This is a genomic window from Chryseobacterium sp. GW823-FHT05E08 (genome assembly GCF_058795655.1).
Genome location: NZ_JBXAHY010000008.1, coordinates 16,886 through 74,556, shown reverse-complemented (window position 1 = coordinate 74,556; position 57,671 = coordinate 16,886). Strand labels below are relative to the sequence as shown.

Genomic DNA, 57,671 nt, shown 5'->3' with positions numbered 1-57,671 from the left:
TTCGACGATAAAGGAATATGCGATTATTGTAGTAATTATTATGACAATATTTTGCCAAACTGGCATCCTAACGAGCAGGGAGAAAAAGAAATTCAAAAAGTAATTGATAAAATAAAAGCTGAAGGACAGGGAAAGGATTATGATTGTATCATAGGGATTTCCGGAGGTCTGGACAGCTCATATCTTGTATACTTGGCGGTAGAAAAGTGGGGATTGAGACCAATGCTTTATCACGTAGATGCAGGTTGGAATTCAGATGTTTCTACCAATAATATCAAAAATCTTGTAGATGGTTTAGGATTAGATCTTTACACTGATGTTATTAACTGGGAAGAAATGAAAGATCTTCAAAGAGCATTCATTAAATCTCAGGTTCCTGACATTGATACTCCTCAAGATTTAGTATTTTTCTCATCACTTTATAACTATTGTGCCAAAAATGGCATTAAATATATTTTAACGGGAGGTAATTTCTCTACAGAATGTGTTCGTGAACCTCTTCATTGGGGAGCTTATTATCAGACTGATATGAAATACGTAAATGATATTCATAAAAAGTTTGGTGAAAGAAAACTAACGACATTTCCGAGATGTGATATCTTTAAATATAAAATTCAATATAGATTAATCAATGGTGTAAGGGTTGTTAAACCTTTGGATCATACAAGATTTATCAAAAAAGAAGCTGAAGATCTGTTAGAAGAAAAATTTGGATGGCAAAGATATCAGCATAAACATCATGAGTCTAGGTTTACAAGATTCTATGAAGCATTCTGGTTGCCAAGAAAATTCGGATTTGATAAAAGAAAAAATCACCTTTCAAGTTTAGTTCTTACAGGGCAGCTAACAAGAGAAGCGGCTTTAGACAGAGTTTCAAGATCAGAGCTTCCTGAGGATGAATTGATGAAGGAATTTGAATATGTAGCTAAAAAATTAGACTTTACTGTAGATGAACTTTGGGGATATTTTAATGGACCAAATAAGTCATTTAACGATTATAAGAATAATTATAAACTAATACAGTTGGGAACTAAAGTTATGCAGCTGTTAGGTCTGGAAAAAAGAGCATTTAAATAAATATGGTTACGATTATAGATTATGGCGTAGGAAATATTAATGCTTTTTTAAATATATTTAAACAGCTTAATATTCCTGCAAAAACTGCCAGTACCGTTGAGCAATTGGAAGGTGCTACAAAGCTTATTCTTCCTGGTGTAGGGCATTTTGATTATGCTATGCAGAGATTTAACGGTTCTGGAATGAAAGATAAGGTCAACGATTTGGTGATCAATCAAAAGGTTCCTGTTGTTGGTGTATGTGTTGGAATGCAGATGATGGCAAAAGGCAGTGATGAAGGCAATCTTCCTGGATTAGGGTGGATTGATGCCTATGTACACAAATTTGATGCTTCACAGGTTTCTGCAAGACTTCCGTTACCACATATGGGCTGGAATGATATTAAAATAGTAAAAGATACCCCGTTGTTAAGAGATCTTGAAGAAAACCCAAGATATTATTTTCTACATAGCTATTATTTTAAATGTAATGATGCTGCAGATTCTATTGCAGAAACTGATTACGGAATAAATTTTACAAGTGCTGTTAACCATAACAATATTTTCGGAGCGCAATTTCATCCCGAAAAAAGCCATCATTTTGGAATTCAATTATTAAAGAACTTTGCCGAAAAATGTTAAGACCCAGAATTATACCATGCCTTTTGGTTCATGATAAAGGTTTAGTGAAAACTGAACATTTTAAAAATCCCAGATACTTGGGAGATCCGATGAATGCAGTAAGAATTTTTAATGAAAAGGAAGTTGATGAGCTCATTATTCTGGATATCGATGCTACTGTTGAAGGAAGAGGTCCTGATTTTAAATTAATTGAAAATTGGGCCGAAGAATGCAGGATGCCTCTATGTTATGGAGGTGGGGTAACTACAGTAGAACAAGCCCAAAGAATTTTTTCATTAGGAGTGGAAAAAATTGCGTTCAGTGCGGGAGCTATCAACAATCCGGATCTTATCAAAGAAATATCCGAGAAAGTAGGAAGTCAAAGTATTGTTGTAGTTTTAGATGTTAAGAAGAAACTGTTCGGAGGATACGAAGTTTACACTCATAATGGTAAAAAAGCAACCGGAAAATCACCATTCGATTTGATAAAAAAATTCGAAGATTTGGGAGCCGGAGAAATTGTCATCAATTCTATCGACAAAGATGGAGAGATGAAAGGCTACGATATGAAGCTAGTGGAAGCAGCCAGAAAAGAAACAACTTTACCACTTACCGCAATCGGTGGAGCTGGTAAAATGGAAGATATAGGAGAACTTATAAACAAATTTGGAATTATTGGTGCTGCAGCAGGAAGTTTATTCGTTTATAAAGGAAAACTGAAAGCTGTTTTAATTAGTTACCCTAATTTTACAGATAAAGAAAGTCTGATCAAAAAATATTTTTAATGTGTGGCATCGCTGGTATAATCTATAAAAATAAAACCTCGGTAGATGAAGGAACTCTGAGAAAGATGACAGATAAAATGTCTCACAGAGGTCCGGATGCGGAAGGATTCTTCGTAAATCAAAATTTAGGACTCGGACATAGAAGATTATCAATCATTGATATCAGTGAATCTGCAAACCAACCATTTTTTTTAGAAGATAGACATGTACTGGTTTTTAATGGAGCTATATATAATTATCTCGAAATAAAAGAAGAGCTGAAACAAAACGGCTACTCTTTTAAAACTACTTCAGATACAGAAGTTTTACTTGCCTCTTATGATTTTTGGGGTGAAGAATGTGTTAAAAGATTCAACGGAATGTGGTCTTTTGCAATTTTTGATTCTAAGAAAAATATACTCTTTTGCTCCAGAGATCGCTTTGGAGTAAAACCTTTTTACTATTATACAGACAAGGATAAATTTATTTTTGCTTCTGAAATAAAACCTATTCTAGAAATCGAAAAGGTCGAAAAAGTAAACCTTCAAGTGTTGTTGGAATACTTAATCGTTAATATTTCAGATCAAACAAATGATACTTTCTTTGAAAATATCGTAAAGTTGCCTGGTGCACATAATCTTATTTATGATTTAGGTACTAATGAGTATAATATATATAGGTATTACGATATTCATTTTAAAAGTGACATCAATAAATTAAGTCTGGAAGAATCAATTGAGCTTTTTGAAAAAGAATTTGAATCATCAATAAAATTAAGACTTCGTTCGGATGTAAAAATAGGATCAGCTCTAAGCGGTGGATTAGATAGTTCTTATATATTATCTGTAGCTTCAAAAATTCTTTCTAATTCAGATGAAAAGAAGAAGTTCACTGCAATCACTGTTGGTTCTATAGATAAAAGAATTGATGAAAGTGAATTGGCTACTGTCACTACAAATACTTTAGGTATTAATCATGATATTATCACTCCAAAACCGGATGAGTTTAAAGATACATTTGAAGAAGTTATTTTTAAGCATGAAGAACCTTTTGGTGGTATTTCTATTTATATGCAAAAGTTTTTAATGAAGGAAACGAATAAATTAGGAATTAAGGTATTATTGGATGGTCAAGGTGCAGATGAGATATTACTGGGATATAATAGATATGCAGCTGCATACCTAAGGAATCATGGTATCCTTAGCAAGATAAAATTTTTAAGTAATATCAAAAACCATTATAATATTTCTATATTTCAAGGTATTAAAATATATTATTATTTCTCAAACTTTTTTATTAGAAAATTTAGACTTAAAAGTAGAGGGACAATTTTAAAAAATAAATATCTAAATTCAATTGATTTTTCAAATACAAAAAAATTAACAAAATCATATAAAAAAATATTTGAACTACAAAAAAATGAAATTTTCTGGTGCCAATTACCGGAACTTCTAAAATGGGAAGATAAAAACTCAATGAGTTATTCTGTTGAATCTCGACTTCCTTATTTGGATTATAATTTTGTTGAAACATGTCTTTCGATAAACAACCATTATAAAATAAGAAAAGGCTGGTCTAAATATTTATTAAGAAAAAATTTAGAGAAATTTTTACCAGAGGAGATCACTTATAATAAACAAAAAATAGGGTTTGATGCTCCTATAGATTCCTGGTGGCCAAGATCTGAAAAGATATATGAAATTATCAATAACTCTAAAATTATACAGGAAATTTCAAAAAAGAAATTTAATTTTATAGCAGATAGAGATTTAGAATGGAGGCTTTATAATATAGCGATCTGGGAAAAACTTTATAATATGAAATTAGAAAACTAAAAAACGCATATGCAGATTAAAGATAAAACACTACTTATAACAGGAGGAACCGGTTCGTTCGGAACAGCTGTTTTAAGAAAATTTATAGATACAGACCATTTTAAAGAAATCCGTATTTTTTCTCGTGACGAGAAGAAGCAGGATGATATGAGAAATCAGTTTAAAAGCGATAAATTGAAATTTTATATTGGAGATGTAAGAGATTATAATAGTGTAGAACCGGCAATGAGAGGCGTAGATTATGTCTTTCATGCTGCTGCCTTAAAGCAGGTTCCGTCTTGCGAGTTTTTCCCTATGCAAGCTGTGAAAACTAATGTTGAAGGTACACAGAATGTTATCGATGCAGCCGGAAGAAATAAAGTGAAAAAAGTAATATGTCTAAGCACAGATAAAGCCGCATATCCAATCAATGCAATGGGGATTTCTAAAGCAATGATGGAAAAAGTAGCTGTTGCCGCTTCAAGAAATTTGGAGGAAACAGTTGTTTGTCTTACAAGATATGGTAATGTAATGGCTTCCAGAGGTTCTGTAATCCCATTGTTTATTAAACAAATTAAAGCTGGCAGTGAAATTACGATTACAGATCCCAATATGACACGTTTTTTAATGTCATTAGAAGAAGCTGTAGATTTAGTATTATTTGCTTTTGAACACGGAAATCCGGGTGATCTATTTGTTAATAAAGCTCCGGCAGGGACCATTGGAGATTTAGCTCAGGCATTGAAAGAAATGTTTAAAGCTGATAATCCGATAAAAGTTATTGGGACAAGGCATGGTGAAAAACTATATGAGACATTATGTACTCGTGAAGAGATGTTAAAGGCAGAAGATATGGGAGATTTTTATAGAATTCCTGCTGATAACAGAGATTTGAACTATGCTCAATATTTTTCTGAAGGTGTACAAGATATTTCAAAAATTGAAGATTATCACTCTCATAATACACAACAGCAAGATGTTGAAGGGATGAAAAATTTACTATTAAAACTTCCATTAATAAGAAAAGAAGTTTTAGGTGAAGATGTAATGCAATATCCCGACTAAAATTTATTTTTATGGAAATGCCCAAAATTATTGAAGGAGGGAAATATTCTGATGAAAGAGGAAGTCTCTTTTTTAATAATGATTTCAATCTATCAGAAATTAAAAGAATGTACTGTATTGAAAATGCAGATGTAGATTTTGTTAGAGGTTGGACCGGGCATCAAATAGAACAACGTTGGTTTTCGGCATTGCAAGGAAGTTTTACAATTAAACTTATAAAAATAGACAATTGGCAAACCCCATCAAATAATTCTGAAATCTTAAATTTTGAACTTTCTTTTGAAAATTTAAATGTTCTGCATGTTCCTAAAGGATATGTAACTGCAATTCAGTCTAAAGAAAAAGGTGCAAGATTATTGGTGATGGCAGATTATTGTTTAGGAGAGATAAATGATGATTTTCGCTTTCCTATAGATTATTTTGAAAATTTAAAGTGATGAAAAAGATTGGAATTACCGGACAAAATGGTTTTGTCGGGTCACATTTATACAATACTTTAGGTTTGAAACCCGAGGAGTTTAAAAAAGTAGATTTTGAAAGATCTTTTTTTGATGATCCAGTAAAATTGGATGAATTTGTAAAGCAATGTGATGTAATTGTACATCTTGCAGCAATGAACCGTCATCCGGATCCCGAAGTTATTTTCAATAATAATATTGAATTAGTTAAAAAATTGGTTGCTTCTTTAGACAACACAAATTCTAAAGCTCATATTATTTTCTCATCTTCTTCACAGGAAGAAAAAGATAATTTATACGGAAAATCTAAAAAAGAAGGCCGTGAAATTATTGCAGATTGGGTAAAAAGATCTGGCGGAAAGTTCACCGGAATGATTATTCCAAATGTTTTCGGACCCTTCGGAAAGCCTAATTATAATTCCTTTGTTGCTACATTTTGTCATAAACTTACACATGGTGAAAATCCTGTGATTGATAATGATGGCGAGGTGAAGCTTATTTATGTAGGAGAGCTGGTTCAGGAAATTATTGATCAAATAGAAACTGCTGAAACAAAAGATTTATATGAAGTTCCCCATACTTCAGTTAATAAAGTTTCTGAAGTTCTTAATAAATTAGAAAACTATAAAAAATTGTATTTCGATAATGGGGAAATTCCTGAATTGAATACAAAATTTGATCTTAATCTTTTCAATACTTTTCGTTGTTATTTTGAGATTAAAAACCACTATCCTGTAAAATTTACACAACATACAGATCCAAGAGGAGCTTTTGTTGAAGTAATAAGATTGGGAATTGGAGGGCAATGTTCTTTTTCAACAACTGTTCCAGGAATTACCAGAGGAAATCATTTTCATACAAGAAAAATAGAAAGATTTGCTGTAATTAAAGGAAAGGCTTTAATACAATTAAGAAAGATAGATACCGATGAAATATTAGATTTCTACTTGGATGGTAATGAGCCAGCTTATGTAGATATGCCGATTTGGTACACCCATAACATTAAAAATATCGGAGAAGAGGAATTATACACAATTTTTTGGATCAATGAACCTTTTAATCCGGAAGACTCAGACACCTATTTTGTAGAAGTATAGTTTTGATGGAAAGAATAAATCGTTTAAAATCCTCACTTATTAATAATCAGGAAACTTATTTTCTTTTTATTATTTTGTTTGGTTATATTCTTTCAGACATTAATCCTTTCGAATTAAAGAAACTATCACTAGCTGCAAACCTTTTATTAAGAGGGTTTGTGTTTATGTTATCAGTATTTTTTATTATAAAAAATTTTGAGATAATAAAGGAAAGAAAAATTGTAATTCTTTCTTTTCTATTATTTTTTTCTTTTTATATAATAAAAGTATATTATACATTACAAAATTTTCCTTTCAATGTTAACGTTCTCCCGGCTTTACGCAATGTTCTTAACTATTATGTATTGGTAATAATTCCTTTGCCTGTAATTGCTATTTTGAGTTTAGATTATTCAAAAATTAATTTTAAAAAGTTTTATAAAATAGTTTTTTCATTTTTATTCGTCATTTTAACAGTTAATTTTCTTTTTATAGGAAAAGAAAATGGTAATAGAAATGGTATTTTCAATGCATATTATATTATAACAGGCTATTACGGATTAAGTTTGGTTGTAATGAGCTCATTCAGTTATTTATTTCTAAAGGAAAAAAGTAAAATTTATTTAATAGGAATATTGCTAGGCTTTATACCAATGTTTGTTTCTGCAGCTAGAAGTCCCATATTGGCATTTTTTCTGATTATTTTTCTATTCGTTATTTTGAAAAATAATAAAAAATATTGGGTCCATTCAGGCATTGCATTAGTTTTATTTATCATATCACTTTTTATTATTTATAAAAGTGGAGTAGGAGATAATATCGTTTTTTTTAAAAGAATAAATGCTGCAATTTTTGAAAATAATGCTTCAGGAAGATCTTATTATCTAGATAAAGGAATTGATGTATTTACCAACAATCCATGGTTTGGTGGTCGTGTTCTTTTTGAAGATGGAATGTATCCTCACAATTTATTTGTTGATATTTTAATGTCAACAGGTATTTTGGGTATGATTCTATTTATAATTTATTTTAAATTTGTAGTACAGAGTTTTATAAAAGTTTTAAAAAATATTTATAAATATAAAGAGAGTGGTATTTTAGCTTTCTTTTTCTTGCAGTATTTTGTTTTAACTCAGACATCAGGGAGTCTATATTCATCTTTTGAGTTCTGGTATTTTTCTGCTGCAATAATTGGTTTAGGATATATAAATTTAACAAATGAAGAAATTAAAAGTAGTGACGGTCGTGGGTACGCGACCGGAGATTATTAGATTATCAAGAGTATTAACAGCTTTAGATGCTTCTGAAGCTGTAGAACATATTATCGTCCATACAGGACAAAATTATGATTATGAACTTAATCAGATCTTTTTTGAAGATTTAGGTTTGCGTAAACCTGATTACTTTTTGGAAGCCGCAGGAAAAACAGCTACAGAAACAGTAGGAAATATTTTAATTAAAATAGATCCGCTTCTTGAAGAGCTACAGCCTGATGCATTTCTTGTTTTAGGTGATACCAATTCTTGTCTTTGTGCCATTCCGGCTAAGAAAAGACAAATTCCTATTTTCCATATGGAAGCAGGAAACAGATGTTTCGATCAAAGAGTTCCTGAGGAAACTAACCGTAAAATTGTAGATCATACCTCAGATGTCAATTTAACGTATTCTGATATTGCAAGAGAATATCTATTGAGAGAAGGTCTTCCTGCTGACAGGATTATTAAAACAGGTTCTCCTATGTTTGAGGTTTTAAATCATTATTTACCTCAGATTGAAAGTTCAGATGTTTTAAGCAGATTGAATTTAGAAGAAGGAAAATATTTTGTTGTTTCATCTCACAGAGAGGAAAATATTAATTCAGAAAAGAATTTTAATGGTTTAATGGAAAGCCTTAATGCTATTGCTGAAAAATTTGGATATCCGATAATTGTTTCTACTCATCCTAGAACAAGAAATATGATTGATAAGAAGCAGATAGAGATGAGACCGGAAATTCAGTTTTTAAAACCACTTGGTTTCCATGATTATAATGCTCTTCAGATGAGAAGTTATGCTGTTCTATCAGATTCCGGAACAATTTCTGAAGAATCTTCTATTTTAAATTTCAGAGCTCTTAACATCAGAGATGCTCACGAAAGACCAGAAGCGATGGAAGAGGCATCTGTAATGATGGTAGGGATGTCTCCGGAAAGAATTTTACAGGGACTAACGCAACTTCAGCAGCAAAAAGTAGGTAAAGAAAGAAACTACAGACCTGTAGCAGATTATTCTATGCCTAATGTTTCTGAAAAAGTAGTAAGAATCATTTTAAGTTATACAGATTATATTAACAGAGTAGTTTGGAGTAAAAAATAATGAAAAATCTCTGGATTGCGACCGAACTTTTTTATCCTGAAGAAACATCAACTTCTTTTATTCTTACCAAGATCGCCAATAAGCTTTCTGGTAAGTATTCAGTAAAAGTTGTATGTGGAGATCCTGTGTATGATAAGAACAGTAAAAGTGAATCATTTACTCTAAATTCTAATGTTTTTGTTCATAGAATTAAAGGATTTACAGGAAATAAAGACAGTTTAATAAGCAGAAGTTTAAGATTTATTTTTTTAAGTCTTTCTATCTTTTTTTATCTCTTTAAAAATGTAAAGAAAGGGGAGAAAGTTTTTATAGTTACCAATCCTGCACCGTTGATTTTATTGATTTCAATTCTTAAAAGATTAAAAAAGATTGAATTAATCATATTAGTACATGATGTTTTTCCTGAAAATACAATACCTGCTGGAATAATAAAATCTGAAAGTTCTTTTTTATATAAAATTTTAAGAAGCATTTTTGATAAAGCATATTCTAAAGCAGATAAATTAATTGTTTTGGGAAGAGATATGCAAGAAATAATCAAAAATAAAACTCAAAGATTCAAAAATCATCCAAAGATTGAGATCATTGAAAACTGGGGAGATACAGAAAATATTCGCCCACTTTCTAAAGACGATGTTTTTGAAAATGACTCTTCTTTAAAAGATAAAGTAGTTTTTCAATATGCCGGAAATATCGGTAGAGTGCAGGGACTTTTAGAATTATTAGAAATTATTAAAAATGTTACTAATACTAAATTAGCTTTTTATTTTGTAGGCGAAGGTGCTGTTAAGCAGAAAATGAAAGAATATGTTGAGGTAAACAAAATGCAGAATGTTTATTTTGGTGATGCTTATTCAAGAGAAGAACAACTTTCTGTTCTGAATAAAGGGGATATAGCTTTTGTGAGTCTGGCTGAAGGAATGTTTGGACTGGGAGTTCCTTCAAAAACATATAATATTCTCTCTGCAGGAAAGCCTATTTTGTATTTAGGAGAAAAAAATAGTGAAATAGATATGCTTGTAAAAGAAAAAAATATAGGATATTCTTTTCAACAAGATCAAAAAGAAGAACTTATCAGTTTTTTTAATTCATTTAATGATAATTCTGTGTTGGATTTAAATATTAAAAAACAAAATGCCAGAAAAGTGGCAGAACAAGATTTTTCTGAGGAAATAATTTTAAATAAATTTTATCAAACTATTTAAATGAAAGTATTATTTACAGGAGCTAATGGTTTTTTAGGAAAAAATGTTATTCCTCTACTCAGAAAAAAGCTTTTTGAAGTAAAGACATTTGGAACTCATAATACGAATTATATTTATAATATTGCGGAAGAGATTCCTTTGTTTCAAGAAAAATTTGATATCATTTTTCATGCTGCAGGTAAGGCGCATTCTGTTCCTCAAAACCAAGAAGAAGAGAAAAGGTTCTTTGATGTTAATTTTGAAGGAACAAAAAATCTATGCAGATCTTTAGAAAAAAATATCCCTGAAATTTTCATTTTCATTAGTACAGTTGCTGTCTATGGAAAGGATTTTGGAGAAAATATTAATGAAGAGTTTCCTTTGGATGGAAATACACCTTATGCAAAAAGTAAAATATTAGCTGAAAAATTTCTCTTGGAATGGTGCAAGAAAAATAATGTTAAATTATTTATTCTAAGACCTTCTCTAATTGCAGGACCAAAACCTCCAGGGAATTTAGGAGATATGATAAATGCCATTAAATCTGGAAAATATTTTAATATTGCGGGTGGCAAAGCCCAAAAAAGTGTATTTTGGGTAGAAGATTTTGCAGAGATAACTTCTAAAGTTATTGGCAAAAGTGGAGGTATTTATAATGTTTGTGATAGTAAGAATCCTAGTTTTAAAGAAATCTCAGATAAAATTTCAGAAATTTTAAATAAAAAATCACCTGCAAGTATACCTTTTTTTATTGCAAAGGCAATGGCAATTGTTGGGGATATGTTAGGAAAAAAGGCTCCTATTAATTCATTAAGATTAAAGAAAATTACAGATTCTCTTACTTTTTCTAATGAAAAAATAAAGAAAGAATTAGGATTGAGTCTTTCAAACGTAATGGAAAAATTTCAAATATAAATTATGGAGTTTGTAATTGTAACAGTTTTACTTTTTATATCAATGTTGGTTTATTTCAGAATTGCCGACAAATATAATATTATTGATAAACCCAATCATAGAAGTGCCCATTCTCAGATAACTCTTAGAGGTGGAGGAGTTATTTTTCCTATTGCATTTATTATTTTTTGTGCATTTAATTTGAATACAGTTATTGATAATTATTGGTCTTTTGGTGCAGGATTATTAGCAATTTGTACTGTCAGTTTTATAGATGATATAAAAACTTTGACAAGTAGAGTAAGACTTTCTATTCACTTGATTTCTGTAATGTTGCTGCTTTATTTCACTGGAGCTTTTACTTTGATGCCCTATTGGGTTTGGCCCATATTATTTATTCTAATAATAGGAACATTGAATGCCTATAATTTTATGGACGGGATCAATGGAATGACCGGAATTTATAGTTTGGTTACTTTATCATCTTTACTCTATATTAATAAAGAAATAATATCATTTACAGATAATGACTTTATAATTTATCCTATTTTAGCTTCTTTGGTATTTTTATTTTTTAATTTCAGAAAAAAAGCAAAATGTTTTGCAGGAGATGTTGGAAGCATGGGAATTGGTTTCTGGGTAATTGGTCTTATCACTTTATTGATCATGAAAACTCAAGAGTATAAGTACATTTTATTATTATCAATCTATGGAATAGAAGTCGTACTGACTATAATCGAAAGATTATTACTCAAAGAAAACATTTTCGAAGCTCATAGAAGACACCTTTATCAATTGTTTGCTAATGAAAAAAAAGTTTCACATTTGGCTATAAGCTTCGTTTATACTTTTGTGCAACTAATTATTAATTTGTTTTTAATAAATTCGCAACTTCCAATTTGGGTTATTATCCCGATAATATTTATTCCGGTTGGTGGAATTTATTTGGGATTAAAATGGAGCTTAAAAAAACAATATAACCTTTAAAATCGCTTTAGAATTAAATCTATGAAAATAAAAGAAACACCACTTAAGGATTGTTATATAATAGAGCCTACTATTTTTGAAGATGATAGAGGCTACTTCTTTGAGAAATTTAATGAAAAGAAGTTTGAAGAACTAACCTCAATGAACGGGCATTTCGTTCAGGATAATATTTCTAAATCTTCTTATGGAGTTTTAAGAGGGTTACACTTACAGAAAGGAGAGCATGCTCAGGCTAAACTGGTTTCATGTTTGGAAGGTAAAGTTTGGGATATAGCTGTTGATTTGAGAGAAGATTCTCCAACATTTGGAGAATGGTTCGGAATAGAACTTACCGAAGAAAATAAACTACAGTTATATATTCCAAGAGGATTCGGGCATGGATTTTCAGTGATAAGTGAGACAGCTGTGTTTGCGTATAAATGTGATAATTTTTATAATAAAGAATCCGAAGGAAGCGTAAAATTTAATGATCCTGAGCTTAATATTGATTGGAAAGTTAATCCAAATGATATGATTCTTTCGGAGAAAGATCAAAATTCACCAAGCTTTAAAGATAAAAACTTTTAAATAGCATATTGAGAATCACTTTATTAAAGTGGTTCTCTTTTTTTTAATTCATACTCTTCAATATTTCGTATCTTTGCAAACTCAAAATCAAAAAGATGCGTACAAAATCCATAGGTAAGAAGAAAATTAATATCGTCACACTCGGCTGTTCAAAGAATGTATATGACTCTGAAGTGTTGATGAGCCAGCTGAAAGCCAATGGAAAAGAAGTGGTGCATGAAGACAAAGGTGATATCGTTGTTATCAATACTTGCGGATTTATAGATAATGCCAAGGAAGAATCTATCAATACGATTCTAGAATATGTAGAAGCTAAAAATAGAGGTGAAGTTGAAAAAGTTTTTGTTACAGGTTGTCTTTCTGAAAGATACAAACCAGACTTGATCAAAGAAATTCCTGATGTAGACCAATATTTTGGAACGAGAGATCTTCCTATTTTATTGAAACATTTAGGTGCAGATTATAAGCACGAGCTTGTTGGTGAGAGATTAACAACTACTCCAAGACATTACGCTTATTTAAAAATATCCGAAGGTTGCGACAGACCATGTTCTTTTTGTGCAATTCCTTTAATGCGTGGTGGTCATACTTCTACGCCGATTGAGAAATTAGTTTCTGAAGCTCAGAAATTAGCAAAAAAAGGAACTAAAGAATTAATTTTAATAGCTCAGGATCTTACCTATTACGGTTTAGATATCTATAAAAAACGTGCTCTTGGAGATTTATTAAAAGAACTTGTAAAAGTAGAAGGTGTAGAATGGATTCGTCTTCATTATGCTTTCCCAAGCGGTTTTCCTGAAGATGTTTTAGATATTATCAGAGAAGAACCTAAGGTTTGTAATTATATAGATATTCCTCTTCAACACATCAATTCAGATTTGTTGAAATCGATGAAGAGAGGTACTACTCACGAAAAGACGGATGCACTTCTTGCTAAATTCAGAGAGAAAGTTCCTGATATGGCCATTAGAACAACTTTAATCGTTGGATATCCCGGAGAAACTGAAGAAAGATTCCAGGAAATGAAGGAGTGGGTAAGAGAACAAAAGTTTGATAGATTGGGTTGTTTCACATATTCTCATGAAGAAAATACTACGGCTTATGTTTTGGAAGATGATATTCCTCAGGAAGTAAAAGAAGCGAGAGTAGAAGAGATCATGGAATTACAATCTCAAATTTCTTGGGAAAAGAATCAGGAGAAGATTGGAAAAGTTTTCAAATGTGTATTTGATAGAAAAGAAGGAAACTATTTTATTGGAAGAACGGAATATGATTCTCCGGATGTAGATAATACAGTGCTGGTTTCTGCAGAGAATACATATATCTCTATAGGCGAATTTGCAGAGGTTAAAATCACTTCTGCTGAAGAATTCGACTTATATGGAGAATTAGTTTAAAATATCTCATTTATTAGTGAATTTTTAATATATAATTCATTGATAATGCCATACCTGTAAATTTATTTTAGGCATTAATAAAAATTAACACATTTTATTATATTTTAATATTATGGCTAGTTATTTGATTTTCAGTATTTTATGTTTTTGTTAAAATGAATTTTTAAAACTTTTTATATCAGACTATTGCAGTTAAATAATAAAGTACTAACTTTGCGGTATGAATAGATTTTTATAATGCTATTTACTGAACGTTAGATATTTAAAACTAAATCGAAAATGGAACAGTTTTTGAGAATATTATTCTTATGATTTGTTTGGTTTTCAATTGTTAAGGCACAAGTTGGGATGAGTTGTCCCATTTTGAATAAATATCATTGATGAAAAATGTAATTTAAAATCTTTAAAAACTTATGAAAAAAATTTTATTAACAGCGACTGTTCTTGTTAGCATGACAGCGCTTACTAAAGCTCAACAGGGGCGTGTAGGTATCAACACAACTACACCTGCCGCTACTTTAGACGTTACAGCAAACACAGCTGACGCTACAAGACCTGATGCGCTATTAGTCCCTCGTATGACAGAAGATCAGTTAGCAGCAAAAAATACTGCTTATGCTGACGGTACTGCAACACCTAGTGCTCAGAATGGAGCTCTTGTATTTGTAACTGCTGTGGACGGTGCTACTACTCCTAAAACAGTGAATGTTACTGCTACTGGATTCTATTACTATGATGGTACTACAGGTAACAATGTTTGGAAAACTGTAGGAGCTGGTGGTGCTGCTGCTGCTCCTGTTACTTATAGAACTGTTGCGGGATCTGCAAGTATGCAAATTTTAGCAAGTGATTTAGGAAATGTAGTTTTATTCGCAGGTGGTGTTGCTGGACAAATCCTATTACCAACTCCTAATGCAAGTATGATCGGAAAAAAATTAACTCTTGTATCTGTAGATATCTTGAGCCACAATTTGACGAATTTAAATACTAACTATAAGACGGTAACTCTTTCTTCATTACAACAATTTGGGACTGAACTTATTACAGATGGTACTAACTGGTATGCTACTGGAGGTCAATAATCAATTTACAATAATTTAATTAAATTAATTTAGAGATGAAAAATTTAAAATATATCGCTGTAGCTTTGATTATTTCTTCAATTGGAAATACTGTTTCAGCCCAACTTAAAGGAAATCAAACATTTGCTGACGGAAGTATTCCCGCTTCTTCAGCGTTCTTAGATGCTTCACTAACTGCGACTATTAATAACGCTAGTTTAGGTAAAGGACTTATTTTCCCTAGAGCAGATATTACTCAATTAACTTTGGCAAACCAAGGTACTTTATTTAATGCTGGTAATAACCCTAATAGGTTTGACGGTATGATCGTTTACAACACTGCAACAACTGGTGCTCCTGCTGTTGGAACGATTTCAGAACCTCTTTTTGCTGGTTTCTGGTATTATGACAATAAAAGTGGAACTACTAACGGTGGTGTTTGGAGACCTATCGTAGGTGGTGGTGGTAAAGAAAATATCTTAACTACTGAAACTATTACTAACAGATTAGTAAACAATGCTCAGATCTACGGTAGAAAAGGTACTTTTGTAACAAGTGGAACTTCTACTGCACCTACATCTTATCCTAGTGGAGCAATTACAATTCCTGCTACTGCAACAGCTGGTGTTTACAGAGTAACTGTTTTTCAAGCTGGTACTGGAAATGTTTATGCTAATGGAGTATATTCTTATGACATTGCTACTGGTAACCTTATTACAGGTTCTCCAAGTATGTCTGTAGTTTATCCTGCTGGAACATATGATTATGTTGTAGAATATACTAAATAAGGTATAACTACATTCTAAATATAAAACCAATGAGATTTCTCATTGGTTTTTTTGTTTTTTAATTTCTCATTTAATTGATTCGAAGTTTTATTTTCTTTAAATAAAATTTAGCATTATTTATTATGCTGTTTTTTCTATATTCTTATTACTTAGAGTTTATATTAATTTATAGAATAGAATTAATTAAAAAATGTTTTATACTTTAAATAAAGCTATATGAGTTTTTATTCAAAGTAATTAATTTAGATTTAGCAAAATTTGTTAAAAATTTTAAGATATTGATTTTCAGTAAGTTTTATTTTGTGTTTTTTTAAATTATGCTTTAATTAGTTAATTTCGTTAACTTTTTAATGCTATTTTTAACACTTTTTAACAATGTACTCTAAGAAGCCTATTAATAGGGAGTTACAAGGGTCGTTGTGATAGAATTAGGTTTTTGTTAACAATTTTTAACATTTCGACTGTGGACTTTACCATATTCATGATACTTTTGCTGAGTCAAAACCAATAAAATTTCAAGATGATGAAAAGATTCATTCTCGTAATCATAATGATGATTTCAACCTTTGGTGTTTATTCTTTCAAGAATAATGCCACAGATGCGAAGAAAACAAGTTATGCATCGTACTACCACGATAAATTTAACGGTAGAAAAACGGCCAGCGGAGAAATCTTTGATAATTCAAAGCTTACTGCAGCCAACAGAACGCTTCCTTTTGGTACAACTATTAAAGTAACCAATCTGAACAATGGAAAAGAGGTAATAGTGAAGATTAATGATAGAGGACCTTTCCATTCATCAAGAGCGCTAGATATGTCTAGAGCCGCGTTCGATGAAATCGGAGATACCGGTCACGGTACGATTCCGGTGGAATATGAAATTGTCGATTAACATTTATGATTAAATTGCAAAGCCAGCTGAATAAGCTGGCTTTTATTTTTTTAAATATTAACTTCTATTAAAGCAGGGCAGTGATCCGAATGCACTGCTTCCTTCAAAATAACAGCTCTGGATAGCTTTTCTTTTAATGAATAGGATGCAAAGTTGTAATCCAACCTCCAGCCTTTATTATTGGCTCTGGAATTCTGTCTATAACTCCACCAAGTGTAATTGTCGGGTTCATTATTAAAAAACCTGAAACTGTCTATCAATTCGCACTCCTCGATGAAACTGGTCATCCATTCTCTTTCCATTGGTAAGAAGCCTGAAGTGTTTTTTAAACCAACCGGATTGTGGATATCAATCGCTTCATGACAAATATTAAAATCCCCCGAAATAATAAGATTTGGAATAGTCTTTTTTAATTCTTTAATGTAAGCTAGAAAATCATGGCAAAATTGCATTTTAAATTCAAGCCTTTCAATATTCGAAGCAGAAGGGACATATACAGAAATTGCCGAGAAACCATCAAAGTCTGCACGGATAATTCTTCCTTCATTATCATAACTTTCAATACCGCAGCCATATTCTACATGATTGGGTTTTATTTTTGAAGCGATTCCGACACCGCTGTAGCCCTTTCTTACGGCTGAATGCCAATAACTATGATAACCTAATTTTTCAAGGCTTTCGATGTCTATTTGATCGTTTCCTGCTTTACTCTCCTGAATGCAGATAATATCCGGGTCAGCTGTTTTCAGCCAACCAAGAAAATCTTTGGTAAAAGCAGCTCTTATTCCGTTTACGTTGTAAGTAATTAATCTCATGTTTCAAAAATATAAAAAAGAAGCGGAAAAAATCAATTGATTTTTTCCGCCACCCTTATTACCCAAAGTTAAATAAACTATGAAAAAAACTACTTGGGCTCTAAAATACTTATTGGAATAATACATTCTTCTAATGATATTCCACCATGTTGGTAGGTTTCTTTATAATAATTCACAAAGTGATTATAATTTTTAGGATAAGCCAGGAAAATATTATTCTTAGCGAAAATATATTTAGAACTTAAATTTCCTTTTGGTAAAAATAATTTTTCAGGGCTTGTGATCGCCCACACATCTCTGTCGTCGTAAGTTAAACTTTTACCTGTTTTGTAACGGATGTTAGTAGATGTTTCTCTGTCACCTACAACTTTACTTGGTTTTTTAACATAAACGGTTCCGTGGTCGGTTGTAATGACCAATTTGTAACCGCTTTCCGCAGCTAACTTAATGATCTTTATTAAAGATGAATTTTCAAACCAGTTCGATGTTAAAGAGCGGAAAGTTTTGTCATCACGAATTAACTGATCAACAATATGATTATCTGTTTTTGCGTGTGAAAGAATATCAATAAAGTTATAAACAATCACCAAAAGATCATTGTTTTTGTGCTGATTGAAATCATCGTAGATCTTTCTTTCAAAATCGGCATTCAAAACTTTTAAATATTTCATTGATTTAGAACCTAAACCAATTCTTTTCATTTGATCTTCTAAGAAATCACGCTCAAATTCATTTTTGTTTCCATCTTCATTATCATTGAACCATTTTTCAGGGAAACGTTTTTCGATCTCAGAAGGCATTAAACCTGCAAAGAAAGAGTTTCTCGCATATTGTGTAGCTGTCGGAAGAATACTGTAATAATAATCTTCTGAAACTTTATTGTAATATTTAGTGAACAAAGGTTCGATTACTTTCCATTGATCGTAGCGAAGATTATCAACCATCAATAAAAGAACTTTTTCTTTTTCTACTTCCGGTTTTATTTTTTCTTTGAAAAGAGTGTGGCTCATTAATGGTTTTTCATTTCCATTCAACCAATCTTCGTAATTGTTTTCAATAAATTTAGCAAACTGAATGTTAGCTTCTTCTTTTTGAGACTGTAAAAGATCTGCAAACTCGTTATCTGCAACTTTATCAAACTTAATCTCCCAACTAACGATTTTTTTGTAATATTCTGCCCAATCCTGATACGTTCTTAAATAAGAAAGTTCCATAGAAAGGTTTCTGAACTCCTGCTGATATTGTAAAATTGTCTTTTGCTCAACAAGATTGTCTTCCTGAAGATTTTTCTTTAATGACAATAAGATCTGATTAGGATTTACTGGCTTCAAAATATAATCTGCGATTTGAGAACCAATGGCCTCCTCCATAATGTGTTCTTCTTCGCTTTTTGTAACCATCACTATTTTCAAAGAGCTATCTCTTTGTTTGATCATAGGAATAGCCTCAAGCCCAGAAATCCCAGGCATATTTTCATCTATTAAAGTAAGTGCAAATTTTTCCGAATCTATTAATTCTAATGCCTCATTTACGTTATTTACAGGGGTTACGTGGTAACCTTTTTTCTCTAAAAATACAATATGAGGTCTAAGTAAATCTATTTCATCATCTATCCATAATATCTTTTCCGACATAATAATTTAATTTTTCAGGGTTAGTATATCAAAATTGCGACCAAAAGCTCGTAAAATCTGCGAAAATAGAGACTTTAAAAGTTAAATCTTAGTTAAAAATTTTGATGCGTTTTCATTGTAATAATTGACTATGAAGATAACGCATTTGTACTATAAATAGTATGTTTTTTAATGAAAAATCAATTATTGGTTCTTTAATTAATGTATTGAAGTCATTTATACTTTTATAAGAAATTTTACGAGTTAATTTTTAAACTTGAAATCATAAAAGAGAAATTATTTCATCAATAATATCAAAACCTTTATTGCTTTCGTAATATTCCTGTAATTCGGAGAGGAAAACCTCTTTAGGAAATTTTTCGGGATCATTTTTATATTTAGTTAAAAGTTCAAATCCAAACGCGGTCCGTGGCCCCCAATGGCTTATAATATCGCTCTTGACATCAAGGATAATGACAATGGGGACGGACTCGCTTCCACTTGTTAAGAATAATTTCATCAAATCAGGGTTTTCATCCCTGTATAGTATTTTTACGGCGTTTTTTTCTTCGAAGAATTTTTTTATTACCGGAATGGCTTGACTACAGTCTCCACACCAGTCTTCAGCTATAATTAAAATCTTTCCAGTGAAGTTTTTTTCATTAAGAATACTCTCATGATCGCTATCCGGAAAGTAATTTTGCATAATCTGTTCGGCTCTTTCGAGGGAAAGTTTACATTTTTGGATTTTCTCTTTATCAAAATTTTGTTTTTCAGGAGCTTCTATTTTCTTTTCGATATTATGAAGATAAGATTCGAACGAAATACCTTTTTTCCAATATGCTTCGATCATGACTTCTGTTTTTAAAGGTTATTTTAATTCTCTTTTATAATATGTCAACCCAAAAGGATTGGTTCCTACAGTTGCTGTAGTCGATGGTGAAATAGCACCCGACGAACTCACATTATAGATCGAAACCGTATTTGCAGTGCCTCCGGAATGGGTTACAAACATTTTATCACCTTTATCATTAAGCACAATATTATGAGGTGTTGTAGCAGAAGACGAGACTGGACTTCCAACTTGATCTCCAGTTGTCGCATTGATTGAGTATAATTGATTACCAGTAATATTACTCACAAAAAATATATTTTGAGAAGGCAAAGTGAAAATTCCATGAGCGCCTGTGAATACTTTTTCAGACAAAGTATTTAATGTATTTCCATCCAAGATATATGTTTTTTCTAATTGGCAGGGAACATATAATTTATTGTTGGCATAAAATAAATGAGGTTCTTTTCCAACTGTTTTCTCGCCCGTTTTAGCATAAGTGGAGGTAGAATATTTATAAATTTTATCCGATGTAGAGCTACCTGTAAATACGGAAACATATGCGGTTATTCCATCTTGAGATAAAAATATGTCGTGAGGTGTCATATCTACATTGATGGTATTAGTTACGGAATTTGTAGCCAGATTTACCACAGAAATTGTCTTGTCTATATCATTAACAACCCAAAGTTCTTTGCCTTGAGCGTCTCCCCACATGTGAAAAACACCGTTTCCAACGTTAATAGAAGTTTCTATTTGCTGATTTTGAGGATTGATGACATGGATTTTTTTATTTGCTCTGTCGCCAACATACAATTTATCAGTTTTCGGAACGTAAACAACATACATCGGATCCGAATTTGCGATAGTGAGTGTTTTGGTAACAGCGTTTGTAACCGCATCAATAAAAGTAATTGAACTGCCAACACGGTTTGCAACGACAACTTTTTCTTCTATCTTGGCATTTTGTTCGACAGTTATTTCGTTGTCATTATTGCAAGAGTAAATTGATAGTAAAGCTAATAAAATAACAGCTCCTAATCTGGTTTGTTTTCCTGAAACGCAATTTTTCATAATCAATTTTATTTGTTTAGGCTAATTTGTTAATAACTTAGACGTAAACAAATTGAATTGCTGACAAAAAAATGTAAAAAATATTAGTTTTAGTAAGTAATTGTTTGAAAAACAGGTGTTTATTTTTGGTTGAATTTTTCTTTTGAATGAATTATTTCCCTGTATTTATATATACTAAAGCTCTTTCCAAGACTTCATCTTTTCCCTCTTTGATGCCTTTTATTGTTGGTTTTATGAGGATGTCAGGAATAATTCCTATTCGTTGAGTTTCTCGGCCGTCAGGATAATAGGCTCCCAATCCTGTAAAACTCGTCTCCAGATCTGCAATGTTGAATCTAATAATATCTCCATTGGCTCCGGAAGTATTGCTGCCAATAATTTTTGCCTTTGGATGTTGCTTTAACATCATCGTCGTAGTTTCGGCTTGGCTTTGGGTGTTTTCATCAACCAAAACCACCACATTTCCTTTATAATAATCGTCGTTTTTTCTGCCAATACTATTTTTTCGACTGTAAAATTTGCTCAAATAATTGGTTTCAGGGAAATTGAATTGATAATAAATAGTATTTTCAGGAAGTAACAATTTGCTTAAAGGTAAAATGGTTTGTTTCGGATAATTTCTAAGATCAAAAATGATAGATTCTGTTTCCTTCAGGTTTTTATACATCTCGTCCAGATCTTTTCTTTCAATAATTCCCATGTTTACATAGCCGATTTTTCTTTCGTCATCAATGAATTTCCATTTTTCAGGTGTCGCAGGTTTTTCATTGATAATATCTCGGAGTAAATATGCTTTTACTTTAATTGAAAAATTTTGTCCATCCCGTTCAAGTTTAACCGAAATTGAATCATTATTGGTAAAAAGAAAAAGATTTTTCGCTTTCTTGATTTTCCCCCAAGAATTGGAAGCAGGAATGTATTTCCCAAAACTATTGACCATTTGTGGAATAGTTTTACCATTCACATCATAAATTACATCACCAATTTTCAATGGATTTTCTTCATTAAGTTTATTGGAATTAATTTTAGTAACAACCAATTTCCCTTCCGCATAACTATATTCCACAGGAATTTTTCTTCTCCCATATTGATGCAAGCTAATAAAAGGCGAAAACAGAAAAGCATGGGAATCATCTGTTTTGGTAACCAATTCTGCTAAAGTTAAATGATAAGATTCATCATTATTAATAGCTAGAAATTTCGGAATCATCTCTGTTAAAACATCATTCCAATTTTGATCTGTTTTGTATTTGTAAGGAAAAAAATATTCTACATAATTCCAATATCTGAATAATTCTAATAAGCTTATCTCTTTTGAAGTAAATTTTGACCCATAAGAATTTTCATTTCTGAAAAATACTTTTCTTCCACCAATCCCGAAATAATAATGGTCTCCAATATTTCTATTATCCTGAATATAGCTCAATTTCTGAATTATATTTTCTGAAAAAATAGTCTGATTGTTAATCCAATTAAGATCAAAGTTTTTCAAAAAATAGATTTTGTTATCCTCTTTTTTACATTGTTCACAAGTTTCAACTTTTCCCAGACTGTCAATCCAATTAGCATAAAATTCGTTCAATTGATTTTTATCGTTGATCTTTTCAATTTCATTTAATTTCAGGAAAAGCTGATTATCCCAATCCAAATTTCCTTTGGCAACATTCGGATGATAATATTTTAAAAATCCCCAAACTTTACAAAGAGACTCTAATTTTTGAGTTTCAGATAAAATTTGTGCCGAAAAATTGATACTTAAAAAGATGATGATAAAAAGAGAGAATTTTCTCATGAAAGGTTATTGGAATTTGTATCAAAGATAATTTTTAAACACAAATGGCACAAGTTTTTTCACGAATGATACCAGCTTTACATCAATAGAAATGGGCTTTAGCCCGTTTAATACAAAAATAATATTCAATTGGCTTCAGCCAAAACTTAATTTTTTAATTAGTGTTATTAGTAAAAAAGTTTGTGTCATTTGTGTTTACACCATAATTTTTTAATAGAAAATTAATCAACCCTAAAATTTAAAATCCCTAAATTTGTGTACAAATACTGACATTTCAATGCAGAATAAGCTTAAAATCATCAATGATCCGGTTCACGGATTTATCAAAATTCCTCATGAAATTTTATTCGACATCATCGAACATCCATACTTTCAAAGGCTGAGAAGAATTTCCCAGACTGGTCTTTTAACTTTAATTTTTCCGGGTGCTACTCATACAAGATTTCATCATGCTTTGGGCGCAATGCACTTGATGTTTACGGCTTTGGAAACTTTAAAACAAAAAGGAGTTAAGATTTCTGATGAAGAGGAAAAAGGAGCGATGTTGGCTATTTTAATGCATGATATTGGTCATGGCCCATTTTCTCATGCGTTGGAAAGTATGTTGATGGATGATTGGCATCACGAAAATCTTTCATTATTATTGATGAATAGGTTAAATGTTGAGTTTGACGGTCAACTTAATGTTGCTATTGAAATGTTTCAGGGGAAATATCATAGAAAATTTTTCAATCAGCTTATTTCCTCTCAATTGGATGTTGACAGATTGGATTATTTGAAAAGAGATAGCTTTTTCACAGGAGTTTCGGAAGGAAATATCAATACGCAAAGGATTATTTCGATGATGAACGTGTGTGAAGAAGGCGAATTGGTGATTGATGCGAAAGGAATTTACTCCATTGAAAACTTTCTGACCGCAAGAATGTTCATGTATTGGCAGGTATATTATCATAAAACTTCGGCTTTGGCAGAGTTTCTTTTGGTTAAAATCTTAGAAAGAGCAAAATATTTGGTTTCTCAGGGGATTGATCTGCCTGCGACGGAAAATTTGAAATATTTTTTATACCGCGGAAAAAGCTCAGCAACCGATGAAGACGTTGAAAGATTCACACAAATGGATGATAATGACGTTATTCAGGCCATGAAATCTTGGCAAAATTCTGATGATATTATTCTTTCTTATTGGTGTAAATGCGTGATACAGAGAAACCTGCCTAAAACAATTATCTCTTCTCATCCATTTGATTCGAAATTTATTGAAGAAAAAATAAAAAACACGAACGAATTTTTCGGAATTGATAACGGTGAAGACCTGGTACACGAAATTAAAAGAAAATTGTTGCCTTATGACACAGAAAAGCAGCCAATTTATTTATTGCAGAAAAGTGGGGTCAAATTAAGGCTAGACGAGTCGGAAGACCAGCTTTTATCGGGGTTGATCGTAAATAAAACCACAAGATATATCCTTACTTTTCCAAGAGATATGTCTAATTAATTTCTTAAATAATATTAAAATTCACTATCCTAAAACTAAAAAATGTTTGCGAATTATAGAATTTCTTATCTTTGCAGAATATGGAATTTACAGCTTCGCAAATTGCAAGTTTTATCGACGGAAAAATAATAGGTGACGAGCATGCACTTATTACTGGAGTTTCACCCATTGAAAATGGGGAATCAGGGCATCTTTCTTTTGTAGCACAAGAGAGATTTTCCCATTATTTGGACACTTCACGATGCTCCGTTCTTATTGTTTCTGAAGATATTATAACTAAAGATAATTATAATCCTACCATCATTGCCGTAAAAGATGCTTATCTTGCCTTCCAGGTTTTAATGAATCTGTATCAGGAAATGCAGGGTAGAAAGGAAGGAGTCGAAGACGGCTCTTCAATTCATGAAACAGCTGTTATTGGCGAAAAAGCCTATATCGGTGCGTTTACCTATATCTCAGATAAAGCAAAAATTGGTGAAGGTTCACAAATTTATCCTCATGTTTACATAGGTAAAGGGGTAAAAATTGGTAAAAACTGTAAAATAGACAGTGGCGCCAGAATTTACGATTACTGTATTGTTGGAGATAACTGTGTGATTCATTCCAATACTGTGATTGGCGGAGATGGGTTTGGTTTTCAGCCTACTCCTGACGGATTCAAAAAAATCCCTCAGTTGGGTAATGTAATTATCGAAGATGATGTTGAAATTGGTTCTAACTGTAGTATCGACAGAGCAACCATCGGATCTACCATTATTGGAAAGGGGACTAAAATAGATAACCTTATCCAGATCGCCCACAATGTGAAAATTGGCCAGAATAACGTAATTGCCGCACAAGCAGGAATTGCAGGATCTACTACTATCGGTAACTGGAACCAAATTGGCGGTCAGGTTGGAGTCGTAGGGCATATTAAAATAGGAGATCAGGTGAAAATTCAGGCTCAGAGTGGTGTGAATTCTAGCGTAAATGATAAAGAAACTGTGTACGGTTCTCCTGCGATAAGTTATAATGATTACCTTAGAAGCTATGTACATTTCAGGAATTTACCTGAAATTGTAAAACGAATAAATAATCTTGAGAATACCTCAAAAGATCATACTAATGAGTGATATGCAAAAAACACTTCAGGAAGAGGTAACACTTTCCGGAATTGGCCTTCATACTGGTAAAGAAGTAAAATTGACCATAAAACCTGCTAAAGAAAATACAGGTTTCGTTTTTGTGAGAACAGATTTAGAGGGTCATCCTCAGGTCGAAGCTGATGTAAACTATGTTGTAGCGACAGAAAGAGGAACGACATTAGAAAAATTAGGAGTTAAAATTAACACTTGTGAACATCTTTTGGCAGCTTTAGTTGGTTGTGATATTGATAACGCAATGTTGGAAATGGATGCTTCTGAACCTCCAATTTTAGACGGTTCTTCAAAGTTTTTTGTTGAAGCCATCGAAAGTGTAGGAATTGTAGAACAAGGTATCGCCAGAGAATATTTGGTGGTAAAAGAAGTTCTTAGCTATAGCGATCCGGCAACGGGTTCAGAAATTACAATTATTCCTTCAGATAATTACGAAATTACTACAATGGTAGATTTTGGGACTAAAGTTTTAGGTACTCAGAATGCTACTCTTAAAAATATTTCAGATTTTAAAGAAGAGATTTCATCTGCTAGAACGTTCAGCTTTTTACATGAATTAGAAATGCTTTTAGATCACGGTTTGATCAAAGGTGGAGATATTTCTAACGCGATCGTTTATGTAGATAAAGATCTTACTCCTGAAACTACAGAAAAATTAAAGAAAGCTTTTGGTAAAGACAAAGTGTCTATCAGACCAAACGGTATTCTTGATAATCTTACTTTAAATTATCCTAACGAAGCTGCAAGACACAAATTACTTGATGTAATAGGTGATTTAGCTTTGGCTGGAGTAAAAATAAAAGGAAAAGTTATTGCTAATAAACCAGGACATTTTGTAAATACTCAATTTGCTAAAAAATTGAACCGTCAGTGGAAATTACAAAAGAAAAAAAATGTTCCTGATTTTGATTTAACAAAAGAACCTGTGTTCGATATCAACGGAATTATGAAGTTGATGCCTCACAGACCACCATTCTTATTGATTGATAAAATCTTAGAATTGTCGGATTCTCACGTTGTAGGATTGAAAAATGTTACAATGAACGAGCCTTTCTTCGTTGGACATTTCCCTAAAGAGCCTGTAATGCCGGGTGTTTTACAAGTTGAAGCGTTAGCACAGACAGGAGGTATTCTAGTATTAGCAAGCGTTCCGGATCCTGAAAATTACTCTACTTATTTCATTAAAATTGATAAAGTAAAATTCAAGAGAAAAGTAGTTCCCGGTGATACTATGATTTTCAAAATTGAATTGATAGAGCCTATCAGAAGAGGTATTGTTCATATGCAGGGATACGGATATGTGGGAGATACTGTAGCAGTAGAAGCAGAATTAATGGCTCAAGTTGCAAAAAATAAAGTTGATTAAATGATTCATCAATTAGCAGCCGTTGATAAACGTGCAAAAATCAGCAAAAATGTTATTGTAGAACCATTTACTACAATAGCAGGGGATGTAGAAATCGGAGAAGGAACTTGGATTGGCCCTAATGTTACCATCATGGATGGTGCCAGAATAGGTAAAAACTGTAGGATATTTCCGGGAACGGTAATTTCTGCGATCCCTCAGGATTTAAAATTTGATGGTGAAGATACTCAGGTAATTATCGGAGACGAAACTACGATCAGAGAGTGTGTAACGGTAAACAGAGGGACAAAAGCTCTTGGATTTACCAAAATTGGTAAAAACTGCCTTATTATGGCAACTTCCCATATTGCACACGACTGCGTTATCGGAGATCACGTTATCATTGTGAACGGTTGCGGTATTGCAGGGCACGTAGAAATCGGAGACTATACTGTAATGGGAGGTCTTAGTGCTGTGCATCAATTTGGTAAAATCGGAAAACATGTGATGATTTCTGGTGGAACATTGGTAAGAAAAGATATTCCGCCATATGTAAAGGTGGCGAGAGAACCGATGTCTTATGCAGGAATCAATTCAGTAGGTTTGAGAAGAAGAGGATTTACCAATGAGAAAATTTTCGAAATTCAAAAGATTTACAGAACGATTTTCCAAATGAAAATGAACGTTTCTCAGGCTGTGACTTACATCGAAAAAGAAATGCTTCCAACTGCTGAAAGAGATGAAATTCTTCAGTTTATTCAAAACTCTCCTAGAGGTATCGTTAAAGGATACGGAACAGGAAAAGAAAGTAACTAATACAAATTAAAAGACAATATAAAATTAATGGCAACAAGTAACGATATAAGAAAAGGACTTTGCATTGAATTCAGTAATGATATTTTTAAGGTAGTTGAATTTATGCACGTAAAGCCAGGAAAAGGACCAGCTTTCGTAAGAACAAAACTAAAGTCAGTAACTAACGGAAAGGTATTGGATAATACATTTTCTGCAGGTCACAAAATTGATGAGGTAAAAGTAATTACAAGAAAATTCCAATATCTTTATGATGATGAGAATGGTTTCCACTTCATGAACAATGAAGATTTCTCTCAATTATATTTGAACAAAGAAATGATTGAAAACTCTAATCTGATGAAAGCAGGTGAAGAAGTTACTATCATTTTAAAGGAAGCTGATGAGACGCCTTTGTCTGCAGAACTTCCTCAATCTGTTTACTTAGAAGTTATCGAAGCTGATCCGGGAGTAAAAGGAAATACAGCTACGAATGCTCTTAAAAATTCTATCGTTGAAACAGGAGCAAGAGTAATGGTTCCTCTGTTCATTGAAGCAGGAGACAAAATCAAAGTAAGTACAGAAGATGGTTCTTACTTAGAAAGAGTAAAAGAATAATTTTAAATAAAATTTACATAAATTCGGTTTGCACTAGCATTCCGAATTTTGTTTTTGTAAAAACTTAGAAGTCCCGAAGGGACGACTTAACAGAGAATTGGATAAAATCCAATTAAATAAGATCGGAATTCAACCGAATTTATCAAACCTTATCAAGATTCTAAACCTTGACAAGGTTAATAAAATTTAAACATCATTTAAAAATATGACGTTTCATCAACCACAAAAACTGAAAGCTATTGCTGATCTTATCGGATCAAAATTTGTTGGCTCTGAAGACTTTGAAGTATTAGGGACTAATGAAATTCACATGGTAAGACCGGGAGATATCGTTTTCGTAAACCATCCAAAATATTACGACAAAGCTTTAAATTCAGCGGCGACAATTATTTTAATTGATAAAGAAGTTGAATGCCCGGAAGGTAAAGCACTGTTAGTTTCCGAAGATCCTTTCGGAGATTTTAATAAGATCAATACTCATTTTACAAGAATATATAATTTCACAGAAGAACTTCACGATGTTGAAATAGGAGAGGGCACAAAAATCCATCGTACTGCTGTTATTGGAAATAATGTTAGCATTGGAAAAAATACACTTATTTTTCCTAATGTTGTTATTGGTGACAGAACGGTTATTGGTGATAATGTGATTATTCAATCAAACACTGTTTTGGGAGGTGATGCTTTTTATTACAGAAAATTAAACGGAAATTTCGACCGTCTGATTTCTGTCGGAAATGTTATCATTGAAAACAATGTAGAAATAGGAAACGGCTGTACAATCGACAGAGGAGTTACAGATTCTACGGTTATCGGAGAAGGTTCTGTTTTGGATAATCAAATCCAGATCGGTCATGATACTGTTATCGGGAAAAAATGTTTAATTGCTTCACAAGTGGGAATTGCAGGATGTTGTGTGATAGGAAATGAAGTAACACTTTGGGGGCAGGTTGGCATCGCTTCAGGTAATAAAATAGCTGATGGATCTGTATTATTAGGTAAAACAGGAGTCAACAGAGATCTCGAAAAAGGTACTTATATCGGAATGTTTGCAGAAGATTTTAAAACTTATTTGAAAAAAGAGGTAAAACTGAGAAATCTCAAATAAACAATTGTTAAGGTTTTATCTAAAATCAAAGAAAAATAAGTAAATTTGTGAGCATTAATAGAATAATAAAAATAAATTAAAACAACAATAAAATGTCAATTTTAGTAAACAAAGATTCTAAAGTAATTGTACAAGGATTTACAGGTAACGAAGGTACTTTCCACGCAGGTCAGATGATCGAATACGGAACAAACGTAGTAGGTGGTGTTACTCCAGGAAAAGGAGGTAGCGAGCACTTAGGAAAGCCTGTATTTAATACTGTTGCTGATGCTGTTGAAAAAGCTGGAGCAAACGTAAGTATCATTTTTGTACCACCTGCATTTGCTGCAGATGCTATCATGGAAGCTGCTGAAGCTGGAATTAAAGTGATCGTATGTATTACTGAAGGTATTCCTGTAGCAGACATGGTAAAAGTAAAATCTTACATTGCAGACAGAGATTGTAGATTGATTGGACCAAACTGCCCGGGAATCATTACTTCTGAAGAAGCTAAAATTGGTATTATGCCAGGTTTCGTTTTCAAAAAAGGAAAAGTAGGTATCGTTTCAAAATCAGGAACTCTTACGTATGAAGCTGCTGACCAAGTTGTAAAAGCTGGTTTCGGTGTTTCTACGGCTATCGGTATTGGTGGTGACCCAATCATTGGAACTACTACAAGAGAAGCGTTAGAGTTATTCATCAACGATCCGGAAACTGAAGCTGTTGTTATGATCGGTGAGATCGGTGGTGGTCTTGAAGCTGAAGCTGCAAGATGGTACAAAGCTAGTGGATCTACTAAGCCGGTTGTAGGATTTATCGCTGGACAAACTGCTCCTAAAGGAAGAACTATGGGACATGCTGGTGCAATCGTAGGTGGTGACGAAGATACTGCTCAGGCAAAAATGGAGATTATGAGAGAAAACGGAATCAACGTTGTAGATTCTCCTGCTGATATCGGTGCAACTGTAGCGAAAATTTTAGCTTAATTATAAAAACCCAACATATGAAAAAACTTTTATTAGCCTCGGCTTTGGTACTTTCTACTTTATCTTTCGCCCAGATCGATTTCAGTAGCACAAGATTCGGTATCACTGCAGGAGGTAATTACGCCAGAGTAAAAAATGCTCATAACCCTTCAGGTCCTAGATTTACGATTCAGGCCGGAGCTTTAGCTTTAATTCCAATGGGAAAAGAAAACCAGTTTTTCTTACAACCTGAAATAGTATATTTCGGAGCAGGAGAAACCGGAAAAGATAAGGATGCTAAAAACAGACCGGGCTATGACGCTGTTTATGCAAATGATTATATTAGTGTTCCTATTTATTTCAAAGGATATTTTTCAGAAGCTGAATCAGAATTCTTTGCAATGGCAGGACCTAGATTTAATTTTTTAATTAGTCAGAAAGTTAAGAACGCTCCAAGTACAAGACCTTATTATGATCCGGACGTTACTGATCCTAGTCTTCCTGGAGTAAACGGTAAAGCAGCTAGCTTTAACTTTGGTGTAGGAATTGGTGTAGGATATAGCTACAAAAGACAGTTAGAATTTGCCTTAAACTATGACTTTGGTATCTCTAATACCTATCCAGGTCTTAAGAATGAGCCATTAGGAAGTACAAAAGGTAAATCTGAACAAGTTCTTAGTGCGAAAATTAGCTACATCTTTGAATAAAAAGATTTCATAAGAAACATAAAAAATCCCGGGAATTTTAATTCTCGGGATTTTTGTTTTATAATTTTTGATATTCAGATGATGATTTTATCCTCTGACCCATTTCCAAAGCTCTTTCAACGTAGCTTTATTTCCATACATCAAAATTCCTACTCTGTAGATTTTTCCTGCAAGGAATATCATGAAAACCGTTGTTCCCAATAATAACACAATCGATAGGGCTAACTGCCAAATAGGAACTCCAAAAGGAATTCTGGCGATCATTGCAACAGGTGATGTGAAAGGGATTATTGATAACCAAAAACCTAATGGTCCGTCAGGATTATTCATTAAAGAAAAACTTCCGTACATTCCCAATGTTAGTGGTAAAATTGCAAATAAGGTGAATTGCTGAGTTTCTGTTTCATTATCAACCGCAGAGCCAATGGCAGCATAAATCGAGCTGTAAAAGATATATCCTAAAAGAAAATATATGATAAATACACCGATGATCAAAGGAAAATTAAGCTCCAATAAACTGTGAGAAACCTGAGTTGCAATCTGAGCAATATCCAGTTTACTCATCATTTCTTCATTTCCGCCGGGAATATTTTTTTGTATTGAATTAAAACCTGTATTTAAAACCAATGCGCCAATAACCGACATCGTAATCCAGATAATAAACTGAGTTAAAGCAACCATTGTTACTCCCAAAATTTTACCCATCATCAGCTCAAATGGCTTCACAGAAGAGATGATAATTTCTACAACACGGTTGTTTTTCTCCTCCAAAACACTTCTCATCACTCTCACACCATAAATAAGGATAAACATGAACGTAACGTACATTAAAACCATACTTAATCCAGTCTTGACGCCGAAACTAAGATCAGAATCTTCCTTATTATTTTCTGAAACATTGATTGTTTTTAAAGTAAAACCTTTATCAAGATTATCGAGTTGAGTTTCAGCAATTCCTAATTGTTTGATCTTCTCTTTTTTGATGACATTCGTAATATCAGAAATAATTCTCTGCTTCGTATCAAAACCAATTTTAGAATTAATAACCAACCTTGAATTTTTCTCCAGATCATCATAATTCTGACCGCTCAATTCAGGTAAGATTAAAATTCCGTCTAAAGATTCATTTCCTTTTAAGTTATTGATCTTCGACTTTTCATCAGCCACAGAAACAAAAACATAATTAAGTTTATCGTTTGATTTTAACTGATCTTTAAATAATCCGCTTTTATCAACGACTTCAATAATGCTGTGTGATTCATTAGCCTTAAACATTAATCCGATAACTGCTCCAAAAGCAATGATCATAACGGGAGCCAGTAAAGTTAATATAATGAAGGATTTTTTCTTAACCTGCGTAAGAAATTCCCTTTTTGTAATTAAAAAAATATTATTCATAATTAAGAGTTGTTGCTTACGGCATTAATAAATACTTCATTCATACTTGGAATTTTTTCATCAAACGATCTCACTTTTCCAACATTTACAAGATCTAAAATAATGTTGTTCTGATCATTCTCATTTTTTAAATCGAAAGAAACCAGATTATTTTCATTGGTATAATTAAAGATCTCGTATTTGTTTTTGAAAGTATCAAATTGATGATCACTTACCTCAGAAAGGGTAATTCCGAAGATGTTTTTCTTGAATTTTTCTCTTACGTCGAAGACTCTTCCGTCAATAATTTTTTTAGAATTATTGATCAATGCTACATAATCACACATTTCCTCCACACTTTCCATTCTGTGAGTCGAAAGAATAATGGTTGTTCCGTTATTTTTAAGTTCGATGATTTGGTCTTTGATCAAATTGGCATTCACAGGGTCAAAACCAGAGAAAGGTTCATCCAGAATCAAAAGATGCGGTCTGTGAAGAACAGTTACCACAAACTGAATTTTCTGAGCCATCCCTTTTGAAAGTTCAGAGAGTTTTTTCTTCCACCATTGATCGATATTCAGTTTTTCAAACCATTTTTTTGCTTCATTTAAAGCGTCATTTTTGGTCATACCTTTTAATTCTCCAAAATAAAGGATCTGGTCGCCAACGGTCATATTTTTATACAACCCTCGTTCTTCAGGCATGTAACCGATATCCCTGATGTGATTTTGATTAAGCTTTTCTCCGTTAATAAAGACATCTCCGGAATCAGCTTGAGTAATTTGATTGATGATACGGATGAAGGAAGTTTTCCCTGCTCCGTTTGGTCCTAGAAGACCATAAATACTCCCTGTTGGGACATGTATACTGAAGTCATCCAATGCGATCTTCTTACCTGCATTGTAGGTCTTCGTAATATGTTCAGCTTTTAGCATTAATTTGTTTTTCTATAGTTAGTATAAAAATATCCCGAAAGTTACGGAATAATTGAAACAGAATTAATCTAAAAGAAAAAATCCTGATGATTATCAGGATTTAAATTTTATTGTTTTACGATTTGAGTAACCTTTTGGGTATTATCGCTTAAAATGTAACGAATTAAATATTTTCCGGGTTTCAATTTTTCAATATTGATCTCTCCCGAGTTCATATTTACGGCGTAATTAGCAACTTGTGTACCCAAAATTGAATAAAAAGTTACGCTCTTAACTCTTAAAGAAGAGTCTTTTGCCTTAATGACAAGGAAATCCTTCGCAGGATTCGGATAGGCAACAAGCACACCATCATCTGCTTTTTGCGAGATGGAACCAGGCTCTCTCAGTTGAGCTTTAAAATTGTTGGAAAATCCAACAAAAGTGCCTATAAATAGAAATAAAAGTAAAAGTTTTTTCATCAAATTATAATTTCTCTAGGTATTTCGTAACAAAAGTAAATAATTCTATAATCACATGCAATATTTTTTTATAGAACTTATACTAAATTTGCAGAAACTTATTCAAAAAGTATTCCAAAATGATACATTCAAGAAATAGAAGACTTAGAGTTAATGAATCTATGAGAAGCTTGGTAAGAGAAAGTATCCTTACAACTGATGATTTTGTAATGCCGATCTTCGTAATGGAGGGCGAAAACAAGCAGGAACCGATCCCGTCGATGCCGGGTATTTTCAGGCGAAGTATAGATTTAACGGTGAAGGAATGTAAGGAATTATTTTCTTTAGGAGTAAAAGCTGTCAATCTGTACATGAAAGTGTCTGATCATTTAAAAGATAACACCGGAAAAGAAGCTTGGAACAAGAACGGATTAATGCAAACTACGATCAAAGCGATTAAAGATGCTGTTCCTGCAATGATCGTAATGCCTGATGTTGCTTTAGATCCATATTCAATTTACGGTCACGACGGAATTATAGAAAACGGGAAAGTCGTAAATGATGCTACCAACGATGCATTGGCAAGAATGTCTGTGTCACATGCCGAAGCAGGAGCTGACATTGTGGCACCAAGTGACATGATGGACGGAAGGGTATTAACAATTCGCGAAGCTTTAGAAGACAGTGGATTTACAGATGTTGGAATTTTAAGCTATTCTGCAAAATATGCAAGTTCTTTTTATGGACCGTTCAGAAGTGCTTTAGACAGTGCTCCCACAGATGATGTAGAAATTCCAAAGGATAAAAAGACATATCAGATGGATTTTCATAATTCAAGAGAGGCTTTAAATGAAGTTTTTAAAGATATTGAAGAAGGTGCAGATATTATTATGATCAAACCGGGACTTCCATATCTTGATATTGTTTCTAAAGTTCGTGAAGCAATCGATCTTCCTATCGCAGTTTACAACGTAAGTGGTGAATATGCAATGGTAAAAGCAGCTGCGCAAAACGGCTGGTTGGATAATGATAAGACAATCATTGAAAGTTTAACTTGTTTCAAAAGAGCAGGAGCAGACATGATTTTTACTTATTTTGCTAAAGAAGCCGCGATTCTTTTAAATAAATAATCAAAAGTAATTATATAAGAAAAACACCTCAATTTGAGGTGTTTTTTCATGAAATATCTAACAACTGTGCCATCCTAAGCCCGTCGAAGTATCTATTAAAAAAATCATAAAACTTTTGAACACAATCTTTAATCTAAAATTTGAATTCAAAAAAACTTTATCTTTGCCACTATGATTTTACGAGGAGAAAACTTAATCAAGGAATACGGTCCGAAAAAAGTTGTAAAAGGCGTTTCTGTACAGGTTCAACAGGGAGAAATTGTTGGTTTGCTTGGTCCGAACGGAGCAGGTAAAACCACATCGTTTTATATGATTGTTGGTTTGGTTAAGCCTACTTCAGGAAAAATTTTCTTAGAAAACCAGGAAATTACAACCGATGCCATGTACCGCAGAGCCCAAAAAGGAATCGGATATCTAGCTCAGGAAGCATCAGTTTTCAGAAAACTTTCGGTGGAAGAAAATATCATGGCAGTTTTACAGTTAACAAACCTTTCAAAACGCGAACAGCAGATGAAATGCGACGAATTGGTTGAAGAATTCTCGTTACAGCATGTCCGTAAAAACAGAGGTGATCTTCTTTCGGGAGGAGAAAGACGTAGAACGGAGATCGCGCGTTGTTTGGCAACAAGTCCAAATTTTATCTTGTTGGATGAGCCTTTCGCGGGGGTTGACCCGATTGCCGTTGAAGATATTCAGAAAATCGTAAGAAGTTTGGTTGACAAAAACATTGGAATTTTAATTACTGATCACAACGTTCAGCAAACTTTGGCGATTACCAATAAAACATACATTATGTTCGAAGGAAAGATCCTAAAAGAAGGACTTCCTGAAGAATTAGCCAATGATCCACAGGTAAGAGAAGCTTATCTTGGTGAAAACTTTGTTTATCAGAGTATATTAGACAAACCGAAAAAGAAAACATACGCTTACAATATTTGGGCAGGAAATTTTGATTCAAAATCTCAGTTACAAGGTTTTGTTGATGAAAACTTTGCTCAATTTGATGATTTGAGATTAATGTATGGTTTTGAAGATATAAGTTTTGCATCGTTAGCAAATTCTGAAATTGAACATATTTTCAATGATGTTGTGGATAAAAATGCAAATAATTCTTTTGTTTTCCAGAGGAAAGAAATTAATTCTCAATATTCTTTAGAACAGGCAAAAGCCGAATCAAAGGAAGCAAGCAAATCAGAATTACATTATCTTACAAGCTATATTTATGCGGGATAAATTTCTATCTAAACAACAATATTTTGATAAGTATCGTCTCAAAGAGTTATTCGATAAAATGTATTTAGCTGAAAAAGTTTTAGAAGAAATAAGTTTAACAAATTCTGATACTGATTTTATTAGTTTTAAAAAGAATTTTATTGAAGAATTTTATGAAGTAGAGGGTGATAATGTTGGTGATTTTACTCGAATATGGAATTGGTTTAAGCCCAATGCTGAATGGAACATCTATACTAAAAATAATGGTTTGGAAATAGGTGAAAAAATTTTTGAAATTACAGATTACTGGAAAAAGAATTTTTAAGACCCTAAATCAAAAAAAAAATAATACTTATAATTCGTACCTTTTCTCTTTGAAACGGTACGTTTTTTAGTTAAAATAATTCCTATGGCAAAACCTTTTAACAGAACAGTTACTTTATTTGGAATTTATCAACAATTGGTTCCATTTATTAAGCCTTATCGCTTAATGATTTACGGGACTTTACTTCTTACTTTTTTAGGAGCTCTAGCAGCGCAGGTGAACCCACTTGTTTTGAAGTATACCGTTGATGAGGTTACGAAATTGACGCATTTGCCTCATCCAATGTCTGAGGGAATTCATGTTTTAGTCATCATTTCCATTATTTTACTCGGAAAAGAATTATTAAATATTTTCATCAATTTCGGGCAGAAATTTTATGGCGAAAAAATTAGAATTAATGTAAGTTCGGTTTTGGCGCAATCAGCAATTGATAAAATTCTGACCTATCGGGTTGCTTATTTTAACGATGAAAACCACGAATCAGGAAAACTTCAAATAAGAATAGACAGAGGAATTGAAAGTTTGACAAAATTAGTTCAGAACTTTTTTATCGACATGTTGCCATTATTTTCCAACGCGTTTATTGCATTGATTATCATGTATATGCAAAATGTTTATGTTGGATTGGTTTCTACGATCATTGTTCCTATTTATTTTTATATCAGTTCATTACAGGCAAAAAAATTGGGTGGAGTTCGTCGACAATTACGAAATCAACGTGAACAGAAAACTTCCGGATTGTTGAATTTGATCAATTCCATTATGGTGATCAAAAGTTTTGTCCGTGAAAAATTTGAAGGTAAAAAGCAATACGACTTGCAGATGCAGTTGATGGAAAGCCAGATGTTCACACGAAAAACTAACTTTATTTATGATGGCTTAAAAACCTTTATTGAGCAGTTTGGAGTGGTTTTAATTATTCTTTTAACGGTTTATCTGGTGTTGGATCAGCAGATGACAATTGGTGCCATCATGCTTCATATCATGCTTTTTAATAATGTTTCGGCTCCAATTCGTCAGTTACACAGAATTTATGATGATATGAATGATGCGATGATTTATGCAGAAGGATATTTTGATATTTTAAATGCAGACGATGAAAAAGAACAAAACGGAACTTTTGTAGAAAAGAAAATCATCGGAAATTTTGAATTAAAAAATGTCAACTTCTCTTATCCAAACGGAACACAGGCTTTGCATGATGTTTCCATGAAAATTGAAAACGGAAAAACAACTGCTTTGGTTGGTTTAAGTGGAGCAGGAAAGTCAACAATCATCAATCTTTTATGTAAATTTTATCTTCCGAATTCCGGAGAAATTTTATTGGATAACGTTAGTTTAAATGAGTTTGATAATACTTTTCTGAGAGATGATCTAGGTTTGGTTCTTCAAAAAAACCACATTTTTCAGGGAAGTATTGAAGATAATATCCGTTATGGAGACATGAATGCCAGTTTTGAAGAAATTCAGGAAGCTGCAAAAAAAGCGTATTTGCATGAACAGATTTTAGATTTGTCACAGCAATATCAGCACGACGCAACACAACTTTCGGGAGGTCAGCAACAGAGAATTGCCATCGCAAGATTATTTTTGAAAAATCCTCCAATTATTTTCCTTGATGAACCAACAGCAAGTCTGGATGCCATCGCAACCGAACAGATCAAAAACTCCTTGGATGCTATAAAAGAAGGTAGAACGGTGATCATTATTTCACATTCTTTATCCCAGATTTTAGATTCAGATAAAATTTATGTTATGAAAAAAGGCAGAGTCGTTGAAAGCGGAACTCACAATGAATTGGTGCAAACCAACGGAACTTACCGCGAGATTTTTGATGCCTCCGCAAGAAGTTTAAATCTTGATAAGTTGATGAATACTTTTAAAGATAATTAATTTTAGGAATTAGGAATTAGGAATTAGGAATTAGGAATTAGGAATTAGGAATTAGGAATTATTTTCGCTAAAACGCTAAAACGCTAAAACGCTAAAACGCTAAAACGCTAAAACGCTAAAACGCTAAAACGCTAAACACCTCAATGAACGATCATTACCTCAAAAAACTCGATCGAGTTACAGCTATTCTCACCCAATTGCAGTCTAAACCTTTGGTTCGGGCACAAGATCTTGCGTTGAAATTTGATGTCAGCGTCAGAACGATTTACCGTGATGTAAAAACGCTAGAAAATGCAGGAATTCCGATTATTGGTGAAGCGGGAAGCGGATATTCTTTGATGGACGGCTACAAACTTCCGCCTGTAATGTTCACAAAAGAGGAAGTTTTGAGTTTCATTACGGCAGAAAAGTTGATGCAGAAATTTTTACATCAAAGTTTAGGAAATCATTATCAGTCAGCAATGGAAAAGGTACGTTCTGTATTAAAATATTCAGACAGAAATTTAATTCAGAATATTGAAAAACAGATTGATGTTTATAATTATCATCCAAAAACAGTGGATAATATTCAAAATATCATCCCAATTATTTTGGAAAGTATCGCAGAAAAGAAGCAGATAACGTTGGAATATGCAACTGTGGATTCCAAAGTTTCTATGCGAACAATTGAAGTTGTTGGTGTCTTTTTTGAGTTCAATTATTGGTATATTATGGCTTTTTGTACGTTGCGAAATGATTTCAGGCAGTTTAGAGTTGACCGAATTTTACAGATCATTAAAACTCAGAATCCTTTCCTGCAGGAATATGGTCAGATTAATGATTACAGACAAAATCCGAACGGAAATAAAACCAAAGTCAGACTTTTGGTTGATAAAAAAATTATCGGACATCTCAGTAATTCAAAAAAATATTATGGATTAATTGATGAGGTTGAAAGAGAGAATGGAGTAGAACTGATCTTCGAAACCGATTGGATCAAAGATGGATTTCCGCGTTGGTTAATTACCTTTGCAGATTATGCAGAAGTGTTGGAACCTGAATCTTTGAAAGTAAGCCTTAAAGAATTGGTCATCAAAATTTCAAATAAGATTTAAAAATATTTAACCATTTTATTCAAAACCATGAAGTTTTTATTAGTACGTTGTTTGTTGTTATGCGCAATCGTTTACTCGGTTGGAGTTTATGCCTGTTCAGCTTTTTTATTAAAAGGAAAAGACCATTGTGTAGTCGGTTTTAATGAAAACTGGAAAACAATGCCCGGAATGATTGTCGTAAATAAACGAGATGTTCAGAAAAGAAATATCAGCTGGGAAAATCTTACAACTGATAATGTAAAATATTCGAAAGAATGGATTTCCAAATTTGGTTCAGTAACTTTCAATCTTTTGGGTTACGATTTTCCTTGTTATGGAGTCAATGAGAAAGGACTTTTCTTGGTTGAATTGTATCTTGAAGAAACTTCAAAAGTTGTAAATCCTTCACAATCCAATATGTTTTGGGCGCAATGGATTCAATATCAGTTGGATAATTATAAATCGGTAAAAGAAGTCGTTGACAATCTGACTAAAGGTCCGAATATCGATTGGTGGCCAAATGCAGCCGGAAGTCACTTCTTTTTAAGTGATGCAAAAGGAAATACAGCAACAATTGCTTTGCTGAATGGAAAATATAAAGTATTGACAGATAAAGAAATGCCAATGCCGCTTTTATGCAATAATCAGTATAAAAAAGATTTTGAAATCGCTCAGAAATTTGATTTTTTAGGGGGAAACGAAAAGTTTGATTTTGATCAACAAGGAAAATGGGAAGACCGCTACAATCGTGCTTACTATATGTTGAAAAATTATAAGTACGATCAAAAACCTGTAGATTATGCCTGGAATATTTTAAACTCAATTCATGCCGGAGAATGGCAGACGGTTATTGATCTGAAAAATATGAATCTTTCTTTCCGTTCTGATTTAAAAAAAGAAGTCAAGACAATTGATATTAAAAAATTAGATTTTTCTAAAAATGCAACGGTAAAATTCCTCGATATTCATACTGAAAACTTGGGTGAGGTTAATAAAAACTTTGAAGTTTTGACTTTAAATAAAAACAATGAATATGTTGAAAAAGGCTTCCCGATCGGATATGACAATAAAGAATTTGGAACATCCGAAACTTTTATAAAACTCAAGGAAAATATTATGATGTTTTTTAAAAATATTCTTCCAAATTAAATAATAAACGAAAAGCTTTCAGAAATTCTGAAAGCTTTTTTGTTTGGAAATGATTGATCTTTTTATATTGTGCTGAATCAGCGATTTTAGTTTCAATAAAGGCATCAATGATCCTAAAATCTCTCCCAAAAAAAAGGGGGTTCAATTCCTAAAGCTCTTAAATAAGTATATCCCTGACCTCTGTGATGAACTTCATTATCAACGAAATATAAAATATTCTGATAAACCGGAAATTCATATTGACCGAATAAATTAAAAGTTTCCTGGAAACGTTCTTCCGAAATTTCATTAAAATATTGGTTGATTACTTGAGTTTCTTCGTCCCATTTTTTCAGGATCTCTTCTTTTGTTTTTGGGTTGAATGCTTCTTCATTAAAAGCTTCTTCATTTTTATTAACGATTCCTTTTAAAGCAGGTCCTCCGATGCTGATTAGCTCAACGGCCAATTTTGCAAACGGTCTCATTCCGCCAATAGAGAACTCGAATAAGTCTTTTTCAGGGAACATTTCAATGACTCTTCTTGTTAGGTTTCTGTGGCCTTGCCAATGCTCTAATAATTGTTCTGATGAGATAAATTGTTTTGTGATGGTTGCTGTAGTTGACATAATTTTTAATTTTGTTTGTTATTGTTGATACAAAGATATGACCGAGTTATGACAACAGTTTGTCAGTAGGAAATTCACATTTAAAAAATATTTTCTTTGTTGTAAAATATCCTTCAATATTTCTCGTTCAATGTATATCCGATACATCACAAGATCAGACAATGTAACATATGTAGAGGTAGATAAATAATTTGAAGATGGCCGGTTTTTTAATCGGTCATTTTTTTTGTTTTGAACGAAAATGGAGAATTTTATTCAAAGTGATAATTGAATTTTGAAGACAACTATTTAAACTTCGACAAAAACCCTAGCCCAGATTGCAGAGAAAATCCTTTTTTGAAAAAAAAGATTGTAACGGAAAGCTGGAAATTGCTTCAAAAATAAATAAAACTGCAATTCGACGTAGTCAAATAGCTCCTAAAAACTTTTGAAATTTGTGTATTTCAGGATATTTTACTTTTTACATTCTACAAAATAAAGTATTTTAGTACTATGAAAATTTACACGAAAACAGGAGATAAAGGACAGACGGCTCTGTATGGCGGGACGAGAGTTTCTAAGGCGAGCGCAAGGGTCGACAGTTACGGAAATATAGACGAACTTAACTCATTTATAGGGATTTCTAAAAGTCATATCGAGGATGAAGAGGTGCTGAAACAATTGAAAAAAATTCAGTTTGACTTGTTTACGGTAGGTTCGGAAGCTGCCACTCCGGTTGATAAATTGATGTTGGCGAACGGAAAATCGCGCCTTCCATTAATTATTTCTGAAACTGAAGTTGAAGAATTGGAAAATTGGATGGATGCTTTTGAAGGAAAACTAGAACCGCTTCAATATTTTATTCTTCCCGGAGGAGGAAAATCTGCTACATTTTTACATGCAGCCAGAACAATTTGCAGAAGAGCCGAACGTTCTTTGGTTTTTTTAAACGAATCTGAAGAAGTGCGCCCTGAATTGATTAAATATCTAAACAGACTGTCGGATTATCTTTTTGTTTTGGCAAGATATATCTCTAAAATCAACAACGAAACAGAAGAATACTGGAACCCGAATGAAAGATAAAGTATTACTTTTCATCAACGGAGATCCTCCAAAATCTTTTCCAAAAATAGAAAATTATGGCTTGATTGCCTGTACAGACGGCGCTTTTCATTATTTAAAGAATCTGAATTTTCCTTTAGATAAACTGGATTTTATTTCCGGCGATTTTGATTCGCATTCTGGTTCTGACGAAAATGTGTATGACGAAAAATTTATTTACACTCCGGATCAAGATAAAACGGATTTTCATAAAGCATTAGAAATTATTGCAGAAAAAGATTTTAAAAATGTTGATGTTTTAGGCGGAAGTGGAGGTGAACAGGATCATTTTTTAGGAAATCTTACCGTTGCTTTTGGTTTTAAAGATCAGTTAAATATTAAGTTTTATGATGAATTTTCGGAATATTATTTTGTTCCGAAAAGTTTTGCTGTGAAAGGTGTGAAAGATAAAATGGTTTCATTATATCCATTTCCTACGGTTGAAAATATTACGACAAAAGGTTTGAATTGGCCTTTAACAAATGGAAATCTAAGTATAATTTCAAGAATCGGAACCAGAAATTTTGCTGTTGAAGATGAAGTTTCTGTGGAATATGAAAAAGGTGATTTGTTGATTTTTATTGGAAGGAATTATTTGTAGTTTTTTAGTTTAAACACAAATTACACTAATTTTTTCACGAATAAACACAAATACGTTCATCAATAGGAACGGGCTTTAGCCCGTTTTCACAATAAATATAATGCAATTGGCTTTAGCCAAAACTTAAATTTAATCTATTAAAATAAACACAAACATCTGTGCAAATCTGTGAAATTCATGGGAAATAAAAAATGAAAAACCTAATTAAAATACTATTTCTTATCATCTCATTATTCTGTATTTTCTCCTGCAAAGTACAGCAGTTTTCCACACCCGAATACGGTAAAAAAGAAACAGAAAGCCCAATTAAGATTAAAAAAGTAAATAATTTCCGAACTGTAGGAAATATTAAAAATTCTGAAGGGAAAACCTTAAAAGAAGGAAAATTTTACCGAAGCGGAGATCTTCATAAGCTAAAAAACAGTTCATTTAAGGAATTGGAAAAATTGGGAATAAAGGAAATTATTGATCTTCGAAATTCAAAGGAGATTTCTCAAAAACCGGATCATCTTTCTGAAAATATTAATTATAAAAATTATTCTGCTTTTGAAGATCAGGGAGATCAGTTGTCGCAAGCTAAAAAATTAGTTTTAAAAGGAAAAGTAAACGGCTCCGATGCCAACAAAAGAATGTTGGATTTTTATAAAGATTATGTCACCAAAAATCCAGAAATAATAAAGAAAATTATTACAGAAATCCTGGAATCTGACCAACCAATTCTTTATCATTGCACCGCCGGGAAAGACCGAACTGGAATTACGACAGCGTTAATTCTCACCATTTTAAGGTTCGATAAAGAAACCATTTATAACGATTATCTTTTATCCAATAATTTCAGGGAAAAATTAATTCTAAAAAGACTGAATTTAGCAAATAATTTACATTTCATCTATCCTAAAATGGATTTAAAAGTATTAGAAAAATTAAGCTGGATTGAAAGTAATTATCTTGATGCTGCCTTTGATGAAATTGATAAGAAATATGGCTCAATGGATTTTTATATTCAAAATGTTTTACAGATTTCTGAAGATAAAAGAAAAGAATATATCAGGAAGTTTACATATTAATAATTTGGTTTAAAATTTCACCGAAAATTGCTTGAAATTTATAATAATTTTAACACCCAAAAATCAAACTTTTTTAGCAATTTTGCATTCTTAATTCACTTGTCAAAAAATGAAAATAAAATACTCGGAACTTATTGATCAGACATTGTATTTTCCTACGGAAGAATTTAATGTTTCTGAGAACAATTTGTTGTTTCACGATATTCCTTTAATGGAAGTTGTTGAAAAGTTTGGAACGCCTTTAAAGGTAAGTTACCTCCCGAAGATTTCTCAAAATATTCAGAAAGCGAAAAGCTGGTTTAAAGAAGCCTTTGAGAAAACCGAATATAAGAAAAACTACAGATATTGTTACTGTACAAAATCCAGCCATTTTAAGTTTGTAATTGAAGAAGCACTAAAGAATGATATTTCTATAGAAACTTCTTCTGCATACGATATGGATATCGTGAAATCACTTTATAAGGAAGGAAAAGTAACAAAAGATATCGAAGTGATCTGTAATGGTTTCAAAACGGATGATTATCTGGCGAAAATTTCAGATATGATCAATAACGGTTTTGAAAATATCACGCCGATCCTGGATAATTACCGTGAGTTAGATAAGCTTACAGAAAGCATCGACACAACTTTCGATATCGGAATCAGAATCGCTTCTGAGGAAGAGCCTAAGTTTGAATTTTATACCTCAAGATTAGGGATCGGATATAAAGATATTATTCCTTATTACAGTCAAAAAATTGCTGAGCACCCGAATGCAAGATTGAAAATGCTTCACTTCTTCATTAATACGGGGATCAAAGACACAGCGTATTACTGGAATGAATTGTACAAATGTCTTCGTGTATATGCACGTTTAAAGAAAATTGCTCCGGAAGTAAATTCATTGAATATCGGAGGCGGTTTTCCTATTAAAACTTCTTTGCAGTTTGATTACGATTATCAATATATGGTTGAAGAAATCGTTTCTCAAATTAAAAAATTCTGTGAAGAGGAAGGAGTAGAAGAGCCAAATATCTATACTGAATTCGGAAGTTTTACCGTTGGAGAAAGTGGAGCGAATATCTATAAAATTATTTCTCAAAAACGTCAGAACGACAGAGAAAAATGGAATATGATCGATTCATCTTTCATGACAACGCTTCCTGATACTTGGGCGATTTCGAGACACTTTATCATGCTTCCATTGAACCGTTGGGATGATACGTATGAAAGAGTATTCTTAGGTGGATTGACTTGTGATTCAGATGATTATTATAATTCTGAACAACATACAAACGCAATTTATTTACCGGTTTTCAGTGATACGAAGCCTTTGTATATTGGTTTCTTCCATACCGGAGCATATCAGGAAACGATTGGTGGTTATGGTGGTGTTCACCACTGTTTGATGCCTCAGCCGAGACATATTTTGATCCAAAAAGATGAAAACGGCGAATTCCAATATGAAATTTTCCGTGAGAAACAGGAACCGGAAGATATTTTGAAACTTTTAGGATATTAATAAAACCGTCATTGCGAGAAGCGAAGCGACGAAGCAATCTCATCAATAAGAACGGGTTTTAACCCGTTTATAAATGAAAAATAATTAATTGGCTTTAGCCGAAACTTATTAAGATAAATAAAAATAGCCATCAAATTGATGGCTATTTTCTTTCAAGAAAAATACTGAAATTACTTTTTGTTGACGCGGAGAATCATTTATGACATTTCTCCTTTTCAATAATATCATCAATTTCATTGTTACCCAATTGTTTAACTTTTAAAAAATAATCACAAGCCTTGTCTCTTTGCCCCAATGATAATAAAACTTCTCCTTTCTGGTACAAAACCAAAGGATCATTTGCATTGTATTCTAGAGCCTTATCGAAGTCATTAAGTGCTAAATCATATTTTTTCGATAAAGCATAAGCTGTTCCACGATTTCCAAATCCTTTTTGGCTTTTCTCAATTTTTAATGATGCCGTTAGATCATTTATTGCTTCATCATATTTCCCCATTCTTAAATAAACAAATCCTCTATTAAGATAGGCAGAATGATCTTTAGGAAGGTTTTTTATCGAGAAATCGGCATCGGCAATCGCTTCGGGATACATTTCCAATATGGCTTTTACACCTGCTCTCTCGTTGTAAAGATCATATCTTTTGGGCTCTTTTTCCAAAGCTACATTATAATATTCTAACCCCTTTTCAAATTGTTGAGTTAAATAACAAAAACGCGCGAGACTGATGTATATCCTATAATCATTAGAGTCAAGTTGAAATGAATATTCTAAATCTTTCTGAGCTTCCGACATTTTTTCAGAATATAGATAGGCCATTCCGCGATAATTGTACGACTTTGCTACCTCTTCTTTCTTTTGAATAGATTCTGTATAATAGGTAATTGCCTTTTCATAATTATCTTTATCAAATTCTTTTTCAGCAAGCTTATAGCTTTCCTGTGCTCTTAAAAAACATGGTATAATAAGTAAAAATGGAGTTAGAAAGACATTTTTTTTCATGTATTAAATTTAAGTATTCAATTACTTTCTAAATTTACACAAAAACTGTTTCTGGATAATATGAGTTCAGAATTTTTATTTCTAGTTTAAAAATATTTTGATATTTTATCTAATTCCAGTTCAATATAATCTGCAACCACAATATTTGCCAAGGTATAATCCTGATTTTTAGAATGTGGACTTCTATACGCCGCACAGAAAATATTTGCTCTGTGAGAAGCTAGAATTCCATTCGTAGAATCTTCAATCACCATACAGTTTTCAACAGGTTCTTTTGCTAATTCTGCTGCCAAAAGAAAAACTTCAGGATGAGGTTTTGATTCTTTTAAATCAGCACCGCTTATTTTTCCGCTAAAATACTTATCCAATTCAAATTTTTCAAAAACCATATTAATGGTGTTCATCGTTGCAGACGAAGCCAGAATTAAGGTAATTCCGTTTTCATAATAATGTTCGATCAATTGTTTGACTCCCGGAATCAGATCAAATTCTTCATCATTATAAAAATAATCTTTGAAATAATCTCTCTTAGTTTTTGCGATTTCTTCGTAAGTCTGAGTTAGATTAAATTGATTAATTAATATTTCACAAACCCTTTTCGTTGAAGCTCCGGTAAAAGAAGTGTATAGATCTTCTGAAACATCAATTCCAAGGTCGTTAAATGTTTTGAAATAAGCTTTTCTGTGCAATGGTTCTGTATCTACAATCACTCCATCCATATCGAAAAGAACAGCTTTTAAAGGCATATTTTTTGAATTTTTTTATAAAGATAATGATTTTGGTTGGAAGCTTGAAGCCGGGTGATTGAAGTTAAAATTGTGATGCAGAATTTATATGAGATGATCAAGAAACTTCCATCTTCAATCCTCCATCTTCCAACTTCTTTGTATCTTTGCAGGAATCATTTAATTTTAAATAAGACATGAAAACATACGCAGGAATTCCTGAAGAAAATGCTTCATTGGAGGCTTCAAAAGTAGTATTGGTAACGGTTCCTTATGACGGAACCTCAACTTGGGGAAAAGGAGCAGACAAAGGTCCTGAATTATTCCTTGATGCTTCTGAGAACATGGAACTTTATGACATTGAAACAGGAACTGAACCTTATTTGGAAGGTGTTTATTTAGCTGGAGAAATTACAGAAAAATCTTCGCCTGAAGCAATGACAGAAGCTGTTTATCAAAAAACAAAAGAGCTTTTACAGAATGATGATAAATTATTTACCCTTTTCGGAGGTGAGCATTCTGTTTCTATCGGTTCAATCCGTGCGGTGGGTGAAAAATATGAAAACCTGACTGTACTTCAGTTAGATGCTCACACAGATCTACGTCCAGAATTTCACGGTTCTACTTCTAATCATGCTTGTGCGGTTTTTGAAGCCAACCAAAAGCATAATTTAGTTCAAGTGGGAATCCGTTCTATGGATGTTGAAGAAGCTGAGTATTTACCGGAAGGAAGAGTATTTTTCGCTCACGAAATTGCCAACAATGAAAATTGGGTGAATGATGTATTAGAAAAAGTTTCAGGAAACGTTTATATCACTATTGATTTAGATGCTTTTGATCCATCTATTGCGCCATCAACAGGAACTCCTGAGCCAGGTGGTTTACAGTGGTATCCAACACTACAATTATTAAGAAAAGTATTTGAAAAATGTAATGTTGTAGCATTTGATATTGTAGAATTAATGGATTCTCCTTATGCAAAACCAAGTGCATTCTTGGCAGCTAAGTTGTATTACAAAATGCTTGCGTATTATCACATCAACCAAGACTAAAATTCCGCAAGATTCGGATTTTTTCTGCAAAGGATTTTTTGGAAATTTGTGAGGTAAAATAAAATGATATGTCCACACAAAATCAAATAGATTACGAAAGAATTGCCAAAGCGATTGAGTATATCCAGAGCAATTTTAAACTTCAGCCGAATTTGGATGAAGTGGCAGAGAAAATTCACTTGAGTCCGGCTCATTTCCAGAAAATATTTACGGATTGGGCAGGAACAAGTCCGAAGAAATTTTTACAGTTTATCAGTCTTGAACATGCTAAAAATTTATTGAAGGAAGAAAAAGCGAGCTTATTTGATACGGCTTACGAGACAGGATTTTCAAGCACAAGCAGATTGCACGATTTGTTTGTGAAAATTGAAGGAATGTCTCCGACAGAATATAAAAACGGAGGGAAAAGCCTTACCATCAATTATAGTTTTTCCGAAAGTCCTTTTGGGAAAATTATCACAGCTTCCACAGAAAAAGGAATCTGCTACATGGCTTTTGAAAATGATAAAGAAACAGCATTAGGGAATTTGAAACATAAATTTCCTAATGCTTCTTTTTTTGAAAAACAGGACGGATTTCAGAAAAATGCCTTGTCCATTTTCAATCAGGACTGGACGAAACTCAGCACTATTAAATTACATTTAAAAGGCACTGATTTTCAATTGAAAGTCTGGGAAAGCCTTCTCACAATCCCAATGGGGAAATTGTCAACGTATGGAAATTTAGCCGAAAAAATTGGAAATCCAAACGCTTCACGAGCAGTTGGAACAGCGATTGGAAGTAATCCTGTGGCTTTTCTAATTCCTTGCCACCGTGTGATTCAATCTTCGGGAAATATTGGAGGATACATGTGGGGAAGTGAAAGAAAGCAGTTGATTATTGGCTGGGAAAGTTCTCATGTTTATGCTGAGGATTCTATTTTACTTTAAATTTTTTCTCCTGCAGATCTCACAGATTTTTTATTTTATTTTTAAGTTTTGGCTAAAGCCAATTGATATTTTGTGTATTTGAAAACGGACTAAAGTCCGTTCCTATTGATATGAAAATTTGTGTTTATTTGTGAAAAATATTCGTGTAATTTGTGTTTAAAATATAGTTTTAAAAGTTATTAAAATGATGAGTTTATTCGAAGATATATCAGATTATCCATTAAATATCCTCCCCAACGATGGAACCGTTCACTATTACGGAAAGGTTTTCTCCAAGGAAAAATCCGATTTTTATTATGATTATTTGTTCAATCAAATTCCATGGGAAAATGATGAAGCGGTAATTTTTGGAAAATTGATTTTAACCAAAAGAAAAGTAGGCTGGTTTGGAGAAAAACCATTCGAATATACGTATTCAAAACGGACAAAATTAGCAAAACCCTGGACTCCGGAATTATTGGAATTAAAGAAAAAATGCGAAGAAGTTTCAGGAGAAACCTACAACTCCTGTTTGTTGAATTTATATCATGATGGAAGCGAAGGAATGGCCTATCACAGCGATAGCGAAAAAGATTTGAAAAAGCATGGAGCAATTGCATCTCTAACTTTCGGGGCAGAAAGAAAGTTTTTATTTAAACATAAAATCACTAAAGAAAAAGTAGAAATATTTCTTGAAAACGGAAGTTTATTAATAATGAAAGGAGAAACTCAGGACAATTGGCTTCACCGACTTCCGCCGACTACAAAAGTGAAAACTCCAAGAGTGAATTTGACTTTTAGAACGATTGAAGAATAAATTTTTGACGCAAAGATTTTAACCTCAAAGTTTGTCATCCTATGTTTATTAAAATTAATATTTTACAAACATAGGATGACAAACTGAGTGGTTAAGTTTAAAGAAAAAAAGGCTATTCAAATCCTGAACAGCCTTTTAAATTTTATTTCAAAACTTCAACTTCAATCGAACTATCATCAAAAACCTTGATAAACGCTTTCGTATAATCTTCTTTCGTTGCAAAATTCGAATTTTCCATAAATTTCTGTGGATTAATTGCAAAAAGAGGAAACCAAGTTGAACTTATTTGTATCTGTATTTTATGCCCTTTTTTGAAAGTGTGAACCACATCCTGTAATCTAAAGTTCACTGCTGTTTTCTGATTCGGAACTAAAGCTTCTGCTTTTTCTCGAGAGTTTCTAAATTTGGCAGGCATAATCTCACTTCTTACCATTTGATGGTAGTTTCCGTAAATCACACCCTCTTTCTTTTCTACAGGTTTGAAATCTTCGGGATAAACATCAATTAATTTCACGGCGAAATCTGCATCAGTAGAGGTGGAAGCAATATTTAATTTAGCCATAATTTCTCCTGCAAAAGTCATATCATCCGTTAAAACATCGGTTGTGAAAGTCAAGACATCAGGTCTTCCTTCTGCAAATCTTTGATCTTCCGACATATAATTTCTAGGCGTAAATCCATTAAAGTCTTTCAGATTATCTGAACTTAAAACCGGATTATTTGGATCACTGTAATATTCTGATGAACCTTGGCCAGCAGATTTATTCAATGTTTTGTTAGCTAAATAGAATTTCACTTTTTGTCCTTCTTTTGGAGGATAAGTCGTAAATTCTCTCCATTGTTTTGCTCCGGTGTCATACATCAAAGCTTCAGGAAGTCCGGCATCCTGTTTTGTATTTCCTTTTAGATAATGATTGAAAAATTTCGTTTCAACATTTTTTTGATAATACGTTGCAATGCTGTCTCCAAAATAGATCTGATTATGGAAGTGTTTTCCTTCCTCGCGTCCCCATCCACCATGAGAAAAAGGTCCCATTACGATGGTGTTTTTCGCTTTTGGGCTTGATTTTTCAATGGTTTTGTAAATATTTAAAGGCCCTGAAAGATCTTCAGCATCAAACCAACCACCAACAGTCATTACTGCATGATTCACGTTTTTAAGATGAGGAAGAAGACTTCTTTTTTGCCAAAATTCATCATAGTTGGGATGGTTCATTATTTCGGTCATGAAGAAATTGTCTTTGTAATATTTCTCGTAACCGTCTTTCAACGTGCCCATATCCCTATAAAATTTCAAACCATCTTCAGATGTTGGTTTAATCATTGAATCTGAATACCAAGCTTTGTTTTCTGCCTTTGTTTTCTGAACTCCAAACACCGGAAATGTTTTAAAATAACCTAACATGAATCTTCCGTTGTGAAGAAAATCATCATTCCAGAAATCAGAGATCGGAGCTTGTGGAGAAGATGCAACTAATGCAGGATGTTCTGCTAAAACCCCAACAGCAGTATAAAAACCGGGATAAGATGTTCCGTATTGACCTACTTTTCCGTTGTTGTCTTTGATGTTTTTTATTAACCAATCGATTGTGTCGTAAGTGTCTGTACTTTCATCAACATCTTTTTTCGTTTTATGATCTACTTGCGGTGTCATATTCGTGAAAGTTCCTTCACTCATATATCGTCCGCGAACGTCCTGATACACAAAAATGTATTTGTCATTCATTAAATATTGATTCGGACCAACCTTGGTTTTATATTCATTTTCACCGTACGGAGCAATGCTGTAGCAGGTTCTTTGCATTAGGAACGGATATTTGTTTTTATTAGAAATATCCTTCGGAATGTAAACTGCGGTGAAAAGCTTCGTGCCGTCACGCATCGGAATATACATTTCCTTTTTGATGAAATTATCTTTCACAAACGGATCTGCCGGCTGTGTATTTTGTGAATTTCCAAAAATGAAAAAGAAAATAAATAGAATTGAAATAGGGATCTTCATGAATTTAATTTGTTGCTAATTTAATCATAAAATATTTTTAACCGAACTTAAAAAAGAAATGGCTGGAAAAACTTCCAACCATTTATCATTAATCATTTATTTACCTTTCATTTTCTTACCGGCGAATTTGTTGAGTTTCATACTTAATGAAAACATGATGTATCGTTTTAAGATCAAATCTTCACGGTCTTCAAAATAAGCACTTGAAATAGTTCTTTTTACGCTTTGATTTTGATTTAAAACATCATAAACCTTGATTTTTGCAGTAAGTTGTTTGTCGAAGAAAGCATATCCCAAACTTGTATTCCAGAAATAGAAATCTCTTTTGAATCCGGGAGCTATATTTGAGTTGGTGTTGTATTCAAAATCATTTCCAATAACAAGGTTGCTTTTAAAAATATAATTGGTGAGTTCAAGTTTTAGGGTTTGATGGGTTGTCTGTACCTTATCAATACTGTAATTGGTGTAACTTGAAGTGTTGTAACCTATTCTGTATGATGGTTTTATAGTAAGTTTATCTTTAATTTCGTAGGTAAGATTAAATCCGGGATTAATGTTATAGTTATTGCTTGTGAAGTTTTGACTGTCAATAAACCCACTGCTATAGCTATAATTTATATTAAATCTTGGGTTGATGGTCAGCTTATTTTCTTTCCATTTAAAGGTTTTTGTGAAACTTCCTCCAAGGTTGAAATTTTTATTTCCACTTACATTGGAGTAGGTCACAAACTGCTTTCCTGACTTATCGTAATAAGAATAATTAATAATGTCATTATTACTGTAAGTGAAGCCGAAATTTATATAATAACTGATATTTTTTATCAGATTAGAATTATTAAAATAAAGATAGGTTCTGTTTGCCCATGTATTTTTCAGTTCAGGATTTCCCTGAAAAACTACTAACGGATTAGAAAAATCCTGATAAGGAGTCAGTTGCTCTGCAGTTGGAATCGTGTAATCCGCAGAATTGTAAATGCTTAATCTTTTATTGGGTGAAAATTCATAATTAACACCAACATTATAATTGGGAAGTACAAAGTTTTTCTGAAGGTCATATTGTTCTCCATTAAAAACAGAATTTACTTTCATATCTGAAATATCAAGATTAAAAGAACCCCACATATTGATCTTAGTTTTATTAAGCGCAAATGATAACTCAGGAGTAATCTGATTAACCTTTTGATTCATATTATTGGATAAAAGGATGTTGTAATCTGAATATTGCCCTGTATTTTCATTAAAATCATTAACGTTTCTGATGTCGCGGTTTAGTTTTGAGCTATAGCTCATATTAAGAGTTACCGTTGCCGAATCAGAAATGGGTTCTGTATATCCTGCACTGAAACGGTAATCACTGCTCTGGTTTTTATTGTTAGCAAGCTGATTTCTGATATCGTTGGCTCCTGTACTTTGGTAAAAAAGGGTTTGTGACCTGTTCAGATTATCATTTTTTGATTCAGAAATATTAGTATCGATGTTTGCATAAACAACTCTTTCCTTCTTTCTAAATTTTTTCGAAAAATAAATGTTGGGACTAAAAGTATTGCTCTCAGACTTTGTGCTTGTATAAGAATCACTCTCATTAAGCAGAGTATTATCTCTAAAAGTGTTTGATTTTAAATTATTAAAACTGAAACCTTCCGATCTTGAAAATGTTGGTGAAATATAAATATTCGTCAGAGAATCCAGATCTATTTTTGCAGAAGTATCAAAATTATATTGTTTAGATTCATTTTCACCATTGCTTTCTGAGTTGGTTTTTAAAGCATAATCAGGAAGTAAAGTCGTTCTCGAAACTTTAGATCGAGTCTCCAGATTGCTGTTGTAATGCATCAGACTTACGCTTTCAAGCTCTGCGCCTTTTCCGAATTTATCGCTGTAATTTAATCCTATTGTTGTTGATTTTTGAATTCCTTTATTATTACCGCCGCCATCCGTATAATAGGTTGTGCTTCCTACGGTTCTAACACTTCCGCCCTGCATCAACCAAGAATTTCGTCCATGACCCATGCTGTCAAAAACCTCATCATTGGAAAATCCTTGTGAATTAATATTGTTTGATGATGCCAGAATACTGATTTTGGTATCATTTTTAAAATAACTTAAAAGTCCGCTCCCTTCATATCGTTTATCGGATCCATATCCAAGAGTAAGTCTGGAAATCAATCCTTTATTTTTCTTTTCGTCGATATTAAAATTAATGGTTGCGTTGTTTGATTTTGCAGTTTTTCCGGTCAGTTCTTCTTCTTTTGTTTTTGTTGTCGTGAACTGAATGTTTTTAATGATATCCGCAGGAAGGTTTTGCAGGGCAATTTTTCCGTCTTTATCAAAGAAAGGTTTTCCGTTGATCATGATTTGATCTACTTTTTTACCATTGACGGTTATTTTACTGTCATTATCAATTTCAACGCCCGGAATTTGTTTTAAAAGTTCTTCGATTTTACTGTCTGGACGAACTTTAATCGCCGAAGCATTAAATTCAATCGTATCTTTTTTGATTTTTACAGGAGAGACGGTAATTTTTACCTCTTCAATATTTTTGATTGAATTTTTATCGAGTTCAATATCTCCCAAAGTCAGAGATTTGTCTAGCTTTTCAAGGTTTTTAGTGTACGAAATTAATTTATCAGCATCAATTTTTAATATTGAAGGTTCACTGAGTTCATCTGTTTTTAAGGAAAACTTGCCTTCTTTATTCGTTGCAGTATAATTTACAATAGAGGAATCTTTTTGTTTGAGAAGATAGACGGTGGCATTTTCTACAGGTTTCTTTTCAAAATTTGAAACTTTTCCGTCGATACTAAATTTTTGTGCGTTTACAAATACAATATTAATGGTTAAGATAAATAATACCGCAATAATTTTTTTCATTCATGTTGTTTAAGGCACAAAAATAAAAAAAAACATCCCCGCAAAGGGATGTTTATAAGTTAAATAGAGTTAAACTTAATTTTTAAGCTTTCAAATATCTTGAATAAGCGTAACCTTCCTGTCCATCATCATTTTTCACTTTCCACCAATCATCAGAAGTCTGCTCGATCAACGTTACGTTAGAACCTTTTGCAGCTTTACCAACAACAGCAGCTTCCGTAGAAGGCTCTTGTCTGATGTTTAGGTTAGAATCTTCTGTAGCAACAGTAAGAGATGCACCGGCAGCAAGACCTGAAACCTGTACATCAATATTGATATCTGATGCAGAATAAGTAGAATCAATTGCTCCTAAAGCATTCCAAACAGCATCTTTTGCAGCTGTGTTTGAAGCGCTTCCTGAAACATAAAGAATTCCATCTTGTTCCTGAACCTGAAGACCTGAAATTCCTGCTGACTGAGCTGCAGAAACTACACTTGAATATTTATCTTGTAATGTGCTCATTTCTAATTATTTTACTGTATAGTTATAATTTACTTTTCCAACTTTCAAAGCATCTACAGATTCTTTGATTTTTCTAGCCTGTAGAGAAGATACATTTCCTGTAAGCGTTAATTCACCGTTTACAACTTCAACTTTTACAGATGGAAAATCTTTAACAGCATCCTGAACTTTCTTCTGAGCAGCAGGATCTACCGCTGAAGTAGTTTCAACTGCAGGAGTAGCCGGCATTGGAGCTGCAATAGTAGACATATCCATTACTTCTTTTACACCTTTTACAGCTTTTAATTGAGCGATCATTGCATCTTTAGAAGCCTGATCTGCGAAAGTTCCGCTTAAGTGAGCAACACCCTCTTTTACTTCAACAGAAGCGTTCGGATTAGATGTTACGATTGTTGTTGCTTGAGTCTGAAGGTCCGCATCAGAAACTTTCTTCTTACAAGAAATAGCTCCGAAAGATACTGCCATAGCCAGTGCAGCCATTGCGATAGTTTTTTTCATAGTTGTATATTTATTAATGTTGTTAATACAATCAAATGTAATAATAAAATTTATACCAAACAGATAAAAATTAAATAAATATTTCTGACTTTTTTTACAATATTTTATAAATCAGGCGATTAATTTTAATGTATTATTAATTTAACATAAAATTATTACAGCCTTAATAAAATCCTATGCCAACTTAAAAACTATTATATTTGCGAAACTTGAACTATTATATGAAAGGACAAAATAAACTTTTTATAGCAATTATCGTTGCGCTTATTATTGGTGTGGGTATTGGTGGATTTGTGCATTTGCAGTATCCGGAAAGCGCAGAACCTTTTTCTAAAAACATAAAACTTCTCGGTACAGTTTTCATCAGATTGGTACAAATGATTATTGCTCCTTTGGTTTTTACGACTTTGGTTGTAGGAATTGCTAAAATGAGTGACATCAAAATGATCGGAAGAGTAGGAACGAAAGCGATGTTGTGGTTTATTTCAGCTTCCCTGATTTCTCTTTTTATTGGTTTGATATTGGTAAACTGGCTTGAACCGGGACACGTAACCAAACTTCCTATTCAGGATGCAGCATCTGCCGAAGAATTATTGAAAAGTAGTAAAGGTTTTTCAATGGAAGATTTTGTAAAACACGTAATTCCTAAAAGTATATTTGAAGCTTTTGCAACGAATGAAGTATTACAGATTGTAGTATTCTCTATTATGTTCGGGGTTGCTTTGGCAAATATGGGTGAAGAATATTCTCAACCTGTCATTAAATTATTCGACATTGTAGCTCACGGAATCCTGAAAATGGTTGGCTACATCATGTGGTTTGCCCCGTTTGGAGTTTTAGGAGCTATCGCAGCTGTCGTCGCAACCAATGGTTTTGAAATTTTTAAAGTGTATGCTATCTATTTAAGAGATTTTTTCTTTGCATTAGCAATTCTTTGGCTGGTTTTACTATTGGTTGGATATATGATCCTAGGAAACCGTCTTTTCGAATTATTAAAAAGAATCAAAGCGCCTTTATTGATCGCCTTTTCAACAACAAGTTCGGAAGCTGTTTTCCCGAAATTGGTTGAAGAATTGGAAAGATTTGGGTGTAATAATAGAGTAGTATCTTTCATTTTACCTTTAGGATATTCATTTAATCTGGATGGAAGTATGATGTACATGACGTTTGCATCAATCTTCATCGCACAGATCTACGGAATTGAAATGACAATCGGACAGCAAATTACCATGCTTTTAGTATTAATGCTGACTTCAAAAGGTATTGCAGGTGTTCCGAGAGCTTCGTTGGTGATCATCGTAGCAACGTGTTCAATGTTTGGAATTCCGCCGGAAGGCATTGCGCTGATCTTGCCAATCGACCATTTCTGTGATATGGGAAGAAGTATGACCAACGTTTTAGGAAATGCTTTGGCAACTTCTGCGGTTTCCAAATGGGAAGGGCAGTTGGAAAATCACGGCGGTGATATGTAAAATGTCAATTTAGCTTATGCTAAGTGAATGGTCAATAGTGAATTTTTATAGCTTCATTATTGACCATTTATTTTTTAGGAGCAATTTGACTACGTAGAACAGCCAATATTTATTCTATTATTTGAAGCTGTTTCCCGCTTTCCGCACTCGCTATTTTTTTTGATTTCGGTTTGGGGGGGGGGGGGGGGGG

53 protein-coding genes and 1 pseudogene (1 of these 54 cut by a window edge) are annotated in these 57,671 nt (G+C 32.8%); 39 read left to right on the top strand and 15 right to left on the bottom strand.

The genetic code is table 11. The features are described from left to right. The 17 genes from AC1Q7L_RS20965 to AC1Q7L_RS20885 form a co-directional block, all read left to right on the top strand. Window positions 1-1,077, top strand: partial view of an N-acetyl sugar amidotransferase gene (locus tag AC1Q7L_RS20965; protein ID WP_492307930.1) — the 3' portion only. The gene continues 72 nt to the left of window position 1, outside the view; only the last 1,077 of its 1,149 coding nucleotides appear in the window; its start codon lies beyond the left edge, outside the window; its stop codon occupies window positions 1,075-1,077. 2 nt (window positions 1,078-1,079) lie between these two features. Then, window positions 1,080-1,697 (top strand): imidazole glycerol phosphate synthase subunit HisH, encoded by a 618-nt coding sequence (hisH, locus tag AC1Q7L_RS20960; protein WP_492307931.1) that lies wholly within the window; start codon window positions 1,080-1,082, stop codon window positions 1,695-1,697. Further along, the gene (locus tag AC1Q7L_RS20955) at window positions 1,691-2,461 is read left to right on the top strand and encodes an AglZ/HisF2 family acetamidino modification protein (protein ID WP_492307932.1); all 771 of its coding nucleotides are present in this window, start codon (window positions 1,691-1,693) and stop codon (window positions 2,459-2,461) included. Before hisH ends, AC1Q7L_RS20955 begins: the two co-directional genes overlap by 7 nt. Then, window positions 2,461-4,275: an asparagine synthase (glutamine-hydrolyzing) gene (asnB, locus tag AC1Q7L_RS20950; protein ID WP_492307933.1), complete on the top strand. Its 1,815-nt coding sequence runs from the start codon at window positions 2,461-2,463 to the stop codon at window positions 4,273-4,275. Before AC1Q7L_RS20955 ends, asnB begins: the two co-directional genes overlap by 1 nt. 9 nt (window positions 4,276-4,284) lie before the next feature. Next, a complete protein-coding gene (locus tag AC1Q7L_RS20945) occupies window positions 4,285-5,319 on the top strand; it encodes a polysaccharide biosynthesis protein (protein ID WP_492307934.1) in 1,035 nt (344 codons plus the stop codon). Between the two features lie 11 nt (window positions 5,320-5,330). Further along, window positions 5,331-5,756, top strand: a complete 426-nt coding sequence (locus AC1Q7L_RS20940; RefSeq protein WP_492307935.1) for a WxcM-like domain-containing protein — start codon at window positions 5,331-5,333, stop codon at window positions 5,754-5,756. Then, entirely contained in the window at window positions 5,756-6,874 is a 1,119-nt protein-coding gene (locus tag AC1Q7L_RS20935) for a polysaccharide biosynthesis C-terminal domain-containing protein (protein ID WP_492307936.1), read from the top strand. Before AC1Q7L_RS20940 ends, AC1Q7L_RS20935 begins: the two co-directional genes overlap by 1 nt. A 5-nt stretch (window positions 6,875-6,879) precedes the next feature. Next, the gene (locus AC1Q7L_RS20930) at window positions 6,880-8,124 is read left to right on the top strand and encodes an O-antigen ligase family protein (RefSeq protein WP_492307937.1); all 1,245 of its coding nucleotides are present in this window, start codon (window positions 6,880-6,882) and stop codon (window positions 8,122-8,124) included. Further along, window positions 8,072-9,208, top strand: a complete 1,137-nt coding sequence (gene wecB / locus AC1Q7L_RS20925) for a non-hydrolyzing UDP-N-acetylglucosamine 2-epimerase (protein WP_492307938.1) — start codon at window positions 8,072-8,074, stop codon at window positions 9,206-9,208. Before AC1Q7L_RS20930 ends, wecB begins: the two co-directional genes overlap by 53 nt. Further along, a complete protein-coding gene (locus tag AC1Q7L_RS20920) occupies window positions 9,208-10,413 on the top strand; it encodes a glycosyltransferase family 4 protein (protein WP_492307939.1) in 1,206 nt (401 codons plus the stop codon). The genes wecB and AC1Q7L_RS20920 overlap by 1 nt, the downstream gene beginning before the upstream one ends. Then, the gene (locus AC1Q7L_RS20915; protein WP_492307940.1) at window positions 10,414-11,307 is read left to right on the top strand and encodes an NAD-dependent epimerase/dehydratase family protein; all 894 of its coding nucleotides are present in this window, start codon (window positions 10,414-10,416) and stop codon (window positions 11,305-11,307) included. A 3-nt stretch (window positions 11,308-11,310) separates the two neighbouring features. Next, window positions 11,311-12,273, top strand: coding sequence for an MraY family glycosyltransferase (locus AC1Q7L_RS20910; protein ID WP_492307941.1), 963 nt, complete (start codon window positions 11,311-11,313; stop codon window positions 12,271-12,273). Between the two features lie 21 nt (window positions 12,274-12,294). Further along, window positions 12,295-12,840, top strand: a complete 546-nt coding sequence (rfbC, locus tag AC1Q7L_RS20905) for a dTDP-4-dehydrorhamnose 3,5-epimerase (protein ID WP_492307942.1) — start codon at window positions 12,295-12,297, stop codon at window positions 12,838-12,840. A 95-nt stretch (window positions 12,841-12,935) separates the two neighbouring features. Next, the gene (rimO, locus tag AC1Q7L_RS20900) at window positions 12,936-14,237 is read left to right on the top strand and encodes a 30S ribosomal protein S12 methylthiotransferase RimO (RefSeq protein ID WP_492307943.1); all 1,302 of its coding nucleotides are present in this window, start codon (window positions 12,936-12,938) and stop codon (window positions 14,235-14,237) included. Between the two features lie 413 nt (window positions 14,238-14,650). Beyond that, a complete protein-coding gene (locus AC1Q7L_RS20895) occupies window positions 14,651-15,319 on the top strand; it encodes a phage tail-like protein (protein WP_492307944.1) in 669 nt (222 codons plus the stop codon). Between the two features lie 35 nt (window positions 15,320-15,354). Then, window positions 15,355-16,086, top strand: a complete 732-nt coding sequence (locus AC1Q7L_RS20890; protein WP_492307945.1) for a phage tail-like protein — start codon at window positions 15,355-15,357, stop codon at window positions 16,084-16,086. 520 nt (window positions 16,087-16,606) lie between these two features. After that, on the top strand, window positions 16,607-16,978 hold the full coding sequence (locus AC1Q7L_RS20885; protein ID WP_492307946.1) for a septal ring lytic transglycosylase RlpA family protein: 372 nt from the start codon (window positions 16,607-16,609) through the stop codon (window positions 16,976-16,978). 50 nt (window positions 16,979-17,028) lie between these two features. On the opposite strand, the gene AC1Q7L_RS20880 is transcribed toward AC1Q7L_RS20885, so the two are convergent. The 5 genes from AC1Q7L_RS20880 to AC1Q7L_RS20860 form a co-directional block, all read right to left on the bottom strand. After that, on the bottom strand, window positions 17,029-17,793 hold the full coding sequence (locus AC1Q7L_RS20880; protein ID WP_492307947.1) for an exodeoxyribonuclease III: 765 nt from the start codon (window positions 17,791-17,793) through the stop codon (window positions 17,029-17,031). Between the two features lie 89 nt (window positions 17,794-17,882). Then, window positions 17,883-19,427 (bottom strand): T9SS response regulator signal transducer PorX, encoded by a 1,545-nt coding sequence (gene porX / locus AC1Q7L_RS20875; protein ID WP_410692311.1) that lies wholly within the window; start codon window positions 19,425-19,427, stop codon window positions 17,883-17,885. Window positions 19,428-19,689: 262 nt separating this feature from the next. Beyond that, window positions 19,690-20,259 (bottom strand): thioredoxin family protein, encoded by a 570-nt coding sequence (locus AC1Q7L_RS20870; RefSeq protein ID WP_492307948.1) that lies wholly within the window; start codon window positions 20,257-20,259, stop codon window positions 19,690-19,692. 18 nt (window positions 20,260-20,277) lie between these two features. Continuing rightward, the gene (locus AC1Q7L_RS20865; protein ID WP_492307949.1) at window positions 20,278-21,312 is read right to left on the bottom strand and encodes a YncE family protein; all 1,035 of its coding nucleotides are present in this window, start codon (window positions 21,310-21,312) and stop codon (window positions 20,278-20,280) included. Window positions 21,313-21,463: 151 nt separating this feature from the next. After that, window positions 21,464-23,104 (bottom strand): S41 family peptidase, encoded by a 1,641-nt coding sequence (locus tag AC1Q7L_RS20860; protein WP_492307950.1) that lies wholly within the window; start codon window positions 23,102-23,104, stop codon window positions 21,464-21,466. Between the two features lie 277 nt (window positions 23,105-23,381). On the opposite strand from AC1Q7L_RS20860, the gene AC1Q7L_RS20855 reads away from it, so the two are divergent. The 8 genes from AC1Q7L_RS20855 (at window position 23,382) to AC1Q7L_RS20820 (ending at window position 31,249) form a co-directional block, all read left to right on the top strand. After that, window positions 23,382-24,599, top strand: coding sequence for an HD domain-containing protein (locus AC1Q7L_RS20855; RefSeq protein WP_492307951.1), 1,218 nt, complete (start codon window positions 23,382-23,384; stop codon window positions 24,597-24,599). An 80-nt stretch (window positions 24,600-24,679) separates the two neighbouring features. Continuing rightward, window positions 24,680-25,711, top strand: a complete 1,032-nt coding sequence (gene lpxD, locus AC1Q7L_RS20850; RefSeq protein WP_410692316.1) for a UDP-3-O-(3-hydroxymyristoyl)glucosamine N-acyltransferase — start codon at window positions 24,680-24,682, stop codon at window positions 25,709-25,711. Beyond that, window positions 25,704-27,101 carry a bifunctional UDP-3-O-[3-hydroxymyristoyl] N-acetylglucosamine deacetylase/3-hydroxyacyl-ACP dehydratase gene (locus AC1Q7L_RS20845; protein ID WP_066755652.1) on the top strand — a complete coding sequence of 466 codons (1,398 nt, stop codon included), beginning with the start codon at window positions 25,704-25,706 and terminating at the stop codon, window positions 27,099-27,101. The genes lpxD and AC1Q7L_RS20845 overlap by 8 nt, the downstream gene beginning before the upstream one ends. Next, window positions 27,102-27,896: an acyl-ACP--UDP-N-acetylglucosamine O-acyltransferase gene (gene lpxA, locus AC1Q7L_RS20840; protein WP_054510285.1), complete on the top strand. Its 795-nt coding sequence runs from the start codon at window positions 27,102-27,104 to the stop codon at window positions 27,894-27,896. 27 nt (window positions 27,897-27,923) lie between these two features. Further along, on the top strand, window positions 27,924-28,490 hold the full coding sequence (efp, locus tag AC1Q7L_RS20835) for an elongation factor P (protein ID WP_410692317.1): 567 nt from the start codon (window positions 27,924-27,926) through the stop codon (window positions 28,488-28,490). Between the two features lie 205 nt (window positions 28,491-28,695). Beyond that, window positions 28,696-29,598, top strand: a complete 903-nt coding sequence (locus AC1Q7L_RS20830) for a UDP-3-O-(3-hydroxymyristoyl)glucosamine N-acyltransferase (protein WP_492307952.1) — start codon at window positions 28,696-28,698, stop codon at window positions 29,596-29,598. 92 nt (window positions 29,599-29,690) lie between these two features. Continuing rightward, a complete protein-coding gene (gene sucD / locus AC1Q7L_RS20825; protein ID WP_054510282.1) occupies window positions 29,691-30,563 on the top strand; it encodes a succinate--CoA ligase subunit alpha in 873 nt (290 codons plus the stop codon). 17 nt (window positions 30,564-30,580) lie between these two features. Then, window positions 30,581-31,249 (top strand): porin family protein, encoded by a 669-nt coding sequence (locus tag AC1Q7L_RS20820; protein WP_492307953.1) that lies wholly within the window; start codon window positions 30,581-30,583, stop codon window positions 31,247-31,249. Between the two features lie 87 nt (window positions 31,250-31,336). Here the strand turns inward: AC1Q7L_RS20820 and AC1Q7L_RS20815 are convergent, their stop codons facing one another. The 3 genes from AC1Q7L_RS20815 to AC1Q7L_RS20805 form a co-directional block, all read right to left on the bottom strand. Next, window positions 31,337-32,647, bottom strand: coding sequence for an ABC transporter permease (locus tag AC1Q7L_RS20815; protein WP_492307954.1), 1,311 nt, complete (start codon window positions 32,645-32,647; stop codon window positions 31,337-31,339). A gap of 2 nt (window positions 32,648-32,649) precedes the next feature. After that, window positions 32,650-33,561, bottom strand: a complete 912-nt coding sequence (locus tag AC1Q7L_RS20810) for an ABC transporter ATP-binding protein (protein ID WP_492307955.1) — start codon at window positions 33,559-33,561, stop codon at window positions 32,650-32,652. A gap of 107 nt (window positions 33,562-33,668) precedes the next feature. Next, complete coding sequence (locus AC1Q7L_RS20805; RefSeq protein ID WP_492307956.1) at window positions 33,669-34,019, bottom strand: T9SS type A sorting domain-containing protein; 351 nt, start codon at window positions 34,017-34,019, stop codon at window positions 33,669-33,671. A 119-nt stretch (window positions 34,020-34,138) separates the two neighbouring features. On the opposite strand from AC1Q7L_RS20805, the gene hemB reads away from it, so the two are divergent. The 6 genes and pseudogenes from hemB (at window position 34,139) to AC1Q7L_RS20775 (ending at window position 40,780) form a co-directional block, all read left to right on the top strand. Beyond that, on the top strand, window positions 34,139-35,128 hold the full coding sequence (hemB, locus tag AC1Q7L_RS20800) for a porphobilinogen synthase (RefSeq protein ID WP_492307957.1): 990 nt from the start codon (window positions 34,139-34,141) through the stop codon (window positions 35,126-35,128). Window positions 35,129-35,299: 171 nt separating this feature from the next. Continuing rightward, window positions 35,300-36,025, top strand: a pseudogene (gene lptB, locus AC1Q7L_RS20795) (LPS export ABC transporter ATP-binding protein); the annotation flags it as partial. A gap of 325 nt (window positions 36,026-36,350) precedes the next feature. After that, window positions 36,351-36,665: a hypothetical protein gene (locus AC1Q7L_RS20790; protein ID WP_492307958.1), complete on the top strand. Its 315-nt coding sequence runs from the start codon at window positions 36,351-36,353 to the stop codon at window positions 36,663-36,665. A 165-nt stretch (window positions 36,666-36,830) separates the two neighbouring features. Next, entirely contained in the window at window positions 36,831-38,558 is a 1,728-nt protein-coding gene (locus tag AC1Q7L_RS20785; RefSeq protein WP_492307973.1) for an ABC transporter ATP-binding protein, read from the top strand. Window positions 38,559-38,701: 143 nt separating this feature from the next. Next, a complete protein-coding gene (locus AC1Q7L_RS20780) occupies window positions 38,702-39,652 on the top strand; it encodes a helix-turn-helix transcriptional regulator (protein WP_492307959.1) in 951 nt (316 codons plus the stop codon). Window positions 39,653-39,679: 27 nt separating this feature from the next. After that, window positions 39,680-40,780: a linear amide C-N hydrolase gene (locus tag AC1Q7L_RS20775; protein ID WP_492307960.1), complete on the top strand. Its 1,101-nt coding sequence runs from the start codon at window positions 39,680-39,682 to the stop codon at window positions 40,778-40,780. Window positions 40,781-40,893: 113 nt separating this feature from the next. Here AC1Q7L_RS20775 and AC1Q7L_RS20770 read toward each other — a convergent pair whose 3' ends face one another. After that, window positions 40,894-41,385 (bottom strand): DinB family protein, encoded by a 492-nt coding sequence (locus AC1Q7L_RS20770; protein WP_492307961.1) that lies wholly within the window; start codon window positions 41,383-41,385, stop codon window positions 40,894-40,896. Between the two features lie 492 nt (window positions 41,386-41,877). Here AC1Q7L_RS20770 and AC1Q7L_RS20765 point away from each other — a divergent pair, with 492 nt between their 5' ends. The 4 genes from AC1Q7L_RS20765 to AC1Q7L_RS20750 all read left to right on the top strand — a co-directional run bounded on the left by AC1Q7L_RS20765 (window position 41,878) and on the right by AC1Q7L_RS20750 (window position 45,634). Next, the gene (locus tag AC1Q7L_RS20765) at window positions 41,878-42,447 is read left to right on the top strand and encodes a cob(I)yrinic acid a,c-diamide adenosyltransferase (RefSeq protein ID WP_066759734.1); all 570 of its coding nucleotides are present in this window, start codon (window positions 41,878-41,880) and stop codon (window positions 42,445-42,447) included. Continuing rightward, window positions 42,437-43,066 carry a thiamine diphosphokinase gene (locus AC1Q7L_RS20760; protein WP_492307962.1) on the top strand — a complete coding sequence of 210 codons (630 nt, stop codon included), beginning with the start codon at window positions 42,437-42,439 and terminating at the stop codon, window positions 43,064-43,066. Before AC1Q7L_RS20765 ends, AC1Q7L_RS20760 begins: the two co-directional genes overlap by 11 nt. A gap of 191 nt (window positions 43,067-43,257) precedes the next feature. Beyond that, on the top strand, window positions 43,258-44,133 hold the full coding sequence (locus AC1Q7L_RS20755; RefSeq protein ID WP_492307963.1) for a tyrosine-protein phosphatase: 876 nt from the start codon (window positions 43,258-43,260) through the stop codon (window positions 44,131-44,133). A gap of 109 nt (window positions 44,134-44,242) precedes the next feature. Further along, window positions 44,243-45,634 (top strand): type III PLP-dependent enzyme domain-containing protein, encoded by a 1,392-nt coding sequence (locus AC1Q7L_RS20750; RefSeq protein WP_066755691.1) that lies wholly within the window; start codon window positions 44,243-44,245, stop codon window positions 45,632-45,634. A gap of 193 nt (window positions 45,635-45,827) precedes the next feature. On the opposite strand, the gene AC1Q7L_RS20745 is transcribed toward AC1Q7L_RS20750, so the two are convergent. Beyond that, window positions 45,828-46,634 (bottom strand): tetratricopeptide repeat protein, encoded by an 807-nt coding sequence (locus AC1Q7L_RS20745; RefSeq protein ID WP_492307964.1) that lies wholly within the window; start codon window positions 46,632-46,634, stop codon window positions 45,828-45,830. Between the two features lie 86 nt (window positions 46,635-46,720). Next, complete coding sequence (locus tag AC1Q7L_RS20740; RefSeq protein WP_492307965.1) at window positions 46,721-47,380, bottom strand: HAD family hydrolase; 660 nt, start codon at window positions 47,378-47,380, stop codon at window positions 46,721-46,723. Between the two features lie 176 nt (window positions 47,381-47,556). On the opposite strand from AC1Q7L_RS20740, the gene speB reads away from it, so the two are divergent. The 3 genes from speB (at window position 47,557) to AC1Q7L_RS20725 (ending at window position 50,136) form a co-directional block, all read left to right on the top strand. Then, window positions 47,557-48,411 carry an agmatinase gene (gene speB, locus AC1Q7L_RS20735; RefSeq protein ID WP_492307966.1) on the top strand — a complete coding sequence of 285 codons (855 nt, stop codon included), beginning with the start codon at window positions 47,557-47,559 and terminating at the stop codon, window positions 48,409-48,411. A 68-nt stretch (window positions 48,412-48,479) separates the two neighbouring features. Continuing rightward, on the top strand, window positions 48,480-49,340 hold the full coding sequence (locus AC1Q7L_RS20730) for a bifunctional helix-turn-helix domain-containing protein/methylated-DNA--[protein]-cysteine S-methyltransferase (protein ID WP_492307967.1): 861 nt from the start codon (window positions 48,480-48,482) through the stop codon (window positions 49,338-49,340). A 187-nt stretch (window positions 49,341-49,527) separates the two neighbouring features. Then, on the top strand, window positions 49,528-50,136 hold the full coding sequence (locus AC1Q7L_RS20725; protein ID WP_492307974.1) for an alpha-ketoglutarate-dependent dioxygenase AlkB family protein: 609 nt from the start codon (window positions 49,528-49,530) through the stop codon (window positions 50,134-50,136). A 142-nt stretch (window positions 50,137-50,278) separates the two neighbouring features. Here the strand turns inward: AC1Q7L_RS20725 and AC1Q7L_RS20720 are convergent, their stop codons facing one another. The 4 genes from AC1Q7L_RS20720 to AC1Q7L_RS20705 form a co-directional block, all read right to left on the bottom strand. Beyond that, window positions 50,279-52,138, bottom strand: coding sequence for a CocE/NonD family hydrolase (locus tag AC1Q7L_RS20720; protein WP_492307968.1), 1,860 nt, complete (start codon window positions 52,136-52,138; stop codon window positions 50,279-50,281). Window positions 52,139-52,234: 96 nt separating this feature from the next. Continuing rightward, window positions 52,235-55,009: an outer membrane beta-barrel protein gene (locus tag AC1Q7L_RS20715; protein WP_492307969.1), complete on the bottom strand. Its 2,775-nt coding sequence runs from the start codon at window positions 55,007-55,009 to the stop codon at window positions 52,235-52,237. Window positions 55,010-55,091: 82 nt separating this feature from the next. Beyond that, window positions 55,092-55,511, bottom strand: coding sequence for an SH3 domain-containing protein (locus AC1Q7L_RS20710; protein WP_410692337.1), 420 nt, complete (start codon window positions 55,509-55,511; stop codon window positions 55,092-55,094). A 6-nt stretch (window positions 55,512-55,517) separates the two neighbouring features. Then, the gene (locus tag AC1Q7L_RS20705) at window positions 55,518-56,009 is read right to left on the bottom strand and encodes a BON domain-containing protein (protein WP_123980119.1); all 492 of its coding nucleotides are present in this window, start codon (window positions 56,007-56,009) and stop codon (window positions 55,518-55,520) included. A 221-nt stretch (window positions 56,010-56,230) separates the two neighbouring features. Here AC1Q7L_RS20705 and AC1Q7L_RS20700 point away from each other — a divergent pair, with 221 nt between their 5' ends. Further along, on the top strand, window positions 56,231-57,481 hold the full coding sequence (locus tag AC1Q7L_RS20700) for a dicarboxylate/amino acid:cation symporter (RefSeq protein ID WP_492307970.1): 1,251 nt from the start codon (window positions 56,231-56,233) through the stop codon (window positions 57,479-57,481). Window positions 57,482-57,671 lie beyond the last annotated feature (190 nt).

Coding starts and splice junctions, on each gene's coding strand:
- hisH (WP_492307931.1), top strand. CDS start 1,080: ATGGTTACGATTATAGATTATGGCGTAGGAAATATTAATGCTTTTTTA.
- AC1Q7L_RS20955 (WP_492307932.1), top strand. CDS start 1,691: ATGTTAAGACCCAGAATTATACCATGCCTTTTGGTTCATGATAAAGGT.
- asnB (WP_492307933.1), top strand. CDS start 2,461: ATGTGTGGCATCGCTGGTATAATCTATAAAAATAAAACCTCGGTAGAT.
- AC1Q7L_RS20945 (WP_492307934.1), top strand. CDS start 4,285: ATGCAGATTAAAGATAAAACACTACTTATAACAGGAGGAACCGGTTCG.
- AC1Q7L_RS20940 (WP_492307935.1), top strand. CDS start 5,331: ATGGAAATGCCCAAAATTATTGAAGGAGGGAAATATTCTGATGAAAGA.
- AC1Q7L_RS20935 (WP_492307936.1), top strand. CDS start 5,756: ATGAAAAAGATTGGAATTACCGGACAAAATGGTTTTGTCGGGTCACAT.
- AC1Q7L_RS20930 (WP_492307937.1), top strand. CDS start 6,880: ATGGAAAGAATAAATCGTTTAAAATCCTCACTTATTAATAATCAGGAA.
- wecB (WP_492307938.1), top strand. CDS start 8,072: ATGAAGAAATTAAAAGTAGTGACGGTCGTGGGTACGCGACCGGAGATT.
- AC1Q7L_RS20920 (WP_492307939.1), top strand. CDS start 9,208: ATGAAAAATCTCTGGATTGCGACCGAACTTTTTTATCCTGAAGAAACA.
- AC1Q7L_RS20915 (WP_492307940.1), top strand. CDS start 10,414: ATGAAAGTATTATTTACAGGAGCTAATGGTTTTTTAGGAAAAAATGTT.
- AC1Q7L_RS20910 (WP_492307941.1), top strand. CDS start 11,311: ATGGAGTTTGTAATTGTAACAGTTTTACTTTTTATATCAATGTTGGTT.
- rfbC (WP_492307942.1), top strand. CDS start 12,295: ATGAAAATAAAAGAAACACCACTTAAGGATTGTTATATAATAGAGCCT.
- rimO (WP_492307943.1), top strand. CDS start 12,936: ATGCGTACAAAATCCATAGGTAAGAAGAAAATTAATATCGTCACACTC.
- AC1Q7L_RS20895 (WP_492307944.1), top strand. CDS start 14,651: ATGAAAAAAATTTTATTAACAGCGACTGTTCTTGTTAGCATGACAGCG.
- AC1Q7L_RS20890 (WP_492307945.1), top strand. CDS start 15,355: ATGAAAAATTTAAAATATATCGCTGTAGCTTTGATTATTTCTTCAATT.
- AC1Q7L_RS20885 (WP_492307946.1), top strand. CDS start 16,607: ATGATGAAAAGATTCATTCTCGTAATCATAATGATGATTTCAACCTTT.
- AC1Q7L_RS20880 (WP_492307947.1), bottom strand. CDS start 17,793: ATGAGATTAATTACTTACAACGTAAACGGAATAAGAGCTGCTTTTACC.
- porX (WP_410692311.1), bottom strand. CDS start 19,427: ATGTCGGAAAAGATATTATGGATAGATGATGAAATAGATTTACTTAGA.
- AC1Q7L_RS20870 (WP_492307948.1), bottom strand. CDS start 20,259: ATGATCGAAGCATATTGGAAAAAAGGTATTTCGTTCGAATCTTATCTT.
- AC1Q7L_RS20865 (WP_492307949.1), bottom strand. CDS start 21,312: ATGAAAAATTGCGTTTCAGGAAAACAAACCAGATTAGGAGCTGTTATT.
- AC1Q7L_RS20860 (WP_492307950.1), bottom strand. CDS start 23,104: ATGAGAAAATTCTCTCTTTTTATCATCATCTTTTTAAGTATCAATTTT.
- AC1Q7L_RS20855 (WP_492307951.1), top strand. CDS start 23,382: ATGCAGAATAAGCTTAAAATCATCAATGATCCGGTTCACGGATTTATC.
- lpxD (WP_410692316.1), top strand. CDS start 24,680: ATGGAATTTACAGCTTCGCAAATTGCAAGTTTTATCGACGGAAAAATA.
- AC1Q7L_RS20845 (WP_066755652.1), top strand. CDS start 25,704: ATGAGTGATATGCAAAAAACACTTCAGGAAGAGGTAACACTTTCCGGA.
- lpxA (WP_054510285.1), top strand. CDS start 27,102: ATGATTCATCAATTAGCAGCCGTTGATAAACGTGCAAAAATCAGCAAA.
- efp (WP_410692317.1), top strand. CDS start 27,924: ATGGCAACAAGTAACGATATAAGAAAAGGACTTTGCATTGAATTCAGT.
- AC1Q7L_RS20830 (WP_492307952.1), top strand. CDS start 28,696: ATGACGTTTCATCAACCACAAAAACTGAAAGCTATTGCTGATCTTATC.
- sucD (WP_054510282.1), top strand. CDS start 29,691: ATGTCAATTTTAGTAAACAAAGATTCTAAAGTAATTGTACAAGGATTT.
- AC1Q7L_RS20820 (WP_492307953.1), top strand. CDS start 30,581: ATGAAAAAACTTTTATTAGCCTCGGCTTTGGTACTTTCTACTTTATCT.
- AC1Q7L_RS20815 (WP_492307954.1), bottom strand. CDS start 32,647: ATGAATAATATTTTTTTAATTACAAAAAGGGAATTTCTTACGCAGGTT.
- AC1Q7L_RS20810 (WP_492307955.1), bottom strand. CDS start 33,561: ATGCTAAAAGCTGAACATATTACGAAGACCTACAATGCAGGTAAGAAG.
- AC1Q7L_RS20805 (WP_492307956.1), bottom strand. CDS start 34,019: ATGAAAAAACTTTTACTTTTATTTCTATTTATAGGCACTTTTGTTGGA.
- hemB (WP_492307957.1), top strand. CDS start 34,139: ATGATACATTCAAGAAATAGAAGACTTAGAGTTAATGAATCTATGAGA.
- AC1Q7L_RS20790 (WP_492307958.1), top strand. CDS start 36,351: ATGCGGGATAAATTTCTATCTAAACAACAATATTTTGATAAGTATCGT.
- AC1Q7L_RS20785 (WP_492307973.1), top strand. CDS start 36,831: ATGATTTACGGGACTTTACTTCTTACTTTTTTAGGAGCTCTAGCAGCG.
- AC1Q7L_RS20780 (WP_492307959.1), top strand. CDS start 38,702: ATGAACGATCATTACCTCAAAAAACTCGATCGAGTTACAGCTATTCTC.
- AC1Q7L_RS20775 (WP_492307960.1), top strand. CDS start 39,680: ATGAAGTTTTTATTAGTACGTTGTTTGTTGTTATGCGCAATCGTTTAC.
- AC1Q7L_RS20770 (WP_492307961.1), bottom strand. CDS start 41,385: ATGTCAACTACAGCAACCATCACAAAACAATTTATCTCATCAGAACAA.
- AC1Q7L_RS20765 (WP_066759734.1), top strand. CDS start 41,878: ATGAAAATTTACACGAAAACAGGAGATAAAGGACAGACGGCTCTGTAT.
- AC1Q7L_RS20760 (WP_492307962.1), top strand. CDS start 42,437: ATGAAAGATAAAGTATTACTTTTCATCAACGGAGATCCTCCAAAATCT.
- AC1Q7L_RS20755 (WP_492307963.1), top strand. CDS start 43,258: ATGAAAAACCTAATTAAAATACTATTTCTTATCATCTCATTATTCTGT.
- AC1Q7L_RS20750 (WP_066755691.1), top strand. CDS start 44,243: ATGAAAATAAAATACTCGGAACTTATTGATCAGACATTGTATTTTCCT.
- AC1Q7L_RS20745 (WP_492307964.1), bottom strand. CDS start 46,634: ATGAAAAAAAATGTCTTTCTAACTCCATTTTTACTTATTATACCATGT.
- AC1Q7L_RS20740 (WP_492307965.1), bottom strand. CDS start 47,380: ATGCCTTTAAAAGCTGTTCTTTTCGATATGGATGGAGTGATTGTAGAT.
- speB (WP_492307966.1), top strand. CDS start 47,557: ATGAAAACATACGCAGGAATTCCTGAAGAAAATGCTTCATTGGAGGCT.
- AC1Q7L_RS20730 (WP_492307967.1), top strand. CDS start 48,480: ATGTCCACACAAAATCAAATAGATTACGAAAGAATTGCCAAAGCGATT.
- AC1Q7L_RS20725 (WP_492307974.1), top strand. CDS start 49,528: ATGAGTTTATTCGAAGATATATCAGATTATCCATTAAATATCCTCCCC.
- AC1Q7L_RS20720 (WP_492307968.1), bottom strand. CDS start 52,138: ATGAAGATCCCTATTTCAATTCTATTTATTTTCTTTTTCATTTTTGGA.
- AC1Q7L_RS20715 (WP_492307969.1), bottom strand. CDS start 55,009: ATGAAAAAAATTATTGCGGTATTATTTATCTTAACCATTAATATTGTA.
- AC1Q7L_RS20710 (WP_410692337.1), bottom strand. CDS start 55,511: ATGAGCACATTACAAGATAAATATTCAAGTGTAGTTTCTGCAGCTCAG.
- AC1Q7L_RS20705 (WP_123980119.1), bottom strand. CDS start 56,009: ATGAAAAAAACTATCGCAATGGCTGCACTGGCTATGGCAGTATCTTTC.
- AC1Q7L_RS20700 (WP_492307970.1), top strand. CDS start 56,231: ATGAAAGGACAAAATAAACTTTTTATAGCAATTATCGTTGCGCTTATT.